The following is a 45,253-nucleotide window of genomic DNA, read 5'->3' as shown; positions in this document are numbered from 1 at the left end:
TGTCCAAGGAAAAGTTCGAACGCAAGAAGCCGCACGTGAATGTGGGGACGATTGGTCATGTGGACCACGGGAAGACGACGCTGACGGCGGCGTTGACGGTGGTTCAGGCGAAGAAGTACGGCAGCGATGCGCGTGCCTTTGACCAGATTGACAACGCGCCGGAAGAGAAGCAGCGCGGTATCACGATTGCGACGGCGCACGTGGAGTACGAGTCGGACACGCGCCACTACGCGCACGTGGACTGCCCGGGTCACGCGGACTACGTGAAGAACATGATCACCGGTGCGGCGCAGATGGACGGTGCCATTCTGGTGGTTTCGGCGGCGGACGGTCCGATGCCGCAGACGCGGGAACACATCCTGCTGTCGCGCCAGGTGGGCGTGCCGCACATCGTGGTGTTCCTGAACAAGGCGGACATGGTGGACGATCCGGAGCTCCTGGAGCTGGTGGAGATGGAAGTCCGCGATCTGCTGTCGAGCTATGATTTCCCGGGTGACGACACCCCGGTGGTCACCGGTTCGGCGCTGAAGGCGCTGGAAGGTGACGAAAGCGAGATGGGCGCCCAGGCGATCCACAAGCTGGTGGACGAGATGGACCGCTTCATCCCCGAGCCGGAGCGCGCGGTGGACGGTGCGTTCCTGATGCCGGTGGAAGACGTGTTCTCGATTTCCGGTCGTGGCACCGTGGTCACCGGTCGCGTTGAGCGCGGCGTGGTGAAGGTCGGCGAGGAAGTGGAGATCGTGGGTCTGCACGACACGCAGAAGACCACGGTGACCGGCGTGGAGATGTTCCGCAAGCTGCTGGACCAGGGCGAGGCCGGCGACAACGTGGGCGTGCTGCTGCGCGGCACCAAGCGTGACGACGTGCAGCGCGGTCAGGTGCTGTGCAAGCCGGGTTCGATCACGCCGCACACCCAGTTCGAGGCGGAAGTCTACATCCTGAACAAGGAAGAGGGTGGTCGTCACACGCCGTTCTTCAACGGGTATCGGCCGCAGTTCTATTTCCGCACGACGGACGTGACGGGATCGGTCGAGCTGCCGGAAGGCACCGAGATGGTGATGCCGGGCGACAACGTGAAGATGACGGTGTCGCTGATCAGCCCGATCGCCATGGAAGACGGTCTGCGTTTCGCGATTCGCGAAGGCGGCCGCACCGTGGGCGCGGGCGTCGTCTCCAAGATTATCGAGTAAAGATCCATGGCTAATCAGCGTATTCGAATTCGGCTCAAGGCCTTTGACCACCGTCTCATTGACCGGTCAGCGGCCGAAATCGTGGAAACAGCGAAGCGGACCGGGGCGCGGGTCAAGGGCCCCATTCCGCTGCCGACCAAGCGGGAGTCGTACACGGTGCTGACCTCCCCGCATGTCAACAAGGACGCGCGGGATCAGTACGAGCTGCGTACCCACAAGCGCCTGATGGACATTATGGATCCCACGGACAAGACGGTGGACGCGTTGATGAAGCTGGACCTGGCCGCTGGGGTCAATGTTCAGATTCGACTTAACTAAGCGGAAACTTTCTGTCATAATATTGGGCTTTCCGTGGCCCGGCGTTCGGCGCCGGGCCACGACTTTGGGGCGCAGGGCCGCGCCAGCGATTACGAAGGGGTTGGAAAATGGCTCTTGGACTCATTGGTCGCAAGCTTGGAATGACGCGCGTGTTCACCGAAGAGGGCGCGTCGGTGCCGGTCACGGTGCTCGAGGTGGACAATAATCGCGTGGTCCAGGTGAAGCGCGCCGACAGCGATGGCTACGACGCGGTGCAGGTCACGGCCGGCTCGCGCAAGCCGCAGCGGGTGAACCGCGCGGCGAGCGGGCACTTCGCCAGGGCCGAAGTCGAACCCGGGCGGGGGCTCTGGGAGTTCCGCCTCGATGGTGAAGACGCCGAGGGCCTGAGCCCGGGCGACGCGATGACCGTCGATCGGTTCGAAGAGGGCCAGATGGTCGACGTGACCGCGCAGAGCAAGGGCAAGGGTTTCCAGGGGACGGTGAAGCGGCACAACTTCCGTACCCAGGACGCTACCCATGGTAACTCGCTGGCCCATCGGGCGCCGGGATCGATCGGGCAGAACCAGAGCCCGGGTCGCGTGTTCAAGGGCAAGAAGATGGCGGGCCAGATGGGCGCCGAGCGAAAGACCATTCAGAATCTCAGTGTGGTCCGGGTCGATGCGGATCGCGGACTGCTGCTGGTCAAGGGTGCCGTCCCCGGTCCGTCCAGCGCGGACGTGATGATCCGGCCCGCAGTCAAGGCGAAGGGTTGATAACGATGCAGATGACAACAGCCGATACCGGGGCCAGTGTGGAGCTTTCGTCCGCCTGCTTCGAACGCGAGTTCAATGACTCGCTGGTTCACCAGGCCGTGGTGGCGCAATTGGCGGCCGCCCGCCGCGGTACCCGTGCGCAGAAAACTCGTTCGCAGGTTTCCGGCGGTGGCATCAAGCCGTTCCGCCAGAAGGGGACCGGCCGTGCCCGTGCGGGTACGATCCGCAGTCCGCTTTGGATTGGTGGCGGCAAGGTGTTTGCGGCCCGCACGCGGGATTTCTCGCAGAAGCTGAATCGGAAGATGTATCGCGCTGCGCTGGCGTCGATCCTTTCCGAGCTGGTGCGGCAGGAGCGGCTGAAGGTCGTTTCCAGCTTCAGCGTGGATAGCGGCAAGACGCGTGATGGCGTCGCCGCGCTGCGTCAGCTCGGGATGGAGTCCGGTCTCGTCGTGCTCGATGCCGAGGATGAGCGGACCGACCGGGCATTGAGGAACGTGCCGCGCGTGGATGTGGCGACCCTGGGCGAGATGGGTCCGGCCAATCTCGTCGGAGCCGAAACCGTGGTGATGACCGAAGCGACCGTGCGCCGGATCGAGGAGTGGTTGGCATGAATGGCCGTCTGATGCAGGTAATCCAGGGCCCGGTGGTGTCGGAAAAAGCGACGATGGCCGGGGAGGTCGGGCAATACGTGTTCAAGGTGCTGCCCGATGCAAGCAAGGCCGAGGTGAAGGCTGCCGTCGAGCAGCTCTTCGAGGTGCGCGTGGAAGGCGTGCGCACGCTGCGGCAGCAGGGCAAGACCAAGCGGTTCGGTCGTCAGTTCGGACGGCGGAATCACTGGAAAAAGGCCTATGTGTCGCTGGCCCCGGGCGAAAGCATTGACATGGGTGAAGGGGAGCAGCTCTGATCATGGCTATTATCAAGACCAACCCCACGTCGGCCGGTCGGCGGCACACGGTGCAGATTCGCGGAGACGGTCTGCATCGAGGCGAACCATATCCGGGCCTGGTCGAGAAGAAGCAGCGGACCGGCGGGCGCAACAACACCGGCCGCATCACCTCGCGGCATATCGGCGGCGGGCACAAGCAGCGCTACCGTACGGTCGACTTCAAGCGGACGAAGGACAATATTCCGGCTCGCGTTGAGCGGCTGGAATACGATCCGAACCGCAGTGCTCACCTGGCGCTTCTGCTGTATCGCGATGGCGAACGTCGGTATATCATTGCTCCGCGCGGGCTGAAGGTCGGGGATACCGTTTCGAGCGGCTCGCAGGCGCCGATCCGGCCTGGCAACGCCATGGCGCTGAGATCCATTCCGGTGGGCACCACAGTGCACGGCATTGAGCTGAAGCCTGGCAAGGGCGCGCAGCTGGTCCGCTCGGCGGGTGGCAGCGCGCAGGTGGTGGCCCGAGAAGGGCAGCTTGCAACGGTCCGGCTCGCGTCCGGAGAGATGCGCCGCATTCAGTCCGAGTGCCGGGCCGTGGTCGGCGAAGTGGGACACTCCGAGCATTCCCTGCGCAAATTCGGCAAGGCCGGCGCACGTCGCTGGCAGGGCAAGCGCCCGACGGTCCGCGGTACGGCGATGAACCCGGTCGACCATCCGCATGGGGGCGGTGAAGGCCGCAACTTCGGTCGCCATCCGGTAACCCCGTGGGGGCGCCCGACCAAGGGCTTCAAGACCCGTAACAACAAACGTACCGACCGCATGATTGTGCGTCGGCGCAAGAAGTAACGGAGCACGAGCATGCCGCGTTCACTGAAGAAAGGCCCGTTCGTTGACCATCACCTGCGCCAGAAGGTGGAAGTGGCGGCGGAAAAGAACGACCGTCGTCCGATCAAGACCTGGTCCCGGCGTTCGATGATCATTCCGCAGATGGTGGGTCTCACCATCGCGGTGCATAACGGGCGGCAGCATGTCCCGGTGCTCATCAACGAGAACATGGTTGGCCACAAGTTGGGCGAATTCGCCGCGACCCGGACCTTCAAGGGTCACATCGCCAACAAGAAATCGCGCTGAGGACGGTTTGATGGAAACGATCGCAAAACTCCGGTTCGCGCGGATGTCGCCGCAAAAGGCGCGGCTGATTGCTGACCAGGTTCGCGGCATGCCGGTAGAAAAGGCGCTGAACGAACTCACGTTCAGCCGCAAGAAACCGGCGGCCATCGTCAAGAAGGTGCTGGAATCGGCCATCGCGAACGCCGAAAACAACGACGGCGCCGACATTGACGAACTGCGCGTGTCGCGGATCCAGGTCGACGAGGGGCCGGTGCTGAAACGCATGCAGGCCCGCGCGAAGGGCCGCGGCAACCGTATTCTTAAGCGCACGAGCCACGTGATCGTGGGTGTCAGCGAGAAGGGGGCGAAGTAAGCATGGGTAACAAGGTACATCCGACCGGCATTCGCCTCGGCATCTCGCGCCCGTGGTCCGCCACCTGGTATGCGGACGGCGAGGATTTCGGTGATACGCTGAATAACGACATCCAGCTGCGGGAGTTCCTCCTGAAGCGGCTGAGCCATGCGTCCGTGAGCCGTGTCATCATCGAGCGCCCCGCGAAAGCGGCGCACATCACGATTCAGACGGCACGTCCGGGTATCGTGATTGGCAAGAAGGGCGAGGACATCGAGAAGCTGCGCCGCGAAGTGGCGCGCGAGACGGGTCTGGACCAGGGTTCGGTCAAGATCAACATCGAGGAGGTCCGCAAGCCCGAAATCGAGGCCCAGCTGGTGGCCGAAGGTATCGCCCAGCAGCTGGAGCGCCGCATCATGTTCCGTCGGGCGATGAAGCGGGCGGTGGGCAACGCGGTGCGCCTGGGGGCGGAAGGCATCAAGGTGCATGTTTCCGGTCGCCTGAATGGCGCCGAAATCGCCCGGTCCGAGTGGTATCGGGAGGGTCGTGTTCCGCTGCATACGCTCCGGGCGGATATCGACTACGGATTCGCCGAGGCGCGAACGACTTACGGAATCATCGGCGTGAAGGTCTGGATCTTCAAGGGTGAGGTCTTCAGCCTGGAGCCCACCGAAGGCCGCCGCGCCGCGGCCAACGCGAGCTAGGACATAAGCCATGTTGCAGCCAAAAAGAACCAAGTTCAGGAAGCAGTTCAAGGGGCGCAACCGCGGTATGGCGTCCGTGGGCGCCAAGGTGAGCTTCGGCGAGTACGGGCTCCAGGCGGTCGAGCGCGGTCGGGTGAACGCCCGGCAGATCGAAGCCGCGCGGCGGGCGATGGTCCGTCACATCAAGCGCGGCGGCAAGATCTGGATTCGGGTGTTCCCCGACGTTCCGGTAACCAGCAAGCCCCTGGAAGTCCGCATGGGCAAAGGCAAGGGCGGCGTCGAGTACTGGGTATGCAAGGTCCAGCCGGGCCGCATGCTTTACGAGATGGAAGGGGTCAACGAGGATGTCGCGCGCGAGGCGTTTCGACTCGCCGCTGCGAAGCTCCCCGTCAAGACCGTGTTTACGCGTCGGCAGGTGATGTGATGAAAACGTCCGAACTCAGGAACAAGTCCGATCAGGAACTCGGCAGCGAGCTCGAGGCCCTGTACAAGGAACAGTTCGGTCTGCGCATGCAGCAGGCCGTCGGGCAGCTTTCGCGTCCCGACCGCATGAAAACCGTGCGGCGCGATATCGCCCGGATCAAGACGCTGATGAACGAACGCAGAACGGCGGGTTAACGAAGATGAACCAGGAAACGACGAAAACCCAGCGCTCCGTTGTGGGTCGCGTGGTCAGCGACAAGATGGACAAGACCCGCACGGTCGTGGTTGAACGGCGCGTTCGGCACCCGCTGTATGGCAAGTTCATTCGCCGGTCGACGAAGCTCCGCGTCCATGACGAAGAGAACGTGTCGAAGGAAGGCGATCGCGTACGGGTTCGGGAGTGCCGGCCCATGTCGAAACAGAAGCGCTTTGCCCTGATCGAAGTGGTCGGGCGCGACGCGCTGTGAACCGGATCCCGGGAGAACATCCATGATTCAGATGCAGACCGTCCTTGAAGCCGCCGACAATTCCGGCGCGCGCCGCATGCAGTGCATCAAGGTCCTGGGCGGATCCCATCGGCGTTATGCGCGGATCGGGGACGTCATCAAGGTGTCCGTCAAGGACGCCATTCCCCGGGGCAAGGTCAAGAAGGGCGACGTGTACAATGCCGTGGTCGTGCGTACCGCATCCGGTGTTCGTCGTTCCGATGGTTCGGTGATCCGGTTCGACCGTAATGCGGCGGTGCTGCTGAACAGCCAGTACCAGCCGGTCGGGACCCGTATCTTTGGCCCGGTGACCCGTGAACTGCGTGGAGAGAATTACATGAAGATCATTTCTCTCGCGCCGGAAGTGCTTTGAGGACGTCATGAAAAAGATTCGCAAGGGTGACGATGTCGTCGTGATCGCCGGTAAGGACAAGGGCCGGCGCGGCACGGTGATCAAGGTGCAGGACGACAAGGTCCTGGTGCAGAACATCAACATGGCGAAGAAACATCAGAAACCGAATCCCCAGCAGGGCGTCAGCGGCGGCATCATTGAGAAGGAGATGCCCATGCATATTTCGAACGTCATGCTGTACAACCCGGCGACCGCCAAGGGCGACCGGGTCGGGATTCGCACGCTGGAAGATGGCCGAAAGGTTCGGGTTTATCGCTCGAACGACGAGGTCGTGGACGCTTAACTGCAGGAATATCGGTTTATGGAACGCTTGAAAGAAGATTACGAGTCCAGGATCAAGCCGGCCCTGCAGGAGCAGTTCGGTTACGGCAACGTCATGGAGATCCCGCAGGTCACCAAGGTCACCCTGAACATGGGTCTTGGAGACGCGGTTGCTGACAAGAAGATCATCGAGCACGCGATGGGTGACATGACCGCCATCGCGGGGCAGAAGCCGGTCGTGACCCGGGCGCGCAAATCCATTGCCGGATTCAAGATCCGCGACGGGTATCCGATCGGCTGCAAGGTGACGTTGCGGCGCCGCCAGATGTACGAGTTTCTGGATCGTCTGATCAACATCGCGCTGCCTCGTGTGCGCGATTTCCGCGGCTTCAGCCCGAAGGCGTTTGACGGCCGCGGTAATTACACCCTCGGGGTGAAGGAACAGATCATCTTTCCGGAGATCGATTACGACCGCGTCGATCGCCTCCGGGGGATGGACATTACGATTACGACCAGCGCCAAGACGGACGCGGAAGCCCGGGCTCTCCTGGAGGCCTTCAACTTCCCCTTCCGGCAGTAAAGAGGTAAGAGGAATGGCCAAGGTATCGATGGTCCAGCGTGAGCGTAAGCGTGAACGCCTGGCGAAGAAGCACGCCGAGAAACGGCAGGAACTCAAGGCGATTCTCGTCGACGAGAACCGGTCTGGCGAGGAACGTCTGGAGGCGATGAACAAGCTGCAGAAGCTGCCGCGTGACTCCAGTCCCGTGCGGCAGAAGAATCGCTGTGCCGTGACCGGTCGGCCGAAGGGTTACTATCGCCGGTTTGGCCTGGGCCGAAACAAGCTTCGCGAGTACGCCATGAAGGGCGAGATTCCGGGGCTGCGCAAGGCGAGCTGGTAAGGAGAAACCGCCATGATGACCGATCCGATCGCCGACATGCTCACCCGGCTGCGCAATGCACAGCGCGCCGACAAGGAGCAGGTGTCGATCCCGTATAGCAAGAACAAGGAAGCGATTCTGCGTGTGTTCGCGGACGAGGGCTTCATCGCCGATTACCGCTCGGAAGGCGAAGGTGCTCGCAAGGTGTTGATCGCCACCCTGAAATATTTCCAGGGCCAGCCGGTGATCGAAACCGTACAGCGCATCTCGCGGCCGGGGCTGCGGATTTACCGCGGCAAAAACGAGCTGCCCCGCATCAATGCCGGTCTGGGTGTGGCCGTGATCTCCACGCCGCGCGGCGTGATGAGCGATCGCGCCGCACGCGAGATCGGTCAGGGCGGCGAAGTGCTCTGCAAGATCTACTGAGGACGATTCGATGTCTCGCATTGCAAATCTGCCGCTGGAGCTGCCCAACGGGGTGTCCCTCGATCAGCAGGGCGACCGCATCACGGTCAAGGGGCCCAAGGGGGAGATTTCCCTCTCCGTCCCCGAGACCGTGCTGGTCTCCGTCGAGGACAATACCGTGACCGTTCAGCCCAGCGAGAAGGCGAAGACCTACGCGATGGCCGGAACCATTCGGTCGCTGCTCGGCAATCATGTCCATGGCGTCAGCCAGGGCTTCGAAATCGTGCTGGAGCTGGTCGGGGTTGGATACCGGGCACAGGTTCAGGGCAAGAACCTGAATCTGACCCTCGGATTTTCACACCCGATCGACTTCTCGATTCCGGAGGGCGTGACCGTCGAGGCGCGTTCGCCCACCGAAATCGCGGTGCAGGGGCATGATCGTCAGAGCGTCGGCCAGGTGGCCGCCGATATCCGCGCGCTGCGTCCCCCGGAGCCCTACAAGGGCAAGGGCGTGAAGTACAAGGACGAGCGTATCCAGCGCAAAGAAGCCAAGAAGAAGTAGGTAGGCACCAGTGGACAAGAAACAGGCCAGAATCAAGCGGGCACGTCGGGCGCGGTACAAGATTCGCGAGCAGGGCGTTCACCGTCTCTGTATCCATCGCACGCCGCGGCACATGTATGCACAGCTCATCGCCCCCAATGGCGACAATGTGGTGGCCGCGGCCTCCACGGTCGAGAAGGACCTGCGTGATGCGGGTACCTACACCGGGAATGCGGATGCTGCCGCGCGCGTGGGTCAGAAGATTGCCGAGCGTGCGCGCCAGGCGGGTATCCAGGAAGTCGCATTCGACCGTTCCGGCTTCCGCTTCCATGGTCGGGTGAAAGCCCTGGCCGATGCTGCCCGCGAGGGCGGGCTCCAGTTCTAGCAGACGGACCCAGCGGAGATAACAATGGCACGTAATGATGTAAGTGAAGCCACCGATGGGCTCCAGGAAAAGCTGATCGGCGTCAACCGAGTCGCCAAGGTCGTCAAGGGCGGCCGGCAGTTCCGGTTCGCCGCGCTGACCGTGGTGGGCGATGGCGAAGGCCGTGTCGGCTTCGGTTATGGCAAGGCGCGCGAGGTCCCGCAGGCGATTCAGAAGGCGATGCAACAGGCGCGCCTCGAGATGCGGGATGTGGCGTTGCAGGAGGGCACCCTGCACTACGCCGTGAACGGACGCCACGGGGCGGCGAAGGTCTACATGCAGCCGGCATCCGAGGGTACCGGTATCATCGCCGGTGGCGCGATGCGCGCGGTCCTGGAGGTCGCGGGCGTCAAAAACGTGCTGGCGAAATGTGTCGGATCCCGCAACCCCATCAACGTGGTGCAGGCGACAATCAACGGACTGGCCATGGTGAACTCGCCCGAACTGATCGCGGCGAAACGCGGCAAGTCGGTCGAAGACGTGAAGAGCTGATCATGAGCAAACTCAAAGTCAAACTCGTGCGCAGTCCGGCGAATCGGATCCGCAGCCACAAGGCGACGGTTCGGGGGCTCGGCCTGCGCAGGATGCACAGTACCTCGGTGATCGAGGCGACGCCCGAGAATCTGGGGATGGTGCGCAAGGTGCGCTATCTCCTGGACGTAGAGGAAGTCTGAAATGCGACTGAATGAGATTGCGAGTCCGCAGGGTGCCCGTAAGGCCGGGAAACGGGTCGGTCGCGGTATCGGCTCCGGCCTGGGAAAGACCGGCGGACGTGGCCATAAAGGGCAGAAGTCTCGCTCCGGCGGGTTCACCAAGACCGGCTTTGAGGGTGGCCAGATGCCCCTGCAGCGTCGGCTGCCCAAGGTCGGCTTCCGCTCGCGTCGCCAGGCCGAAACGGCCGAAGTGCGCCTGAACGAACTGAACCGCGTTGGCGGCGAGGTCAGTCTGGAGACGCTGAAGCAGGCGGGTGTGATCCCGGCTGAGGCGCGTGCGGCGAAGATCTTTGCCTCGGGCGAGGTGTCCGGCGCGGTCACTGTCCGTGGTGTCCGGGTCTCCAGGGGTGCGCGCGCGGCGATCGAGGCCGCGGGCGGCAGCGTCGAGGTCTGATAATGGCGCGCGGACCGGCAGCCCGAGCGGGTGGTGGAGGCGGACTGACCGGCTTCACCGAGTTGCGCAAACGCCTGCTGTTCGTGCTGGGCGCGCTGGTGGTTTATCGGATCGGGACGTTCATTCCGGTGCCGGGCATCAATCCGGTCGCGGTTCAGCAGTTCTTTGAACAGCAAAGCGGCACCATCCTGGACATGTTCAACATGTTCTCCGGTGGTGCGCTGGAGCGACTGTCGGTCTTCGCGCTTGGCGTGATGCCGTATATCTCGGCGGCCATCATCATGCAGCTTCTGGCTGCGGTGGTTCCGTCTTTGCAGCAGCTTAAAAAGGAAGGGGAAGCCGGGCGCCGAAAGATCACCCAGTACACGCGATACGGGACGGTGGTGCTGGCTCTGTTTCAGAGTATAGGTATCGGAATCGCGCTGAACGGGCAGACCATCCAGGGGATGCCCATGGCGCTGAATCCGGGGCCGATCTTTATCTTTACGGTGGTCGTGTCGCTCGTGACCGGGACGCTGTTCCTGATGTGGCTGGGTGAGCAGATCACGGAACGGGGTATCGGCAACGGCATTTCGATCATCATTTTCGCCGGGATCGTGGCGGGTCTTCCGGGCGCGATTGGCGGAACTCTGGAACTGGCACGGACGGGCGAACTGGCTGCGGCCTTCGTGGTGATCCTGCTGATCCTTGCCCTGGCGGTGACCGCGTTCGTGGTGTTCGTGGAGCGCGGCCAGCGGCGGATCACGATCAACTATGCCAAACGGCAGGTAGGTCGGAAGATGGTGGGCGGGCAGTCGTCCCACCTTCCGCTGAAGCTGAACATGGCCGGAGTGATCCCGCCGATCTTCGCGTCGAGTATCATCCTCTTCCCGTCGACGCTGGGTCAGTGGTTCGGCCAGGCCGAAGGAATGGACTGGCTGCGGGAGATTTCGACCACGCTGGCGCCCGGGCAGCCGTTGTACGTGGGCTTTTATGCGGCCGCGATCATATTTTTCTGTTTCTTCTATACCGCGCTGGTATTCAATTCGCGGGATACGGCGGAGAACCTGAAAAAACAGGGTGCGTTCATCCCCGGGATCCGTCCCGGTGTGCAGACGGAGCGCTACATTGACGGGGTGATGACCCGGCTGACAGCGGTGGGCGCGGTGTACATCACCGCGGTGTGTCTGCTGCCCGAGTTCCTCATCCTGTACTGGAACGTGCCGTTCTACTTCGGCGGTACGTCGCTGCTGATCATCGTGATCGTGGTCATGGACTTCATGGCGCAGCTGCAGTCGCACCTGGTATCGCATCAGTATGAAGGCCTGATGAAGAAGGCGAATCTCAAGGGTTTCGGCGGGACCGGGATCCGCTAGCACAGGAGAAGGAAAATGAAGGTACGCGCATCCGTTAAGCCGATTTGCCGCAACTGCAAGGTGGTGCGTCGCAACGGGACCGTCCGTGTGATCTGTACGGAAGCCCGTCACAAGCAGCGCCAGGGCTGAGCTTGGCCGCTGACCGAAACGCTGATACTATAGTCGGCTTTGCCGAATCTTGATGGAGAAGTTGGATGGCTCGCGTCGCTGGAATCAATATTCCTGATCAGAAGCATACGGTGATCGCACTGACGTCGATCTATGGCATTGGTCCCACGCGTGCCCGGCATATCTGCGATTCCGCCGGGGTGCGTCCTGACATGAAGGTGAGGGATCTCACCGATGCTGAGGTGGATGCGCTGCGGGCCGAGGTCGACAAGTTCCCGGTGGAAGGGGACCTGCGGCGCGAGATCAGCATGAACATCAAGCGGCTGATGGATCTCGGTTGCTACCGGGGCGTGCGCCATCGCCGCGGCCTTCCGCTGCGCGGGCAGCAGACGCAGACCAACGCGCGCACCCGCAAGGGCCCGCGGCGTCCGATTCGCAAGTAACACGACTGGGAATACAGGTTAATGGCACAAGCGCAGACCCGGACCAAGAAAAAGGTCCGCAAGAACATCGCCGAGGGCGTCGCGCATGTCTATGCGACGTTCAACAACACGATCATCACCATCACCGATCGCCAGGGCAATGCGATCAGCTGGGCTACGTCCGGCGGGTCCGGCTTTCGCGGTTCGCGCAAGTCGACGCCCTTCGCCGCGCAGGTGGCGGCAGAGCGCGCCGGCAATGCGGCGGCGGAGCACGGGGTGAAGAACCTGGACGTCGAGGTCCGCGGCCCTGGGCCGGGGCGCGAGTCGGCGGTGCGTGCGCTGAATAACGCGGGTTTCAAGATCACGAACATCAGTGACGTGACACCGATCCCGCACAATGGTTGCCGGCCGCCCAAGAAGCGGCGCGTCTGAGGCTGGAGTCGAATTATGGGTCGTTATATTGGACCGAAGTGCAAACTGAGTCGTCGCGAGGGTGCCGATCTCGGTCTGAAAAGCCGGGCGCGCGCACTCGAGACGAAGTGCAAGCTGGATCAACCGCCGGGGCAGCATGGCGAACGCCGCACGCGGCTTTCGGATTATGCGGTCCAGCTGCGGGAGAAGCAGAAGCTGCGCCGGACGTACGGTGTGCAGGAAAAGCAGTTTCGTAACTACTACCACAAGGCTGCGCAGCGGAAGGGTTCGACCGGTGAGAATCTGCTGAAGCTCCTCGAAGGCCGTCTGGATAACGTGGTCTATCGCATGGGCTTCGGCTCCACGCGCTCCGAGGCGCGCCAGCTGGTGGCGCATCGCGCGATTCTGGTCAATGGCCGGGTTGTGAACGTGGCGGCCTATCAGGTCCAGCCGGCGGATGTCGTCAGTGTTCGCGAGAAGGCCCGCAAGCAGGTGCGCATCCAGGATTCGATGACCCTGGCCGAGCAGAGCGGTCTGCCCGAGTGGGTGGAGGTCGACAGCAGCAAGTTCGAGGGCACCTTCAAGGCGGTGCCGGATCGTGCGGATCTGCCGGCCGACATCAACGAGTCGCTCGTCGTCGAGCTTTATTCGAAGTAACCGCCAGCGGGCATTTCGCCGGGAGCATCAATGCAAGCCAACGAACTGGTCAACAAGCAGCAGATCGAGGTCGAGTCGGAAGCGCGGAATCAGTCGCGCGTGGCGCTCGAGCCGCTGGAGCGGGGATTCGGGCACACGCTCGGCAATGCGCTGCGGCGGGTGCTGCTGTCTTCGATCCCGGGTGCGGCGATCGTCGAAGCCCGCATCGAGGGCGTGCTGCACGAGTACACGACCATTGAGGGCGTGCAGGAAGACGTCGTGGACATCCTGCTGAACCTGAAGGGCGTGGCGCTGCGCATGCATGCGCGGGATGAGTCCACGCTCACGCTCAAGAAGAAAGGTCCGTGCGCCGTGACGGCTGCGGACATCCAGGTGGACCATGACGTCGAAGTGGTCAATCCGGAGCACGTGATCGCGACGATCAACAAGGACGTTGAGCTGGACATGACGATGACGGCGCGGACGGGGGAAGGCTACGAGCCGGTCACCGCCCGCCAGACGGGCGGAGAAACGGACGAAACTGGGATTGGTCGTCTGCAGCTGGACGCGACGTTCAGTCCGATTCGGCGTGTGGCGTATCGGGTGGAAAGCGCCCGCCTGGCCCAGCGTACGGACATGGATCGGCTGGTGCTGGAGCTGGAAACGAACGGGGCCATCGCTCCGGACGATGCCGTTCGGCAGGCAGCGACGATCCTTCAGGGGCAACTTGCGCCGTTCGTCGATCTGCAGGAAGAGGCCGCCGAAACCGCGACCGGTGGTGCCAGCGCGGTGGATCCGGTGCTGCTGCGCCCGGTGGACGAGCTGGAGCTGACAGTGCGCTCGGCGAACTGCCTGAAGGCCGAGAACCTGTACTACATCGGTGATCTGGTCCAGCGTACGGAAGTGGAACTGCTGCGTGCCCCGAATCTCGGCAAGAAGTCGCTGACCGAGATCAAGGATACGCTGGCGACCCACGGGCTGTCCCTGGGCATGCGGCTGGAAAACTGGCCGCCGCCGGGTCTGCGGGACGAGAACGAGTAATCAGTGGGCGTAACACGCCAATAGCATTCAGAGGATAGTCCAATGCGTCATCGTCATTCCGGCCGGCAGCTCGGCCGCAACAGTTCGCACCGCAAGGCCACCATGCAGGCGCTGACGAATGCGCTGTTTCGGCACGAACTGATCAAGACCACGCTGCCCAAGGCGAAGGAGCTTCGCCGGGTAGCCGAGCCGTTGATCACCCTGTCGAAGAATGACAGCGTGCATGCGCGGCGCGAGGCCTTCTCCCGCCTGCGGGACAAGGAAACCGTGGGCAAGCTGTTTACCCAGCTGGGCCCGCGTTACCAGGAACGTCCCGGGGGGTATCTGCGTATCCTCAAGTGCGGCTTCCGCGCAGGAGACAATGCGCCGATGGCCTACGTGGAGCTGGTGGACCGTCCGATGCCGGACGAGGAAGAGGCAGCCTGACGCCACGTCGGCCGTCGCTGTGAGAAGAGGCCGCCCTTCGGGGCGGCCTTTTTTCGTTTCGGGGGGGGTAGTCTGGTCCGCGGCCCGAGTTTGCGCCGGCCGCGTCAGGCAGGGGCATCCTCGGTGGTGGGCCAGGGTGTGAGCATCGGGCCGAGGAAGTGGCCGGTATGGCTTGCGGGGGTGGCCGCGACGGTTTCGGGTGTTCCGGCGACGATCAGCTGCCCGCCCCCGCTGCCGCCCTCGGGTCCGATGTCGACCAGCCAGTCGGCCGTCTTGATGACGTCCAGGTTGTGTTCGATGACCACGATGGTGTTGCCGTGGTCGCGCAGGCGATGGAGGACGCGAAGCAGCTGGGCGATATCCTCGAAGTGGAGACCCGTGGTGGGTTCGTCGAGGATGTAGAGGGTCTTGCCGGTGTCGCGTTTGGACAGTTCGCGGGCGAGCTTGATGCGCTGGGCTTCGCCGCCGGAGAGGGTGGTGGCGTTCTGCCCGAGCTGGATGTAGGAAAGCCCGACCTCCATCAGCATTTCGAGCTTGCGATGGATAACGGGGACCGGCTGGAAGAAGTCCAGCGCTTCTTCGACGGTCATCTCCAAGACTTCGTGGATGTTCTTCCCCTTGTAACGAACCTCGAGGGTCTCGCGGTTGTAGCGCTGGCCGCGGCATACGTCGCAGGGCACGTAGACGTCGGGGAGGAAATGCATCTCGACCTTGATGACGCCATCACCCTGGCAGGCCTCGCAGCGGCCCCCGCGCACGTTGAAGGAAAACCGGCCGGGCTTGTAACCGCGTGAACGGGCCTCGGCGGTGGCGGCGAACAGCTCCCGGATGGGGGTGAACAGGCCGGTGTAGGTCGCGGGGTTGGATCGTGGCGTGCGGCCGATCGGGCTCTGGTCGATGTCGACCACCTTGTCGATCCGTTCGAGCCCTTCGATGCGGTCGTGTTCGGCGACCGGATGCCGCGCGTTGTGCAGGGTGTTGGCGGCGGAGGGATACAGGGTGGCATTGACAAGGGTGGACTTTCCGGAGCCGGAGACCCCGGTCACGCAGGTGAACAGCCCCAGCGGGAATTCAAAGTCGCCGCCGCGCAGATTGTTGCCGCGCGCGCCGCGAACCCGAAGCGTATGGTCCGGATCGGCGGCGTGGCGCTGTTCGGGGATCGCGATACTGCGCCGCCCGGAGAGGTAGGCGCCGGTCAGGGAATCTTCGCTGGCGGCGATCTCGGCCGGCGTGCCCGCGGCCACGACTTCGCCGCCATGGCGGCCGGCCCCGGGCCCGATGTCGAGGACATGATCGGCTTCGCGGATGGCGTCCTCGTCATGCTCCACCACGATGACCGTGTTGCCGAGGTCGCGCAGGCTGGCCAGGGTGTTGAGCAGGCGCGCGTTGTCCCGCTGGTGCAGGCCGATGGAGGGTTCGTCGAGGATGTACATCACGCCGACCAGTGCCGAGCCGATCTGTGACGCCAGGCGGATGCGCTGGGCCTCGCCACCGGAGAGGGTTTCGGCGGAACGATCCAGCGTCAGGTAGTCCAGACCGACATCCACCAGGAAACCGAGCCGGGCGGCGATCTCGCGGACGATTTTTTCCGCGATGCGTGCGAAACGCCCCGGCAGCTCGAGGTCGTCGAAGAAGGCCTGGGCGCCGGCGACGCTCATGTGCGTGATCTCCGGCAGGGTGTGGCCCTTGACGAACACGTTGCGAGCGGCGGCATTGAGACGCGTGCCATGGCACGAGGGGCAGGGCTGCTCGTTGAGATAGCGCCCCAGTTCCTCGCGCACGGCCGCCGAATCGGTCTCCCGATAACGCCGTTCGAGGTTGGGGATGATGCCCTCGAAGACCCGGTGGTCGGTGCGCAGGCGCCCGTTCGCGGCCGGGGTGCTCAGGGGGATCTCCTCGGCACCGGAGCCGTGCAGGATCACGGCCCGGACCTCCGCCGGCAGGTCCTTCCACGGCGTCTCCACATCGAAGCCGTAGTGGCGGGCCAGACTGTCCAGGAGGCTGAAGTACCAGGCGTTGCGGCGATCCCAGCCGCGAACCGCGCCACCGGCCAGGCTGACCTCGGGCTGGGCGACCACACGTTCGGGGTCGAAGTACTGGTGCACGCCCAGGCCGTCACAGGTGGGGCAGGCACCGGCGGGATTGTTGAAGGAGAACAGGCGCGGCTCCAGTTCGCGCAGCGCATAGCCGCACACCGGGCAGGCGAAGCGGGCCGAGAAGGTCATCGGTTCGCGTTCCGGCTCGTCCATCCAGGCGACCAGTGCCAGGCCGTCGGCCAGCTCGGTCGCGGTCTCGAAGGATTCGGCCAGGCGCTGCCGCAGGTCCTCGCGGACCTTGAAGCGGTCGATGACGATCTCGATGTTGTGCTTGCGTTTGGGGTCCAGCTCGGGCAGGGCGTCCAGTTCGTGGATCTCGCCGTTGATGCGCGCACGCAGATACCCGTGGGCACGCATGGATTCCAGCAGCTTGTGGTGTTCGCCCTTGCGGTCGCGCACCACCGGCGCCAGCAGCATCAGCTTTTCGCCTTCAGGCATCTCCAGTACCTGGTCGACCATCTGCGAGATGGTCTGTGCGGCCAGGGTCTCGCCGTGATCAGGACAGCGCGGCTCGCCGGCGCGGGCGAACAGCAGGCGCAGGTAGTCATAGATCTCGGTGATGGTGCCGACGGTCGAGCGGGGGTTGTGGGAGGTGCTTTTCTGCTCGATGGAGATGGCCGGGGACAGACCGTCGATCTGGTCGACATCCGGTTTTTCCATCATCGACAGGAACTGCCGCGCGTAGGTCGACAGGCTCTCGACGTAGCGTCGCTGGCCTTCGGCGAACAGGGTGTCGAAGGCCAGCGACGACTTGCCCGACCCCGAGACCCCGGTGATCACGATCAGCCGCTCGCGCGGCAGTTCGATATGCAGGTCCTTGAGGTTGTGGGTGCGGGCGCCGCGGATCTGGATGTTCTGCATCATGGGACGACGGATACTCCGGAGTCGTTGGGAAGGGCAGCCGGCGGCTGCCAGCCGGCCATGGTAACACCCGGTCACGGCCCGCCGGAGGCCCGGGGCTCTGGTAGACTCCCGTCCGCGTTCGTTCACCGGCGTGCCATTCAGGAGTCCTGACCACATGAATGCCCGCGAGTTGCGAGCCACCACCGGGCTGGCGGCCATTTATGGAGTGCGCATGGCCGGCCTGTTCCTGATCCTGCCGGTGTTCATGCTGCACGCTGACGATATCCCCGGTGCCACGCCGCTGCTCGCCGGGCTGGCGCTGGGGATTTACGGCCTGACCCAGGCGGCCCTGCAGATTCCGTTCGGTCTGCTCTCCGATCGCCTCGGCCGCAAGCCGCTCATCGCGGCCGGCCTGGGCCTGTTCGTGCTCGGCAGCCTGGTGGCGGGACTGGCGGAGGATATCCACGGGATCATCCTTGGCCGGGCCCTGCAGGGAGCGGGTGCGGTGGCCGCAGTGGTGCTGGCGCTGACCGCCGACCTGATCGCCGAGGAACGCCGGACCCGGGCGCTGGCGGTGATCGGCCTGACCATCGGGCTCACGTTCACCGTCTCGATGGCACTGGGGCCGCTGCTCGATCGCGGCGTCGGTCTTTCCGGCATTTTCCTGGTTGCGGCGGGGCTGGGGGTGCTGGCACTGCTGATCCTCCTGTTGTGGGTCCCGTCGCCGGGTCGAATGCGCCAGCATCCGGACATGGTCCCGCAATGGGGCATGCTGCCGCGGGTGCTGGCGGACCCGGAGCTCGCGCGGCTCAATGCCGGGATCTTCATCCTGCATCTGGTGCTGGCGGCCAATTTTCTGGTGCTGCCGACGTACCTGGTGGCGGGGGCCGGCCTGCCGGCGGCCGAACACTGGGCCTTCTACCTGCCGGTGTTGCTGGCCGGCTTTGCGTTGATGCTGCCGGGGGTCATCCTCGGCGAGCGGCGCAGGCGCATGCACGGCGTGCTGCTGCTGGCGATCGCCCTGCTGGTGCTCGTGCAGACCGGCCTGGCTCTGGCTTTCCATCTTGACGGCGGCGTTTGGTGGCTGGCGCTGTTGATGGTCGGCTTTTTCGCGGCCTTCAACCTGCTGGAGGCGGGGTTGCCCGCGATGGTGTCGCGCGCAGCCCCGCTGGCCCACAAGGGCACCGCGATGGGCGGATTCGCGACCGCCCAGTTCCTCGGGATCTTTGCCGGTGGCGCGCTGGGCGGGGTGCTGCTGGGTCTGGTCGGGCCCGTGGCGGTCCTGCTGGCCAGTGTGCCGGCGCTGGTGATCTGGTTCCTGCTGGCCCGCGGGCGCAGCCCGGAGCATTACGTGACCCGGACGCTCGCGGTGCCGACGGTCTGGGAGGGGCAGCCGGGGAGGCTGCTGAGCGAACTGCGCGGCTGTCCCGGCGTGGCCGAGGTCGCGCTGTCGCCGGATGCAGGCTCGGTTTATGTGCGCCTGCATCCCGATGTGCAGGCGGACGGATCGCTGCGGGAACGCCTGGAGCGCGGCCCGGCCGGGTGAAGCCCGCGCCCGCACCGCCCGGTGACCCGCGTCACGCGGACGGGTTCTGTTGCGCCCGTCAGCGCCTGCTACACTATCGACTCGATTAACCCGTGCCCGACACAAGGAGTTCCCATGGCCCGCGGAGTCAACAAGGCGATCATTCTCGGCAACCTCGGTGCCGACCCCGAAAAGCGCGAAACGCCCGGCGGGGCGACCGTCACCAACTTCCGCGTGGCCACCACGGAGCAGTGGACCGACAAGCAGAGCGGGGAGCGGCGCGAAAACACCGAATGGCACCGGGTCGTGATGTTCGGTCGTCTGGCCGACATCGCCGCGCAGTATCTGTCCAAGGGCTCCCAGGTGTACATCGAGGGCCGGATCCAGACCCGCAAGTGGCAGGGGCAGGACGGTCAGGATCGCTATACCACCGAGATCGTCGCCAGTGACATGCAGCTGGTCGGTGGACGCGGCGGCGGTGGCGCCGGCGGTGCCGCTGCCGGTGGTGGCTACGGCGGCGGTGACGACCCGGGCCCCGGTGGCGGTGGCGACGGCTTCGGGGGCGGTTCGTCCTCCCCGTCGTCCGGTCCGGGCGGCTCCTTCGATGACGATGACGTCCCGTTCTAAAAGGCACATCAGCTGAGGTGGCCGACACGCAATGACCCGCAAGATCTACATCCAGACCCACGGCTGTCAGATGAACGAGTACGACTCCGACCGCATGCTGGACGCCCTGAAGGCGGACGGCGGCGCGGAGCGTACCGAGGATCCCGAACAGGCCGATGTCCTGCTGCTGAACACCTGTTCGATCCGCGAGAAGGCCCAGGAGAAGGTCTTCTCGCTGCTGGGCCGCTGGCGCGCGATCAAGGAGCGCCGGCCGGGGATGGTGATCGGGGTCGGCGGCTGTGTGGCGAGTCAGGAGGGCGAGGCCCTGCGTCAGCGCGCGCCGTACGTGGATCTGGTGTTCGGGCCGCAGACCCTGCACCGCCTGCCGGAGATGATCCGCGAGGCGCAGCGGGCGCGGGCCCCGGTGGTGGACATCTCGTTCCCCGAGATCGAGAAGTTCGACCGCCTGCCCGAACCGCAGGCCGAGGGCCCCACGGCCTTCGTCTCGGTGATGGAGGGCTGTTCCAAGTACTGTTCGTTCTGCGTGGTGCCCTATACCCGCGGTGACGAGATCTCGCGCCCCTTCGACGACGTGATCGCCGAGGTGGTGGCGCTGGCCGAGCAGGGGGTGAAGGAGATCAACCTGCTGGGGCAGAACGTCAATGCCTATCGCGGTCCGATGGAGGACGGAGACACCGCCGACCTCGCGCTGCTGATCCACTACGTGGCGGCGGTGGACGGGATCGAGCGCATCCGCTTTACCACCTCGCATCCGGTGGAGTTCTCCGACTCCCTGATCCAGGCCTTCGCCGACGAACCCAAGCTGGTCAGCCACCTGCATCTGCCGGTGCAGAGCGGTTCCGACCGGATCCTGGCGCAGATGAAGCGCGGGCACACCATCCTCGAGTACAAGGCGAAGATCCGTCGCCTGCGCGAGGCGCGCCCGGAGCTGGACCTGTCGTCGGACTTCATCGTCGGTTTCCCCGGCGAGACCGACGCCGATCACCGGGCGACCATGGACCTGATCGAGGAACTGCACTTCGATTTTTCCTTCAGCTTTATCTACAGCGCGCGTCCGGGTACGCCGGCGGCCTCGCTGCCCGACGACGTCCCCATGGCGGTGAAGAAGGCACGGCTGGCGGAGCTGCAGGCCGTCATCGAGCGGCATGGCCGCGAGCGCAACCAGTCCATGGTGGGGGGTATCGAGCCGGTACTGGTGGAGGGGCCGGCGAAGCGCAATCCGGACGAGCTGGCCGGGCGCACCGCCAACAACCGCATCGTGAATTTCCCCGCCGACCCGTCCCTGATCGGGCAGATGGTGCCGGTGGAGATCACCGAGGCCCTTGCCCACTCCCTGCGCGGGCGCCGGGTGGTCGAACCCGTTGCCGCCGCCGCGACCGCCTGAACCCGGCATGGCAAACCGACTGGATTTCACCCTGGAACCGGGCGACCAGGAGACCCTGGCACGCCTGTCCGGTCCGCTGGATGCCCACCTGCGTCTGATCGAGAACCGCCTGGGCGTCGCCGTCCACAACCGGGGGCCGCGCTTCAACCTCACCGGGCCCAGCGCCGCGGTGGATGCGGCCGGTGCGCTGATCCACGATCTGCATCGCATGGCGCAGGAGGAGCCGGTCTCCCTGGAGCAGGTCCACACCGCCCTGCAGGAAGCCAATGTCGAGGCCCTGGCCGACAGCTCATCCGACACGCCCGATCCGGTGCTGCGGCTGAAACGTGCCGCGATCCGCGGGCGCGGTCCGCGCCAGTCGCGGTATATCGCCGGGATCGGTCGCAACGACCTGACCTTCGGCATCGGCCCGGCAGGCACCGGCAAGACGTTCCTCGCGGTGGCCGCGGCGGTGGCCGCGCTGGAGCAGGACCGCGTCCAGCGCCTGGTACTGGTGCGCCCGGCGGTGGAGGCCGGCGAGCGCCTGGGATTCCTGCCCGGGGACCTGGCGCAGAAGATCGACCCCTACCTGCGGCCGATGTATGACGCCCTGTACGAGCTGATGGGATTCGACCAGACCGCGCGCCTGATGGAGCGCCAGGTGATCGAGGTCGCGCCGCTGGCGTACATGCGCGGGCGCACCCTGAACGAGGCCTTCATCATCCTCGACGAGGCGCAGAACACCACCGTCGAGCAGATGAAGATGTTCCTGACCCGCATTGGCTTCGGCTCGACCGCCGTGGTCAACGGCGACGTGACCCAGGTGGACCTGCCGCGCGGGCAGAAATCCGGGTTGTGGCATGCGATCCGCATCCTCGAGGGCGTGGAGGGCGTGGGCATCCATCACTTCCGCGGCGAGGACGTGGTGCGGCATCCGCTGGTGCAGCGCATCGTGCAGGCCTACGATGCGCACGAACAGGAGGGTGGGGATGACGCTTGAGGTCGCGGTGCAGTATGCCGTCCCGCGGGCCGGGGTGCCCGCGGCGCGGCGTCTGCATGCCGCCGCGCGCGCGGCCTGGCGCGGCCAGGCCACGACCGGCGTGACCCTGCGGATCGTGGATGCCGACGAGGGGCGCGAGCTGAACCGGGCCTTTCGTGGTCGCGACAGGGCCACCAACGTGCTGTCGTTCCCGGTGCCGGAGGACATGCCGCTCCCGCCGGAGGCCGGCCCGGGCGGTCTCGGCGATATCGTGCTGTGCGATCCGGTGCTGCAGCGCGAAGCGCGCGAGCAGGGCAAGCCGGTGGCCGACCATTACACCCACATGGTGGTGCACGGGATGCTGCATCTGCAGGGGTTCGATCATCAGGACGCTGACGAGGCGGCCGAGATGGAGGCCCTGGAAACCGCGATCCTGGCCGGCCTCGGACTTGCGGACCCGTACCGCGTGCCGGAGACCCGGTGCGCGGCCGGCGCACGGAGTGTTCATGGCACCTGAGCCCGGGGCCGGCACGGGCGGGTTGTCGCTGTGGCGGCGCCTGCTGGAGCCGCTGCTGCGCCGTCTGCGGCGCGAGCCGCGCAGCCGGCGGGAGCTGGTCGAGACCCTGCGCGGGGCGCAGGAGCGCGAGCTGCTGGATCCCGAGGCGCTGACCATGCTGGAGGGCGTGCTCAATGTCGCCGACATGCAGGTGCGCGACATCATGATCCCGCGCCCGCAGATGGAGGTGGTGCGGCGCGATGCCCCGCTGTCGGAATTCCTGCCCGACGTGGTGGCGTCGGCCCATTCGCGCCTGCCGGTGGTTGGCGACCATCGCGACGAGGTGGTCGGGATCCTGCTGGCCAAGGACCTGCTGCGGTTCTTCGGGGATCCGGACGACGCGGCCTTCGACATGCAGGAAATCCTGCGCCCGGCGGTGTTCGTGCCCGAGAGCAAGCGCCTGAACGTACTGCTGAAGGAATTCCGCCTGAGCCGCAATCACATGGCCATCGTGGTCGACGAATACGGCGGGGTCGCCGGGCTGGTGACCATCGAGGACGTGCTGGAACAGATCGTCGGCGAGATCGAGGACGAGCATGACGTCGAGGACTATCTGACCCAGATCATGCAGCACCCCGGCGGGCGCTACACCATCAAGGCGCTGACCCCGCTGGACGAATTCAACGCCTATTTCCAGACCGCCTACGACGAGGATGCCTTCGATACCGTGGGCGGGCTGCTGCTGTCGCATTTTGCGCATGTGCCGCACCGCGGCGAGACCCTGACCCTGGATGGCATGGAATTTCGCGTGCTGCGGGCGGACAATCGCCGGCTGCATCTGGTGGAGATGCGTCTGGTGGGGCCGACACCCGCGGAACCCGCCCCCGGGGGCGACACCGCTTCGGAGGAGGCGCCGCGATGAGCGGGCTGCCGCTGCCCGACCTGAGCGGCCGCTGGGTCGGTGGTCTGCTGGCCCTGCTCGCGGGGGCGTTCGCGGTGCTGGCGTTCGCGCCGGTGGGGCTGTTCACCGCCGCGCCGCTGGCGCTGGCGGTGTGGTTCGGGCTGCTGGTGCGGGTGCAGGGACGGCCACGCCGTGCCGCGTGGTTCGGCTGGCTGTTCGGGCTCGGATTCTTCGGCGCCGGCACGTCCTGGATCTTCAACAGTCTGCTGGTGTTCGGCCAGGCCCCGCTGGTGGTCGCCAGCGTGATCACGGTGGCCTTCGTGCTGGTGATGGCGCTGTACCCGGCCTTGTTGAGCGCGCTGGCCGCGCGCTTCCTCCCGCTGCACCGGATGGAGGGCATCCTGGCGCTGGCGGGCGGGCTGGTGCTGCTGGAACTGGCGCGCTCCTGGCTTTTTTCCGGGTTCCCCTGGCTGCTGTTCGGCCATGCCACGCTGGAGACGCCGCTGGCGTCCTGGCTGCCGCTGGGCGGCGAGCTGGCAGCCAGCCTGATGGTGGCACTGATCGCCGCCGGGCTGGTGCTGGCGGCCGGGCGGCGTTCGCGCGGCATCGGCGTGGGGCTGGTGGCGGGCGTGGTGGTGGTCTCCGCGGCCCTGCTGCCGTTGCAGTGGACCGAGCCCGACGGCGAGCCGGTCAGCGCGACGCTGGTGCAGGGCAACATCGAGCAGGAGCGCAAATGGGCCCCGGACGGCATCCGGCACTCGCTGGAGGTGTACCGCGAGCTGACCGCGCAGGCCGAGCCGGCGGATCTGGTGGTGTGGCCGGAAACCGCGATCCCCGCGCTGACTGGCGAGGTGGCCGGGGCGCTGGAACAGGTGGCCGCGGAGCTGCCGGGTGAGGACGCGCAGCTGGTGACCGGGCTGTTCGACGGTCACCGCGACGGGGATATCCATAACGCGATCCTGACCTATCCCGGCGGCGAGGCCTATCACAAGCGTCAGCTGGTGCCGTTCGGCGAGTACATCCCGCTGCGCGAGCAGCTGGCCTGGCTCGACCGGCTGCTGATGATCCCGATGTCCGATCTGGCCCGGGGGGAGGATGACGGTCGGATCACGCTGGCGGGGCGCACCGCCGGGGCGAGCATCTGCTACGAGTCGGCCTATGCCCGGCACATCCGCGCTGCCCTGCCCGAGGCGGGCTTCCTGGTCAACGTGTCCAACGATGCGTGGTTCGGCGACAGCCTGGCCCCGGCCCAGCATCTGCAGATCGCGCGGGTGCGGGCGGTGGAGACCGGACGTCCGATGCTGCGCGCGACCAATACCGGGGTGTCCGCGCTGATCGACTTCGACGGCCGGCTGATCGACGCTTCGCCCCTGTTCGAACCGGCTACCGTGCACGGCGAGATCCGGCCACGCAGCGGCATCACCCCGGCGGCGGCGATGGGCGAGGGACCCGCGGTGCTGGCCGCACTGGTGCTGGTGGTGCTGGGCGCGGCGGTCGGTCGGCGGTGGGCCGGCGCCGAAGACCGGGACTGACCGCCGCCCCGGGTCTGCTCGACTCGGGTTCACTCGACCCGGGCTGCCCCGGCACCGCGGATCTCAGCCGGCGTCGGCCTCCGGCGGCGGTCCGCGGTGAAACGCCGTGTGGTGACACTGCGCGCAGGGCGGAATGCGGCCGACCCTTTCCATGTGCAGCGGGTGGCCGCAGTGCTTGCAGACCAGTTCGCCCGGGCCGGTGATCTCGCCGGTGTGCCACTCGCCCATCACCTGCGCGCGGGCCGTCAGCTCGGTGATCTCCACCCGGGTGCGATCGGCGATGCGCTCGAGGGCGTTCTTGATGCTGGCCTCGATCAGGCCGATGTCGATGCGCAGCCAGCTGCGCCAGTCCTCGCTGCGCGCATCGATGTAGGCACCCAGGTCCTGCAGGTCGCGCTGCAGGTACTCCATCACCTCGTGGGCCTCTTCGCGCGTCAGGTCGGTGGCATTATGTACCCGGTCGCGTGCGCCCTCGAGCGCCTGGCTGATGGCCTTGCCGGTGCGTTCCTCCAGTTTCTCGAGGTCTTCGGTGACCTCGTGCAGCATGCGGTGGTAGGCATCGCTCAGGCGCGATTCGCGTTCATGCTGGTCCTCTTCCTGCCCGCCCTCGGGATTCCTGTTCTTGTCGCTCATCGGCATCACTCCGGATTGATCGGTGCTCGGAGGTACGTTAGCACGAGCATGCCCCGAAACGGGCGCGCGGCCGGGTCTTCCTGTCGCCCGTATGCAGAACGGGGCGCAGCCCCCGCCCGGGCGTGCGCCCCGTGGAGTGATACCCCGTTACCCGCCGACGCCTCCGCGAGCGCCGGTAACGGGGCCTGCGTCAGGTCGTCGGAGCCGCCTCCTCCGGGGGTTCGACCAGGTCGCGGTAGGCGTGCCACATGGCGTAGCCCAGCCAGGGGAACACGACGATCAGGGCCAGCAGAGCGGTGGCCACCGAGACTGCGAACAGAACGGTGATCAGCGCGGCCCAGATCAGGGTGGCGGCCGGGCTGGTGCGCAGGGCCTTCAGGCTGGTGCCCATCGCCGTCATGAGTCCGGTCCGGCGGTCCAGCAGGGTCGGGATCGTGACCACCGAGAGCGCCAGAACCACGACCGCGAGAGCGGCACCGGCGACGACCAGGCCGGCCAGCGAGATCAGTCCGCTGGTGCTGCCCAGCAGGACCGGAAGGGCCTCGTGCAGCGGGCCCAGGAGTCCGGCGTGGCCGACGTTGAGGACCCCCATCCACAGCCACACGAAGGCGGTCCAGGCCAGGAAGATCGAGGCCAGCAGGGCGGCGAAGGCCCAGATGGCACCGCCGGTTGCCTCCAGCGCGCCGAAGCCCGAGCGCAGGCCGACGGTCTCGCCCCGTTCGATGCTCCGGGCCAGGCCGTTGAGGCCGGTGGCGAGGACGGGTCCGACCAGAAGGAAGCCCGTGAGGGCGGCGACCCCGGCCCACGGCCAGGACCAGAGCACACCCATGATGACGGCTCCGATCGCGGTCACCATCAGGCCGTGCAGCAGTCCGGCCGGGGCATGCCGCAGGTCGTTCCAGCCGGCACTCAGCCAGCGCAGCGGGCGGCCGGCCTCGATCCGGCGTACGCCGGGCGTCGCCTCCTCGTACCCGTGGCGGGGGCGGATTTCGGAAAGGTCGTCCGGATAACGGCGCTGGATCAGGGAGATCATGCTGCACCTCCTTCGCATCGGTCGATGCGTCAAGGGTATGTATCCTGAAGTCTAGATGGCCGTGCGCGGCGTTGCGGTTGCGCGCGACGGAACCATTCGGCAGATCCGGGACTGTCTGGAAGGGGGGCGGGGTGACTGGTATTCTGCGCGGTTCTTCGTTCGCGGCGGCAAACAGCACAGGTGAGGCCCATGCAGGAGCATTATTCCCCGGAACAGGTGGAGACCGAGGTCCAGCGTCGCTGGGACGAGACCGGCTGTTTCCGGGCGCGGGAAGATGCCGCGGGAGAACCCTTCTACTGCCTGTCGATGTTCCCGTACCCGTCGGGCAAGCTGCACATGGGGCATGTGCGCAACTACACCATCGGCGACGTGATCGCGCGGTTCCAGCGCATGCAGGGCAGGAGCGTGCTGCAGCCGATGGGCTGGGACGCCTTCGGCCTGCCGGCGGAGAACGCGGCGATGCAGAACAATGTGCCGCCGGCGACATGGACGCGCCAGAACATCGAGCAGATGCGCACCCAGCTCCAGCGCCTGGGCTTTGCCTATGACTGGTCGCGCGAGTTCGCGACCTGCGATGCCGATTATTACCGTTGGGAGCAGTGGCTGTTCGTGCGCCTGCTGAAGAAGGGCCTGGTTTATCGCAAGAAGGCGACCGTGAACTGGGACCCGGTGGATCAGACCGTGCTTGCCAACGAGCAGGTGATCGAGGGGCGCGGCTGGCGCTCCGGCGCGCCGGTCGAGCGCCGCGAGCTGCCGCAGTGGTTCCTGCGCATCACCGACTACGCAGACGAGCTGCTGGAGGCCCTGGACGACCTGGACGGCTGGCCGGATCAGGTGCGCACCATGCAGCGCAACTGGATCGGGCGTTCCGAGGGTGTGGAGCTGGAGTTCGCGGTGGAAGGCGGCGAGCCGCTGAACGTGTTCACCACGCGCCCGGACACCCTGTTCGGCGTCAGCTACATGGCGCTCGCGCCGGAGCACCCCACGGTGCAGGCGCTGGCGCAGAACGATCCGGAACTGGCTGCGTTCGTGGACGAGTGCGGCCAGGGCGGGGTGGCCGAGGCGGACCTGGCCACAATGGAGAAGAAGGGCCGCGCGCTGGGCTTCACCGCCCGCCACCCGCTGACCGGCGAAGACATCCCGGTGTGGGTCGCCAACTTCGTGCTGATGGAATACGGCACCGGCGCGGTGATGGCGGTGCCGGCACACGACGAGCGCGACCACGAGTTCGCGACGCAATATGGCCTGCCGATCCGCCAGGTGATCGCCCCGGCCGACGGGGGCGAGTGCGACGTGCAGGTCGCCGCGTTCACCGAACCCGGCGTGCTGGTGAACTCGGGAGATTTCACCGGGCAGGATTCGGAGGCCGCGAAGGCCGCGATCGCCGATCATCTGGAGCAGGCCGGACTGGGCCGGCGCCGGCGCAACTACCGTCTGCGCGACTGGGGTATCTCGCGCCAGCGCTACTGGGGCTGCCCGATCCCGGTGATCCACTGCGACGACTGCGGGGCGGTGCCGGTGCCGGAAGAGGATCTGCCCGTGCGCCTGCCGGAGGACGTGATCCCGGACGGGGCCGGCTCGCCGCTGGCGCGCATGCCGGAATTCTACGAGGCGACCTGCCCGCAATGCGGCAAGCCGGCACGGCGCGAGACCGATACCTTCGACACCTTCTTCGAGTCCAGCTGGTACTTCGCCCGCTACGCCTGCGCCGACAGCGACACGGCGATGCTCGACGAGCGCGCCGATCACTGGCTGCCGGTGGATCAGTATGTCGGCGGCATCGAGCACGCGGTACTGCACCTGCTGTATGCGCGCTTCTTCCATAAATTGCTGCGCGACGAGGGGCTGGTGGGCTCCGACGAGCCGTTCACCCGGCTGCTGACCCAGGGCATGGTGGTGGCGCCCACCTTCTACCGCGACCGCGGCGATGGCGGGAAGGACTGGATCAACCCCGCCGACGTGGAACTGGAACGCGCGGAGGATGGTTCGGTGAAGGCCGCACGCCATCGCGAAGACGGGCAGCCGGTGGCGATCGGCGGCATGGAGAAGATGTCCAAGTCGAAGAACAACGGCGTGGACCCGCAGGCGCTGATCGAGCGCTTCGGGGCCGACACCGCGCGGCTGTTCACCATGTTCGCCGCCCCGCCGGACCTGTCGCTGGAATGGTCCGACTCCGGCGTGGAGGGCGCGCAGCGCTTCATCCGCCGCCTGTGGCGCACGGTGCGCGAACATGTCGGAGGCCCGGCGGCGTCGCCGCTGGATCCCGAAAACCTGTCCGAACCGGCGGCCGAGCTGCGGCGCAAGTTGCACGACACCATCGCCAAGGTCACCGACGACATCGGTCGGCGCCAGACCTTCAATACCGCAGTCGCGGCGAACATGGAGCTGCTGAACGAGCTCGGGCGGCTGCCGGAGGATGCCGAGGGCGCCATCGCGGTCCGCCAGGAGGTGCTCGAAGGTATCGTACGCATGCTGGCTCCGATCATTCCGCACGTGACCCAGGTGCTGTGGGAGGCGCTGGGCCATGACGGGCTGGTGGCCGATACCCGCTGGCCGCAGGTCGACGAGGCTGCCCGTCAGGCCGCCCGCGAGACCCTGGCGGTGCAGGTCAACGGCAAGCGCCGCGCGGAGATTGCGGTACCGGCCGGCGCGGACCGCGAGAGCGTGGAGCGTATCGCGCGGGAGGACGAAAACGTCCAGCGCCATCTCGAGGGGCAGGGCATCGTGAAGGTGATCGTGGTCCCCGGACGCCTGGTGAATTTCGTGGTCAAGCCGCAATGACCCGGTTCCTGCCGCGTCTGCTGGCGGTGCTCGTGCTGACGGCCTCGCTGGCCGCCTGCGGGTTCCAGCTGCGCGGCACCGGGGGCTGGCCGGCGGAACTGGACCCGGTGGAGATCCGCGGCCTGCAGCCGCGAGACTCCCTGTACCAGGAACTGGCCCGGGGCCTGCGTGCCTCCGGGATCGAGATCGTGGACGAGCGCCCGGAAGAGCGGGGCGCGACCTTGGAGATCCGCTCGGTGGATGATTCGCGGCGCGCGCTGTCGGTGTCCGATCAGGCGCGGGTCAGCGAGTACGAACTGACCCGCAGCCTGCGCGTGCGCCTGCGCCCGGCCGATGGTGAAGCGATGGATCTCGAACCGCTGCGTGCGTCCCGCACTTACGTCTATGACGAGACCGCCGTGCTCAGCCGCTCGGAGCGCGAGGAGGACCTGCGGGCCACCATGAACCGCGATCTGGTGGCCCTGCTGCAGCGTCGGGTGCGAGCCCTGACCGGGGGGGGCGAGGACTGACATGGCCGTCGATCCGGGACGCATCGATCAGTCCCTGCGCAAGGGCGTGGCCCCGCTGTACATGCTGCTGGGCGAGGAACCGCTGCAGACCATCGAGGCCGCCGATGCGATCCGCGCCGCCGCGCGCGAGCAGGGCTTCGACGAGCGCACGGTGCTGGATCTCTCCGCCCAGTCGGACTGGTCCGCGCTGGATGCGGCGCTGCGTGACCGCTCGCTGTTCGCCAGCCGCACGCTGGTGGACCTGCGTCTGGCGACCGGCAAGCCCGGGCGCGAGGGCGGCGAACGGCTGAAGGCATACGCCGCCGCACCGGAGCCCGACATCGTGCTGCTGTTGCAATTGCCGCGCCCGGATCGCGACATGCGCCGGGCCGCCTGGTTCAAGGCCATGGAGTCGGCTGCGGTGGTGGTGCATGCGCGGCCGGTACCGCCGGATCGCCTGGGCGGCTGGATCCGCGAACGTCTGGCCCGCCACGGGTTGCGGATTACCGACGAGGCCCTGCAGCTGCTGGCCGCCCGGGTGGAGGGGAATCTGCTGGCCGCGCGCCAGGAGATCGAAAAGCTGTCGCTGGCGGGCGTGCGGGAGATCGATCTGGAGACCCTGTCCGAGTCCACCGCGGATGCCGCGCGCTTCGACCTGTTCGGCCTGTCGGCGGCCGCCCTGCGCGGCGAGACCGGCCGCGCCCTGCGCATGCTGGAGGGGCTGCTGGACGAAGGTCAGCCCGAGCCGCTGATCCTGTGGGCGCTGGCGCGCGATGCCCGGCTGCTGGTGCAAGCCCTGGAACGCCGGGCCGCCGGGGCGAACGACCGCGACGCCTTCCAGGGCAGCTTCGGCGATCAGCAAAAGGCCCTGCGCCTGGCGGCGGGACGCCTGGACGTGGCGCGGGCGCGTGACATCCTGTGCCTGGCCGCCCGCGTGGACCGGGTGATCAAGGGGCAGGAATCCGGCAGCCCGCGGCGGCTGTTGCTAGACTTGGTGGCCCGGATCGCCGGGCAACCGCTCACCCTTTCCGTGCCCGAACTCGAGACCGTCTGAACCATGAATGCCGTGACCGACGAAGACAACGCCATCGACGCCGACCTGTTCGAGCGCATGCAGGCCCTGGGCCGCGCCGCCCGCGCCGCCTCGCGCCACATGGCCGAGGCTGAACCGGGTGCCAAGAACGCGGCGCTGCAGGCCATCGCCGAGGGGATCGCCGAACGTCGCGCGGAGCTGGCCGAGGCCAACGAGCGCGACCTGGAGGCGGGGCGTGCCCGCGGGCTGGACGCGGCGATGCTGGACCGTCTGGCGCTGACCGATGCGCGCATCGACACCATGATCGAGGGCTGCCGCCAGGTCGCGGGTCTGCCGGACCCGGTGGGTACGATCACCGACATGGCCTATCAGCCGAGCGGGATCCAGGTGGGTCAGATGCGGGTGCCGCTGGGGGTGATCGGCATCATCTATGAATCACGTCCCAATGTGACCATCGACGCGGCGGCGCTGTGCCTGAAGTCGGGCAATGCGGCCATCCTGCGCGGGGGCTCCGAGGCGGCGCATTCCAATCGCGCGCTGGCCGGCATTATCCAGTCCGGACTGGCGACCGCGGGGCTGCCGCGCGAGGCGGTGCAGATCGTCGACACCACCGACCGTGCCGCGGTGGGCGCGCTGCTGCGCATGCCCGAGTACGTGGATGTGATCGTGCCACGCGGCGGCAAGGGCCTGATCGAACGTATCAGCCAGGAGTCGCGCATCCCGGTGATCAAGCACCTCGACGGGGTGTGCCACGTGTACGTGGACGCCGCGGCGGACCCGGACAAGGCGCAGGCGGTGGCGGTGAACGCCAAGACCCAGCGCTACGGGACCTGCAACACCATGGAGACCCTGCTGGTGCACGCCGACCGTGCCGAGGGTTTCCTGCCGGCGGTGGCGGCCGAACTGGACGGGCTGGGGGTCAGCCTGCGCGGCTGCGCCCGCACCCGCGCGGTGCTGGCCGACGGCGGGCCGGAGGTCGCCGAGGCTGGCGAGGAGGACTGGGCGGCCGAATACCTGGGGCCGATCCTGGCGATCCGCGTGGTCGATGATCTGGACGCGGCGATCCAGCACATCAACACCTGGGGATCGCACCACACCGACAGCATCGTGACCGAAAACTGGGGGCATGCGCGGCGCTTCCTGCGCGCGGTGGATTCCAGTTCGGTGATGGTCAATGCCTCCACCCGCTTCGCCGACGGCTTCGAGTACGGGCTGGGCGCGGAGATCGGGATCTCCACCGACAAGCTGCACGCGCGCGGGCCGGTGGGGCTGCACGGCCTGACCACCCTGAAATACATCGTGTTTGGCGACGGCCATGTGCGTGACTGAGCGCGGCGGGAAGGTGGCGGCTTGATCGGGATCCTCGGCGGGACCTTCGACCCGATCCATTTCGGTCATCTGCGCCCGGCGCTGGAGGTGCAACAGCACCTGGGGCTGGAACGGGTGCACTTCGTGCCCTGCCACGTGCCGCCTCATCGCGCCAGCCCCGGGACTTCGGGCGAGGACCGCCTGGCCATGGTGGAGCGCGCGGTGGCCGGTGTGGAGGGGTTCGTCGCCGACCGGCGCGAGCTGGACCGCACCGGGCCGTCCTACACCGTGGACACCCTGCTGACCTTCCGCCGGGAGCTGGGTGACGATGTGCCGCTGGTGCTGATCATGGGCATGGATGCCTTCGCCGGCCTGTCGTCCTGGCACCGCTGGGAGACCCTGTTCGAGCTGGCGCACGTGGCGGTGTCGCATCGCCCCGGAAGCCCCGCCTCGCAGGACCTGGGCGACGGCCCGGGAGGCGCGGTCACTGACGATCCCGCCGTGTTGCGGGCGAGTCCGGCCGGCCGGGTGTACTTCCAACCGGTGACCCAGCTGGATATCTCCGCTACCGCCATCCGGGCCCAGCTGCGCGAGGGGACCAGCCCCCGCTTCCTGCTGCCCGGGGCGGTCGAACGCTACATACAGGAGCGCGGGCTTTACCGGTCCGCCGCAGGAAACGCATCGATATGACATCCGAGACCATGAACAGCGAACAGTTGCTGGAGCTGACCATCGAGGCGCTCGAGGACATGAAGGCCCGCAACATCCGCAGCATCGACGTGCGCGGCAAGACCACCCTGGCCGATTTCATCGTGATCGCCTCGGGGACCTCCGGGCGCCACGTGCAGTCCACCGCCGAGAACGTGGCGACCGAGGCCAAGCACCGTGGCATCCAGCCGCTGGGCGTGGAGGGCCAGGAGGGCCAGGAATGGGTCCTGGTCGATCTCAACGACGTGATCGTCCACGTGATGCTCCCCGAGACCCGCGATTTCTACAACCTGGAAAAGCTGTGGCTGGCCGAGGAAGAGGCCGCGGAGGGGGACGGGGCCGATGGCGGCATGGAGGATGATCCCGGCCTGCAGCGGGTCCGCCGGCTGCGCGGCTGAAGCGGAGCGCCGGCGATGCGTCTGCATCTGATCGCCATCGGCCGCCGCATGCCCGACTGGGTCGCCTCCGGCTTTGCCGAATACCGGGACCGGCTGCCCCGCGAATGGGGTTTCCAGCTGCACGCGCTGGCGACCCCGGCGGGTTCGAAATCCATGGACGCCACGACCCGCCTGCGGCGCGAGGGCGAGGCCCTGCTCAAGGCGGTGCCCGAGGGTGCCCGGATCATCACCCTGGATGAACGCGGCCGTGAGGTGGACACCCGCGGACTGGCGCAGCGTCTGGCAGGCTGGCAGGACGACGGGCGCGACGTCGCGCTGCTGATCGGCGGCGCCGACGGCCTGGATACCACCGTGCGCGAGCGGGCCGAGTGGGCCTGGTCGCTGTCGCCGCTGACCTTCCCGCACATGCTGGTGCGGGTGCTGGTGGCGGAGCAGCTCTACCGCGCCTGGTCGTTGCTCAACAATCATCCCTATCACCGCGCCTGAGTCGCGCGGCATCCGCCATGTCCTTTGCCGCTCCCGGAAACCGCCCCGACGCCCTGCCCCTGCTGCTGGCCTCGGCGTCTCCCCGCCGGCGTGAACTGCTGACGCAGATCGGCGTGGTGCACGAGGTGGCGGCCATGGACGTGGACGAGACCGCCGCGCCCGACGAGGAGCCCGGGGCACTGGTCGAGCGCCTCGCGGCGGTCAAGGCGGAAGCCGCGCGTGGCCACGCCCGCCGGGGGCAGTGGGTGCTGGCGGCCGATACGGTCGTGACGATCGACGGGGAGGCGCTGGGCAAGCCCGCGGACGAGGCTTCGGCCGCCGCCATGCTGCAGCGGCTGTCCGGCCGCGAACACCGGGTGATCACCGGCATGGCACTGCTGCGCGATGACGGCCCGGTGCGCACCGGGCGCGGCGAGACGCGGGTATGGATGCGCCCGCTGGACACCCGCGACATCGCGGCCTACTGGGCCAGTGGCGAGCCGCGCGACAAGGCGGGGGGGTATGCCCTGCAGGGGCGGGGCGCGGCCTTTGTCGAACGCATCGACGGTTCCTGCAGCAACGTGATCGGCCTGCCCCTGTTCGAGCTGGAGCAGTGGCTGAATGACCTGGAGGACCCGCCCGCCCGAGCCTGACTATTCGATTCCGAGTTTCTTCAGCCGGTAGCGCAGCTGGCGGAAACTGAGCCCCAGCAGCCGCGCGGCCGCGGTGCGGTTGCCGCCGGTCTGGTGCAGGGCGGTCTCGATCGCTTGGCGCTCCTGGTCGGCGAGGTGATCGTCCAGGCCCACATCCTCGTAGCGGATCGACGGCGGGGTGCGGCGCTCCTGCACCCAGGGAGGCGGGGTGCCCGGGTTGTGTGCGCCGGGGCCGGCGCGGCGGTCCTCGCCGTTGTCCCCCGGGGTCGGGGCGGTGGCCGGGAGATCGATGTTGTCGGCGTGGATCGCCGCGCCCTCCGCGAGGGTGGCGGCGCGCTCCAGGATGTTCTCCAGCTCCCGCACGTTACCCGGGAAGGGGTGGCGCTCCAGCAGCTCCTGCGCGTCCGGGGCGAGTTCGCGGGCCTCCAGGCCCCATTGTTCGGCGATTCGCTGCAGCATCACGGTGGCCAGGCCGGGGATGTCGCCGTCGCGTTCGCGCAGCGGCGGGACCCGCAGTTCGATCACGTTGAGACGGTAATAGAGGTCCTGGCGGAAACGGCCTTCGCGCACGGCGCGCTCGAGGTCGTGATGGGTCGCCGACAGGATGCGCACGTCCACCGGGATCTCCCGCGAGCCGCCGACCGGCTTGATCGCGCGCTCCTGGATCGCGCGCAGCAACTTGACCTGCATCGCCAGCGGCAGGTCGGCGACCTCGTCCAGGAACAGGGTGCCGCCCTCGGCCGCCTGGAACAGCCCGGGGTGGTCCTGGGTGGCCCCGGTGAAGGCGCCCTTGCGGTGGCCGAAGAACTCGCTCTCCATCAGTTCCGCCGGGATCGCGCCGCAGTTCACCGGCACGAAGGGGCGCTCGGCGCGCGGCCCCAGTCGATGGATTTCGCGCGCCACCAGTTCCTTGCCGGAACCGGATTCTCCGGCGATGAACACCGGCGCCTGGGAGCGCGCCAGCTTGCGGATGGTGGCGCGCAGTTTCTGCATGGGTTCGGAGTCGCCCAGCAGCGGGCTGTCGGGGTCTTCGGTCGTGCTGCAGCGGGTCGGCGTCGAGCCGCACGCCGCCTCCGTGGCCGGCGCGGATTCCATGCGCAGGGCGCTGTCGATCAGTTCGCGCAGCTGCTTGAGGTCGACCGGCTTGCTGACGAAGTCGAAGGCGCCCAGTTTGAGGGCCTGCACCGCCGTATCGACACTGCCGTGCGCGGTGATGACCGCCACCGGCAGCTCCGGGCGGGTGGTCTGGATGTGACGCACCAGGTCCAGCCCGTCCCCGTCCGGCAGGCGCATGTCGGTCAGGCAGAGGTCGAAGTCCCGCTGCGCCAGCAGCTGCCGTGCCGGGTCCAGCGCGCCGGCCGTTTCGGCCTCCAGGCCCATGCGCGCGAGGGTGATCTCCAGCAGTTCGCAGATGTCGGGTTCATCGTCGACAACCAGCACGTGCTTGATGCTCATGACGCCGATCCCTGGTGTTGTTCGTCGGGGGCAAACAGGATGCGGAAGCAGCCCCCGGAGGGTGCATGCGCGTATTCCAGCGAGGCCCCGTTGTTTTCGCACAGCATGCGCGAGATGTACAGGCCCAGGCCGGAGCCGCCGGAATGGCCGGAGACGAAGGGCTCGAACAGCTCCTTCTCGGTTTCCGGATCGATGCCGGGGCCGGCGTCCAGCACGTCGAGGCTGACCACGCGGGCCACCTGGCCGGAACCGCCACGCAGGATGATGGGCGGGCTGTCGGGCCGGTCGTGGTCGCCGTGCACCCGGGCATTGCCGCACAGGTTCCACAGCACCTGGTTGAGCTGCGACGGGTCGAACAGCACCACGGAGTCCGCCGGTTCCACGTTCACGTGCAGTGATTCCCGCGGTATCTGCAGCGCACTGCAGAATTCCTCGGCGAAGCGTTCGAGCTCGTCGCGCAGGTTGAGCCGCTGGCGTTCGCCCGATTCGCGACGCGAGAGGCTGAGGACGTTGGCGATCAGACTGTTCACGCGGTCGCTCTGCTTGTCGATGATCGCCAGCAGGCGCTGGTCGGGTGCCGAAAGGTCGGGCGATTCGCGCAGCAGCTGGGCGCTGTGGGAGATCGCGCCCAGCGGGTTGCGGATCTCGTGCGCGATACTGGCGGTCAGGCGGCCGAGGGCCTGCAGCTTGCTTGCCTGGGCCTGGCGGCGCAGTTCGGCGGCGTCTTCCAGGATCAGCAGAGTACCCTGATCGCCCTGGTTGCCCAGCGGGGCCAGGCGGACTTGCAGGGCCGGCTGTTCCTGGTCGCCGGGCAGGTGGCGGGTGCGGCTGGCCGGCCCGGTTTCTTCCTGCCATTCGCGCACGGCCCGGGCCAGGCGCGGCGAGATCGACGACAGGTGTCGACCCGGGCGGGGCGGGAGGAGCTGGCGCGCCGCCTCGTTGATGGAGCGGATGTAGCCCCGGGGATCGATTGCCACCACGCCGGCGCTCATGCGCGCGATGATCTGGGCGTTGAGTTCCGCCAGGCTGGCGAGATCGACCTCCTGCTGTTCGAGCTGGGCGCGGCTTTCGTCGGCCCGCCGGCTGAAATGATGGGCCAGCAGGGTGCCGGCCAGCAGCGCGGCCCCCAGCAACCCGGCCTGGGTCAGGCTGTCGAGATCGCCCAGCGTGATCAGGATGGCGAGGCCTTCTGCCCCCAGCAGGCCGGCGGTCACGGCAGCGGCCAGCGGGAGCCCCAGGCGACCCGCCGACAGCAGGGCGGTGGCCATCACCGCGGGGATCAGCAGCAGGCCGATGCCGGTGTGGACGCCCCCGGCAACCACCATCAGGGCGAGCAGGCCCGCGGCATCCCCGGTGCCGCCCAGCAGGATCATGCGGCGGAACTGTACGACGCGCTCGGGTTCGCGGTTGCAGTGTTCGGCAAACGTCGCCATGAATACCGAGAACACCAGGTAGCCGCCGGCCAGTGCCGGATAGACTTCGGGGACCGCGGGGGCCACGCCCACCGGCAGGCCCGGGAACAGGCCCATCAGGAGCAGGACCAGTGCGACGAACACCCGGTACAGGGCGTACAGACGACTGGAGCGCTGGGTGTCGCTGTCGATGACCATCGATCAGGGGTTCCCCGTGACGGTGGTCAGCCGCGGCCGGAAGGTCCGGCGTCGGCATGTTGCCGCGAGCAGTAGCAGAGGTCGCCGTCGCAAACCGCCTGGTCCTCTGGCACGTGTACCCCGCAGTGGGCACAGCGGACCATGGCGCCACTTTCGCGCAGGCTTTCCGGAGGTTCGTCGCGGCGCACGCGGCGGCGCTCGCCGCTGGAGCGCACGAGGGTGCGTACGGCGAGAAAGATGGCAACGATGGCAATGATCAGCAGGAGCAGCCTCATGCCGCGAGTCTAAAACAATGTGCACCCGCATGCCTTCCGCGGGTCTTTGCCGCATTGCAGGGGGTGTGGAACAATGCGGGTAAACGAGAAGCGTCTGGTTGCGGCAAGTGATTGATTGCGATGGATTTCGTCCCAATGTAGGCATCATCCTGTGCAACCGGGAGCGGCAGTTGTTCTGGGGCAAGCGCGCGGGTCAGGACGCCTGGCAGTTTCCGCAGGGCGGCATCCGCACCGACGAGACGCCGGAAGAGGCCCTGTTCCGTGAACTGCGCGAGGAGACCGGGCTGCTGCCGGAGCATGTGGAACTGCTGGGCAGCACCCGACGGTGGCTGCGCTACAGGCTGCCGGAACGCATGATCCGGCGGCATCGCAACCCGGTGTGCGTGGGGCAGAAACAGCGCTGGTTCCTGCTGCGCATGACGGGCGAGGAGAGCAATGTAATGCTGGATGCGATGGATACGCCGGAGTTCGATTCATGGTGCTGGATTGACTACTGGCGGCCGGCGCGCGAAGTGGTGCACTTCAAGCGCAATGTCTACCGCCGGGCGCTGTGCGAACTGGTGCCACTGATGTTCCCCGAGCTGCAGCGCGACGGCGATGCGGCACCGCCATCCTGCAATCCGCCCGCGGTGCCGCGTTGAACGCCCCCGTGAACCCGCCCTCCATGCTGCAGGTCCTGCGCCGCGTGGTGCAGGAGGTCAATGGTGCGGCCGATTTCTTCGAGGCCCTGCACATCATCGTGACCCGGGTGAAGGCGGCGCTGGATATCGATGTCTGCTCGATCTACCTGAAGTCGCCGAGCTCCGGGCGCCTGGTGCTGATGGCCTCGGAAGGCCTGCATGCCGAATCGGTGGGGCAGGTGGAGATGGACCCGTCGGAGGGTCTGGTCGGGCTGGTCGCGTCACGCGCGGAGCCGGTCAACCTCGACAGCGCCCAGGACCATCCGCGGTTTCGCTATTTCCCGGAGACCGGCGAAGAGCGCTTTCTCGCCTTCCTGGGCGTGCCGATCATCCACCAGCGCAGCATGCTGGGGGTGCTGGTGGTGCAGCAGCGCGAGGCCCGCCGGTTCGACGACGAGCACGTGTCCTTCCTCATCACCCTGGCCGCGCAGCTGGCCGGGGCGATCGCCTATGCCGAATTCAACGACGAGATCTCCAGCGAGACCCCGCTGATCGGTCACCAGAACGTGGAGGCCACGGGGATCCCGGGGTCGCCGGGCGTGGCCATCGGGCATGCCGTGGTGGCCTATCGGCTGGCGGATCTGGATTCCATCCCCGATCGCGAGGGGGCCGGCCCGGAGGCCGAGCTGGAACGCTTCCGCCAGGCGGTCAGCGATACCCGCGAGGAGATCCAGGACCTCAAGCAGCGCATGGGCGAGGCCCTGGGGCCGGACGAGCAGGTGCTGTTCGACGCCTACCTGATGCTGCTGGGCTCGGATTCCCTGGTGCACAAGACGGAGGGCCGGATCTCCGCCGGGCAGTGGGCCCCGGCGGCGCTGCGCGACACCGTGCGCGAGAGCGTGCGGGTGTTCGAGGACATGGAGGACCCCTACCTGCGCGAACGCGCGGCGGATGTGCGTGACCTCGGACGCCGCGTGCTGTCGCATCTGCTGCCGGCGGATCGCAGCCAGGACGAGTTCCCCGACGGCGGGATCCTGGTGGGGGATGACCTGACCGCATCGCATCTGGCCGAGGTGCCGATCGAGCGTCTGGGCGCGATCGTGTCCGCCCAGGGCACCGGCTCCTCGCACATCGCCATCCTGGCGCGGGCGCTGAACGTGCCCGCGGTGATGGGGGTGTCGGATCTGCCGGTGGGGCGGCTGGAGGATCGCGAGATCCTGGTGGACGGCTATCGCGGCCGGCTGTTCGTGAACCCGAATGCCGAGCTGCGCGCGGAGTTCGAACGTCTGGTGCGCGAGGAACGCGAGCTGGCCGAGGACCTGCGCGCGCTGGCCAGGGATCCCGCGGCGACCCGCGACGGCCACCCGGTGCCGGTGCTGGCCAACTCCGGCTTGCTGGCGGACATCAAGCCTTCACTGGAATCGGGTGCCGAGGGCGTCGGGCTGTACCGCACCGAGGTCCCGTTCATGATCCGCGACCGTTTCCCCGGCGAGGAGGAGCAGGTCCGGCTGTACGAGCAGATCGTCGCCTCCTTCGACCCGATGCCGGTGACCCTGCGGACCCTGGACATCGGCGGGGACAAGGCGCTGCCGTACTTCCCGGTGCAGGAAGACAACCCCTTCCTCGGCTGGCGCGGCATCCGTATCTCGCTGGACCACCCGGAGATCTTCCTGACCCAGCTGCGGGCGATGCTGCGGGCGATGCTGCGGGCGAGCCGCGAGCACGACAACCTGCAGATCCTGTTCCCGATGATCTCGGCGCTGGACGAGCTCAAGGGGGCGATGGCCCTGCTCAACCGGGCACGCGAGGAACTGCTGGACGAGGGCTACCGCATCCCGATGCCGAAGGTCGGGGTGATGGTGGAGGTCCCCGCCGCGGTGTACCTGGCGGAGACCCTCGCGCGGCGGGTGGACTTCCTGTCGGTGGGCACCAATGACCTGGTGCAGTACCTGCTGGCGGTGGACCGCAACAACGCCCGCGTCGCCAACCTCTACGACACCCTGCATCCGGCCTGCATCCGTGCGCTGGAAGCGGTCGCCGAGGGGGCGCACCGGGCCGGCAAGCCGGTCTCGGTGTGCGGCGAGATGGCGGCGGATCCGGCGGCGGTGATCCTGCTGGTGGGGATGGGGATCGACAGCCTGAGCGTGAGCGTCTCGGCGATCCCGCGGGTGAAGTGGGTGATCCGTTCGTTCTCCACCGATCGTGCCGAGGCCCTGCTGGCGCAGTGCCGGCTGCTGGAAAACCCGGAACAGATCCGCTCCCTGCTCAACAATGCGCTGGTGCAGGCCGGGCTGGGCGGGCTGGTGCGCGCCGGCAAGACCTGACCCGCCGACGCGGCTGCGTCAGTTCCGCGCGCGGCGCCAGGCGGCCACCGCGGCCGAGATCACGAACAGCAGCAGGATGGCGCCGATGCCGATCAGGGCATCGGTGATCGAGCGGTTGACGGCCAGGATCACGATGCCCACCAGTGCCGTGACCGGCAGTTCATTGAACCAGCGATACCAGGTGTGGCCGCGGGTGTTGCGGTCCGCGGCGAAATCCGCCACCAGCTTGCCGCACCACAGGTGATAGGCGATCAGCAGGGCGATCAGGGTGAGCTTGAAGTGCATCCAGGGCTGTTCCAGGTGCACCGGCACCAGAGCCAGCATGATGCCGCCGAAGATCACCGTGATGATCCCCCCCGGTGTCATGATCCCGTAGAACAGCTTGCGTTCCATGACCTTGAAGCGCTCGTTGCCGGGCGCGTCCTCGGTCATTGCGTGGTACACGAAAAGCCGCGGCAGATAGAACAGCCCCGCGAACCAGGTGACCATGAAGATCAGATGAAGGCTGAGGAACCAGGAGTAGGCGTCGTGCATGGTGGCGTCCTTGTTGCGCCCGCAGCGGCGTTACGGGCCGGGTGTCCGACGCGGGCGCCGGCTCAGGAGAGCCAGCGCTCCAGGTGGTCGCGGATCTGGTCGAAATCGGGTTCGCCGAGCTTCTGGTAAACGATCCGTCCGCGGGGCGACACCAGGAACGTGGTCGGTGTCAGGCGAACCCCGCCCCAGGTGCTCGCCAGGTCGCCGGCCTCGTCGTGGATGACGGTGTAGGCGATCTCGCGATCCTCGCTCATCGAGCGTACCCGGCTTTCGCGGTCGTGCGCCATGGCGATGGCCACGATATCGAATCCGCGGTCACGGAAATCGGCGTGCAGTTCATTGAGGGTGGGGATTTCGCGGATGCATTCCGGGCAGTCGGTGGCCCAGAAGGAGATCAGGACCGGGCGGCCGTCATAGTCGTCGAGTGACACCGCCTCGCCTTCCAAGTTGGTGGCGGCGAAGCCGGGGGCTTCGCGCACGCCATCGCCGGTGGTGATCCATGCCGCGCCGACCGCGATCAGCACAAGGATGATGAAGACGCCGCCGATCGCGGCCTTGCGGTCCAGTTTGAGCTTGCTCATGTTTCCGGTTCCCGTGACTCGTCAAGGAGGCGTTGTTACTGACCTCGAAATGCGTACCGCGTTCCGCCGCGGGGCGCGAGCCGGTATCATGCCGCAGCATGACTTCCGTAACCAACAACAAGCCCACCCGTGTCGGGGTGGTCGGGGCCACCGGCTACGCCGGCGTCGAACTGTTGCGCATCCTCGCCGGACATCCGGCGGTGGAGCTTCACGCGGTGACCTCGCGCAGCGAGGACGGCACCCCGGTCGCCGATCTGTTCCCCAGTCTGCGCGGGGTGCTGGATGCGGTCTTCCGGGCCCCGGAGCCGGAGCTGCTGGCGGAGTGCGATGTGGTGTTCTTCGCCACGCCGCACGGCGTGGCCCATGCGATGGCCGGCGATCTGCTCGCGCGCGGCGTGCGCGTGATCGACCTGTCGGCGGACTTCCGCATCCGCGATCCCGAGCTGTGGAGCCGGTGGTACGGCCAGCCGCACGGGGCGCCGGAATACCTGGGCGAGGCGGTGTACGGCCTGCCCGAACTGCACCGCGGACGCATCTCCGAGGCGCGTCTGATCGCCGTGCCGGGCTGCTACCCCACCGCGGTGACGCTGGCCCTTCTGCCCTTGCTCGAGAACAACCGGGTGGATGTGTCCGACATCATCGCGGATGCCAAGAGCGGGGTCAGCGGAGCGGGCCGGCAGGCGCGTATCGGCGGGCTGTTCGCCGAGGTGCAGGAGAACTTCCGCGCCTACGCCAGCGGTGGACACCGGCACTGGCCGGAGATCCATCAGACGCTGGCGGAAGTGGCCGGCACGGATGTGGGACTGATCTTCCAGCCGCATCTGGTGCCGATGACGCGCGGGATCCTGGCCACTCTCTATCTGCGTCCGCTGGATGACGGCGACTGGGAGGCGCTGTTCCGGGAACGCTACGCCGGCGAGCCTTTCGTGGATGTCATGCCGTCGGGGTCGCATCCGGAGACTGCGTCGGTGCGGGGGACCAACCAGTGTCGTCTGGCCCTGGCCACGCCGCCGCACAGTGGCCGCCGCATGGTGATTTCGGCCATCGACAACCTGGTCAAGGGTGCGGCAGGGCAGGCCGTGCAGAACATGAATCTGATGCTGGGACGCCCGGAAACGGAGGGGCTGGAACTGGTTCCGGCCTTCCCCTGATCCATGCGATGGCGACGGCGTCCGCGGGTTCCCGCCCCGCGACGGTTGCGGGGGCACCCCCTGCGCCGCGCGGTGGCGCCCGTTCTCGTGCTGATGATGGTGGGTGCGGCGGGCGTATGGTGGTGGTTGAACGCCGGAGTTCCGCAGTCGACGGAGGTGACCCGTGAGCGGGACGCGCGTCTGCTCGAACTGCAAACGGCCTTGCAGGAACTTGCGCAGGAGCGTGACGCGGCCGTGCGCGAGCGGCTGCGCAGCGAGCGGCACCGTGAGGTGGCCGAGGCGGAACTCGCGGCCTGCCGGCGCGATGCCGAAGCCCGCGAAGCCGAACTGCTGGTGCTGCGCGAAGAGCTGGCGTTCTACCAGCGGCTGGCGGACGATGCCGGAGGCGACCGCATCGGGCTGCGCAATATCGCGGTGCACGAGACCGGCATCGAGGGTGAATACGAACTGATTTTCCAGGTGCACCGCGCCGGTCTGCGCGGAGAGGTCCCGGTGAGCTGGGACCTGGAGCTGGAAGGCGAACGCGACGGGGAGCGCGTGAGTCAGGGGACCGACGACCTGGGGCCGGACCTGCAGTCCGGGCGCAGCTTTGATCTGCGATTCCTGCGCACGGTCCGGGTGCGCCTGGTGCTGCCGGAGGGTTTCGGCCCGCAACGGCTGTCCATTAGAGTGGACCCCGAAGAGGACGGGCCGGACCGGATCGAAGAGACAAGAGGATGGGCCGCGGCCCGGAGGGCGAGTGAATGATGGGACGCAAGCGCAGGCAACGGGCCCGCCGGGTCGACACCCTGATCGGCGAGAACACCGCGATCCACGGCGACCTGGAATTCAGCGGCGGGCTGCATCTTGAAGGCCGGATCGTCGGAGACGTGCGGGCTTCGACCGACGGCTCCGCGGTGCTGGTGGTCGACGAGAAGGGGCAGATCGAAGGGCAGGTCGCGGTGCCGCATCTGGTATTGAACGGCAGCGTGCGCGGCGATGTCCATGCCGGAGAGCACGTGGAGCTGGGCGAGAAGGCGCGGCTGGAGGGAAATCTCTATTACAGCGTGCTGCAGATGGCGGAAGGCGCCTCGGTGGACGGACAGCTGCGGCGTCGGGATGCGGACGCCGCGCTGGAAGGCGAGGCATCATTGACCGCCCTGACCGATGACACGCTTACGACGCGTAACGATTCTTGACTCCGGCGGTCAGACTTCATAGCTTGGCAACGAAATGATCACAGGAGACACCGCATGTCCGAAACGATGACGTCCAACGCGCAGGCCGAGACGGATGACATGGACATCCCCAGCCCGCTGGTGTTTACCGATGCCGCCGCAAGCAAGGTGAAGGGGCTGATCGAGGAGGAGAACAACGACAACCTCAAGCTCCGCGTCTTCGTCAGCGGTGGCGGCTGCTCCGGTTTCCAGTACGGCTTCACCTTTGACGAGACCGTCGGCGATGGCGACACCGTGGTCGAGAACGGCGGGGTGACCCTGCTGATCGATCCGATGAGCTTCCAGTACCTGGCCGGCGCCGAGATTGACTACACCGAAGGCCTCGAAGGCGCCCAGTTCGTGATCCGCAACCCGAACGCGACCACCACCTGCGGCTGCGGTTCCAGCTTCTCGGTCTGACCCGGCGGCCAGATCCGCGCACTACAGGCCCGGTCCGGCAACGGACCGGGCCTTTTTCATGCCATTTATCCCCCGGGGATCACGCACCCGAGGATGCGGGGGCCGCGGGCCCCGGTGACCGCCGGCAGGTTTCCGCTCTGATGATGCAGGGTCCGGAACGCCAGCCATGCAAAAGCGGCGCCTTCGACCTGTTCCGCCGGAATGCCGCAGGCATCGGTGAGTTCGATCCGGGTCTGCGGCAGGGCGGCCGCGAGCCGTTCCAGCAGAAAGCCGTTACGCGCGCCCCCTCCGCAGATCAGTACGTCTTCCGGTGCGTTGCCCGGTCGCACGAGTTCCCGGGCGATCGCGTGTGCCGTCAGCTCGGCCAGGGTTGCCTGCACGTCCGCCGGCTTCGCGGTGGACAGCGTTTGCCCGCCTCGAGCCACGAGCCACGCGGGCGAAAAATGTTCGGGCCCGGTGCTCTTGGGCGGCGGACGCTGGAAGTAGGGGTCCGCCAGCAGGGCCTGCAGCAGTTCCGGGTGCACCTGCCCGGTGCGCGCCCATGCCCCGTCCGCGTCATATTGGCAGCCCCGGTGGTGCCGC

59 protein-coding genes (1 of these 59 cut by a window edge) are annotated in these 45,253 nt (G+C 67.1%); 50 read left to right on the top strand and 9 right to left on the bottom strand.

From position 1 onward, the window contains the following. From tuf to rplQ, 29 genes are all read left to right on the top strand, one after another. On the top strand, nt 1-1,190 hold a 1,190-nt coding region (gene tuf / locus F620_RS0102090), incomplete at its 5' end, for an elongation factor Tu (RefSeq protein WP_019569273.1). A gap of 6 nt (nt 1,191-1,196) precedes the next feature. Next, entirely contained in the window at nt 1,197-1,508 is a 312-nt protein-coding gene (gene rpsJ / locus F620_RS0102085) for a 30S ribosomal protein S10 (protein ID WP_018870684.1), read from the top strand. Nucleotides 1,509-1,615: 107 nt separating this feature from the next. Further along, entirely contained in the window at nt 1,616-2,260 is a 645-nt protein-coding gene (gene rplC, locus F620_RS0102080) for a 50S ribosomal protein L3 (RefSeq protein WP_026279564.1), read from the top strand. Nucleotides 2,261-2,265: 5 nt separating this feature from the next. Beyond that, nucleotides 2,266-2,871: a 50S ribosomal protein L4 gene (rplD, locus tag F620_RS0102075; RefSeq protein WP_019569272.1), complete on the top strand. Its 606-nt coding sequence runs from the start codon at nt 2,266-2,268 to the stop codon at nt 2,869-2,871. Next, nucleotides 2,868-3,164: a 50S ribosomal protein L23 gene (gene rplW / locus F620_RS0102070; RefSeq protein WP_018870681.1), complete on the top strand. Its 297-nt coding sequence runs from the start codon at nt 2,868-2,870 to the stop codon at nt 3,162-3,164. Before rplD ends, rplW begins: the two co-directional genes overlap by 4 nt. Before the next feature lie 2 nt (nt 3,165-3,166). After that, nucleotides 3,167-3,988 carry a 50S ribosomal protein L2 gene (rplB, locus tag F620_RS0102065; RefSeq protein WP_018946635.1) on the top strand — a complete coding sequence of 274 codons (822 nt, stop codon included), beginning with the start codon at nt 3,167-3,169 and terminating at the stop codon, nt 3,986-3,988. A gap of 12 nt (nt 3,989-4,000) precedes the next feature. Next, nucleotides 4,001-4,273, top strand: a complete 273-nt coding sequence (gene rpsS, locus F620_RS0102060; protein WP_018870679.1) for a 30S ribosomal protein S19 — start codon at nt 4,001-4,003, stop codon at nt 4,271-4,273. Between the two features lie 10 nt (nt 4,274-4,283). After that, nucleotides 4,284-4,625: a 50S ribosomal protein L22 gene (gene rplV, locus F620_RS0102055; RefSeq protein WP_018870678.1), complete on the top strand. Its 342-nt coding sequence runs from the start codon at nt 4,284-4,286 to the stop codon at nt 4,623-4,625. 2 nt (nt 4,626-4,627) lie between these two features. Further along, the gene (rpsC, locus tag F620_RS0102050) at nt 4,628-5,308 is read left to right on the top strand and encodes a 30S ribosomal protein S3 (protein ID WP_018870677.1); all 681 of its coding nucleotides are present in this window, start codon (nt 4,628-4,630) and stop codon (nt 5,306-5,308) included. Nucleotides 5,309-5,318: 10 nt separating this feature from the next. Further along, complete coding sequence (rplP, locus tag F620_RS0102045) at nt 5,319-5,732, top strand: 50S ribosomal protein L16 (protein WP_018870676.1); 414 nt, start codon at nt 5,319-5,321, stop codon at nt 5,730-5,732. Then, nucleotides 5,732-5,926 (top strand): 50S ribosomal protein L29, encoded by a 195-nt coding sequence (gene rpmC / locus F620_RS0102040; protein ID WP_018870675.1) that lies wholly within the window; start codon nt 5,732-5,734, stop codon nt 5,924-5,926. Before rplP ends, rpmC begins: the two co-directional genes overlap by 1 nt. A 5-nt stretch (nt 5,927-5,931) precedes the next feature. Beyond that, nucleotides 5,932-6,198, top strand: coding sequence for a 30S ribosomal protein S17 (gene rpsQ, locus F620_RS0102035; protein ID WP_018870674.1), 267 nt, complete (start codon nt 5,932-5,934; stop codon nt 6,196-6,198). Between the two features lie 22 nt (nt 6,199-6,220). Continuing rightward, entirely contained in the window at nt 6,221-6,589 is a 369-nt protein-coding gene (gene rplN, locus F620_RS0102030; protein ID WP_018870673.1) for a 50S ribosomal protein L14, read from the top strand. Between the two features lie 7 nt (nt 6,590-6,596). After that, complete coding sequence (rplX, locus tag F620_RS0102025) at nt 6,597-6,911, top strand: 50S ribosomal protein L24 (protein WP_018870672.1); 315 nt, start codon at nt 6,597-6,599, stop codon at nt 6,909-6,911. An 18-nt stretch (nt 6,912-6,929) separates the two neighbouring features. After that, nucleotides 6,930-7,469 carry a 50S ribosomal protein L5 gene (rplE, locus tag F620_RS0102020; protein ID WP_018946630.1) on the top strand — a complete coding sequence of 180 codons (540 nt, stop codon included), beginning with the start codon at nt 6,930-6,932 and terminating at the stop codon, nt 7,467-7,469. Nucleotides 7,470-7,482: 13 nt separating this feature from the next. Beyond that, nucleotides 7,483-7,788 carry a 30S ribosomal protein S14 gene (gene rpsN, locus F620_RS0102015; RefSeq protein WP_018870670.1) on the top strand — a complete coding sequence of 102 codons (306 nt, stop codon included), beginning with the start codon at nt 7,483-7,485 and terminating at the stop codon, nt 7,786-7,788. Between the two features lie 12 nt (nt 7,789-7,800). Continuing rightward, on the top strand, nt 7,801-8,193 hold the full coding sequence (gene rpsH, locus F620_RS0102010) for a 30S ribosomal protein S8 (RefSeq protein WP_018870669.1): 393 nt from the start codon (nt 7,801-7,803) through the stop codon (nt 8,191-8,193). 10 nt (nt 8,194-8,203) lie between these two features. Further along, nucleotides 8,204-8,734, top strand: a complete 531-nt coding sequence (rplF, locus tag F620_RS0102005) for a 50S ribosomal protein L6 (RefSeq protein WP_018870668.1) — start codon at nt 8,204-8,206, stop codon at nt 8,732-8,734. A gap of 10 nt (nt 8,735-8,744) precedes the next feature. Continuing rightward, nucleotides 8,745-9,098: a 50S ribosomal protein L18 gene (gene rplR / locus F620_RS0102000; RefSeq protein ID WP_018870667.1), complete on the top strand. Its 354-nt coding sequence runs from the start codon at nt 8,745-8,747 to the stop codon at nt 9,096-9,098. A gap of 24 nt (nt 9,099-9,122) precedes the next feature. Next, on the top strand, nt 9,123-9,629 hold the full coding sequence (rpsE, locus tag F620_RS0101995; protein WP_018870666.1) for a 30S ribosomal protein S5: 507 nt from the start codon (nt 9,123-9,125) through the stop codon (nt 9,627-9,629). Between the two features lie 2 nt (nt 9,630-9,631). Continuing rightward, a complete protein-coding gene (gene rpmD / locus F620_RS0101990; protein ID WP_018870665.1) occupies nt 9,632-9,811 on the top strand; it encodes a 50S ribosomal protein L30 in 180 nt (59 codons plus the stop codon). A 1-nt stretch (nt 9,812) separates the two neighbouring features. Further along, entirely contained in the window at nt 9,813-10,244 is a 432-nt protein-coding gene (gene rplO / locus F620_RS0101985; protein ID WP_018870664.1) for a 50S ribosomal protein L15, read from the top strand. 2 nt (nt 10,245-10,246) lie between these two features. Next, nucleotides 10,247-11,599, top strand: a complete 1,353-nt coding sequence (gene secY, locus F620_RS0101980; protein WP_019590827.1) for a preprotein translocase subunit SecY — start codon at nt 10,247-10,249, stop codon at nt 11,597-11,599. A gap of 15 nt (nt 11,600-11,614) precedes the next feature. Then, entirely contained in the window at nt 11,615-11,728 is a 114-nt protein-coding gene (gene rpmJ, locus F620_RS14740) for a 50S ribosomal protein L36 (RefSeq protein WP_018935185.1), read from the top strand. 65 nt (nt 11,729-11,793) lie between these two features. Further along, entirely contained in the window at nt 11,794-12,150 is a 357-nt protein-coding gene (gene rpsM / locus F620_RS0101975; RefSeq protein WP_019569271.1) for a 30S ribosomal protein S13, read from the top strand. 21 nt (nt 12,151-12,171) lie between these two features. Then, nucleotides 12,172-12,561 carry a 30S ribosomal protein S11 gene (gene rpsK / locus F620_RS0101970; protein ID WP_018870661.1) on the top strand — a complete coding sequence of 130 codons (390 nt, stop codon included), beginning with the start codon at nt 12,172-12,174 and terminating at the stop codon, nt 12,559-12,561. A 15-nt stretch (nt 12,562-12,576) separates the two neighbouring features. After that, nucleotides 12,577-13,197, top strand: a complete 621-nt coding sequence (rpsD, locus tag F620_RS0101965) for a 30S ribosomal protein S4 (protein WP_018870660.1) — start codon at nt 12,577-12,579, stop codon at nt 13,195-13,197. Nucleotides 13,198-13,227: 30 nt separating this feature from the next. Beyond that, nucleotides 13,228-14,217 carry a DNA-directed RNA polymerase subunit alpha gene (gene rpoA / locus F620_RS0101960; protein WP_019569270.1) on the top strand — a complete coding sequence of 330 codons (990 nt, stop codon included), beginning with the start codon at nt 13,228-13,230 and terminating at the stop codon, nt 14,215-14,217. A gap of 42 nt (nt 14,218-14,259) precedes the next feature. Beyond that, nucleotides 14,260-14,643, top strand: coding sequence for a 50S ribosomal protein L17 (gene rplQ / locus F620_RS0101955; protein WP_018870658.1), 384 nt, complete (start codon nt 14,260-14,262; stop codon nt 14,641-14,643). A 104-nt stretch (nt 14,644-14,747) separates the two neighbouring features. Here the strand turns inward: rplQ and uvrA are convergent, their stop codons facing one another. Continuing rightward, the gene (uvrA, locus tag F620_RS0101950; protein ID WP_026331282.1) at nt 14,748-17,600 is read right to left on the bottom strand and encodes an excinuclease ABC subunit UvrA; all 2,853 of its coding nucleotides are present in this window, start codon (nt 17,598-17,600) and stop codon (nt 14,748-14,750) included. A 157-nt stretch (nt 17,601-17,757) separates the two neighbouring features. Here uvrA and F620_RS0101945 point away from each other — a divergent pair, with 157 nt between their 5' ends. The 7 genes from F620_RS0101945 to lnt all read left to right on the top strand — a co-directional run bounded on the left by F620_RS0101945 (nt 17,758) and on the right by lnt (nt 25,005). Continuing rightward, complete coding sequence (locus tag F620_RS0101945; protein WP_019569268.1) at nt 17,758-19,128, top strand: MFS transporter; 1,371 nt, start codon at nt 17,758-17,760, stop codon at nt 19,126-19,128. A gap of 114 nt (nt 19,129-19,242) precedes the next feature. Continuing rightward, entirely contained in the window at nt 19,243-19,734 is a 492-nt protein-coding gene (ssb, locus tag F620_RS0101940) for a single-stranded DNA-binding protein (protein WP_019569267.1), read from the top strand. A gap of 31 nt (nt 19,735-19,765) precedes the next feature. Beyond that, nucleotides 19,766-21,118: a tRNA (N6-isopentenyl adenosine(37)-C2)-methylthiotransferase MiaB gene (miaB, locus tag F620_RS0101935; protein WP_019021407.1), complete on the top strand. Its 1,353-nt coding sequence runs from the start codon at nt 19,766-19,768 to the stop codon at nt 21,116-21,118. A gap of 7 nt (nt 21,119-21,125) precedes the next feature. After that, nucleotides 21,126-22,097: a PhoH family protein gene (locus tag F620_RS0101930; protein ID WP_019569266.1), complete on the top strand. Its 972-nt coding sequence runs from the start codon at nt 21,126-21,128 to the stop codon at nt 22,095-22,097. Beyond that, complete coding sequence (gene ybeY, locus F620_RS0101925; RefSeq protein ID WP_019569265.1) at nt 22,087-22,593, top strand: rRNA maturation RNase YbeY; 507 nt, start codon at nt 22,087-22,089, stop codon at nt 22,591-22,593. Before F620_RS0101930 ends, ybeY begins: the two co-directional genes overlap by 11 nt. Continuing rightward, on the top strand, nt 22,583-23,494 hold the full coding sequence (locus F620_RS0101920; RefSeq protein WP_019569264.1) for an HlyC/CorC family transporter: 912 nt from the start codon (nt 22,583-22,585) through the stop codon (nt 23,492-23,494). The genes ybeY and F620_RS0101920 overlap by 11 nt, the downstream gene beginning before the upstream one ends. Further along, on the top strand, nt 23,491-25,005 hold the full coding sequence (lnt, locus tag F620_RS0101915) for an apolipoprotein N-acyltransferase (RefSeq protein ID WP_019569263.1): 1,515 nt from the start codon (nt 23,491-23,493) through the stop codon (nt 25,003-25,005). The genes F620_RS0101920 and lnt overlap by 4 nt, the downstream gene beginning before the upstream one ends. 63 nt (nt 25,006-25,068) lie before the next feature. Here lnt and F620_RS0101910 read toward each other — a convergent pair whose 3' ends face one another. Next, nucleotides 25,069-25,638, bottom strand: a complete 570-nt coding sequence (locus F620_RS0101910; RefSeq protein ID WP_019569262.1) for a zinc ribbon-containing protein — start codon at nt 25,636-25,638, stop codon at nt 25,069-25,071. Between the two features lie 190 nt (nt 25,639-25,828). Continuing rightward, entirely contained in the window at nt 25,829-26,671 is an 843-nt protein-coding gene (locus F620_RS0101905; RefSeq protein ID WP_018870648.1) for a DUF2189 domain-containing protein, read from the bottom strand. Nucleotides 26,672-26,860: 189 nt separating this feature from the next. Between F620_RS0101905 and leuS the strand changes: the two genes are divergently transcribed. From leuS to F620_RS0101865, 8 genes are read left to right on the top strand one after another with little or no spacing between them, the layout of a single operon-like run. After that, nucleotides 26,861-29,452 (top strand): leucine--tRNA ligase, encoded by a 2,592-nt coding sequence (leuS, locus tag F620_RS0101900; protein ID WP_019569261.1) that lies wholly within the window; start codon nt 26,861-26,863, stop codon nt 29,450-29,452. Continuing rightward, a complete protein-coding gene (lptE, locus tag F620_RS0101895; protein WP_019021401.1) occupies nt 29,449-29,961 on the top strand; it encodes an LPS assembly lipoprotein LptE in 513 nt (170 codons plus the stop codon). Before leuS ends, lptE begins: the two co-directional genes overlap by 4 nt. Nucleotide 29,962: 1 nt before the next feature. Continuing rightward, a complete protein-coding gene (gene holA, locus F620_RS0101890; RefSeq protein ID WP_019569260.1) occupies nt 29,963-30,994 on the top strand; it encodes a DNA polymerase III subunit delta in 1,032 nt (343 codons plus the stop codon). A gap of 3 nt (nt 30,995-30,997) precedes the next feature. Beyond that, nucleotides 30,998-32,302: a glutamate-5-semialdehyde dehydrogenase gene (locus F620_RS0101885; RefSeq protein ID WP_019021399.1), complete on the top strand. Its 1,305-nt coding sequence runs from the start codon at nt 30,998-31,000 to the stop codon at nt 32,300-32,302. 21 nt (nt 32,303-32,323) lie between these two features. Continuing rightward, entirely contained in the window at nt 32,324-32,971 is a 648-nt protein-coding gene (nadD, locus tag F620_RS0101880; RefSeq protein WP_018870643.1) for a nicotinate-nucleotide adenylyltransferase, read from the top strand. Nucleotides 32,972-32,982: 11 nt separating this feature from the next. Next, the gene (gene rsfS / locus F620_RS0101875) at nt 32,983-33,387 is read left to right on the top strand and encodes a ribosome silencing factor (RefSeq protein ID WP_026279561.1); all 405 of its coding nucleotides are present in this window, start codon (nt 32,983-32,985) and stop codon (nt 33,385-33,387) included. 15 nt (nt 33,388-33,402) lie between these two features. Continuing rightward, complete coding sequence (rlmH, locus tag F620_RS0101870) at nt 33,403-33,873, top strand: 23S rRNA (pseudouridine(1915)-N(3))-methyltransferase RlmH (protein WP_018870641.1); 471 nt, start codon at nt 33,403-33,405, stop codon at nt 33,871-33,873. A 17-nt stretch (nt 33,874-33,890) separates the two neighbouring features. After that, nucleotides 33,891-34,505, top strand: coding sequence for a nucleoside triphosphate pyrophosphatase (locus tag F620_RS0101865; RefSeq protein WP_018870640.1), 615 nt, complete (start codon nt 33,891-33,893; stop codon nt 34,503-34,505). On the opposite strand, the gene F620_RS0101860 is transcribed toward F620_RS0101865, so the two are convergent. From F620_RS0101860 to F620_RS0101850, 3 genes are read right to left on the bottom strand one after another with little or no spacing between them, the layout of a single operon-like run. Beyond that, on the bottom strand, nt 34,506-35,960 hold the full coding sequence (locus F620_RS0101860; RefSeq protein ID WP_019569259.1) for a sigma-54 dependent transcriptional regulator: 1,455 nt from the start codon (nt 35,958-35,960) through the stop codon (nt 34,506-34,508). It lies immediately after the preceding gene. Then, entirely contained in the window at nt 35,957-37,570 is a 1,614-nt protein-coding gene (locus F620_RS0101855) for a PAS domain-containing sensor histidine kinase (protein ID WP_019569258.1), read from the bottom strand. Before F620_RS0101855 ends, F620_RS0101860 begins: the two co-directional genes overlap by 4 nt. 26 nt (nt 37,571-37,596) lie before the next feature. Beyond that, on the bottom strand, nt 37,597-37,845 hold the full coding sequence (locus F620_RS0101850; RefSeq protein ID WP_019569257.1) for a PP0621 family protein: 249 nt from the start codon (nt 37,843-37,845) through the stop codon (nt 37,597-37,599). Between the two features lie 107 nt (nt 37,846-37,952). Here F620_RS0101850 and F620_RS0101845 point away from each other — a divergent pair, with 107 nt between their 5' ends. Then, the gene (locus F620_RS0101845; protein WP_196799382.1) at nt 37,953-38,486 is read left to right on the top strand and encodes an RNA pyrophosphohydrolase; all 534 of its coding nucleotides are present in this window, start codon (nt 37,953-37,955) and stop codon (nt 38,484-38,486) included. A gap of 23 nt (nt 38,487-38,509) precedes the next feature. Continuing rightward, nucleotides 38,510-40,789: a phosphoenolpyruvate--protein phosphotransferase gene (gene ptsP / locus F620_RS0101840; RefSeq protein WP_019569256.1), complete on the top strand. Its 2,280-nt coding sequence runs from the start codon at nt 38,510-38,512 to the stop codon at nt 40,787-40,789. Nucleotides 40,790-40,807: 18 nt separating this feature from the next. Here the strand turns inward: ptsP and F620_RS0101835 are convergent, their stop codons facing one another. Next, entirely contained in the window at nt 40,808-41,323 is a 516-nt protein-coding gene (locus F620_RS0101835) for a CopD family protein (protein ID WP_019569255.1), read from the bottom strand. A gap of 62 nt (nt 41,324-41,385) precedes the next feature. After that, nucleotides 41,386-41,904, bottom strand: a complete 519-nt coding sequence (locus F620_RS0101830) for a peroxiredoxin (protein WP_018870633.1) — start codon at nt 41,902-41,904, stop codon at nt 41,386-41,388. A 98-nt stretch (nt 41,905-42,002) separates the two neighbouring features. On the opposite strand from F620_RS0101830, the gene argC reads away from it, so the two are divergent. The 4 genes from argC (at nt 42,003) to erpA (ending at nt 44,671) form a co-directional block, all read left to right on the top strand. Continuing rightward, complete coding sequence (gene argC / locus F620_RS0101825) at nt 42,003-43,055, top strand: N-acetyl-gamma-glutamyl-phosphate reductase (protein ID WP_019569254.1); 1,053 nt, start codon at nt 42,003-42,005, stop codon at nt 43,053-43,055. 72 nt (nt 43,056-43,127) lie between these two features. Further along, entirely contained in the window at nt 43,128-43,802 is a 675-nt protein-coding gene (locus F620_RS0101820) for a DUF6776 family protein (RefSeq protein ID WP_231372011.1), read from the top strand. Then, nucleotides 43,799-44,233 (top strand): polymer-forming cytoskeletal protein, encoded by a 435-nt coding sequence (locus F620_RS0101815; RefSeq protein ID WP_019569252.1) that lies wholly within the window; start codon nt 43,799-43,801, stop codon nt 44,231-44,233. Before F620_RS0101820 ends, F620_RS0101815 begins: the two co-directional genes overlap by 4 nt. Before the next feature lie 54 nt (nt 44,234-44,287). Continuing rightward, a complete protein-coding gene (erpA, locus tag F620_RS0101810; RefSeq protein WP_018870629.1) occupies nt 44,288-44,671 on the top strand; it encodes an iron-sulfur cluster insertion protein ErpA in 384 nt (127 codons plus the stop codon). 65 nt (nt 44,672-44,736) lie between these two features. On the opposite strand, the gene F620_RS0101805 is transcribed toward erpA, so the two are convergent. Further along, nucleotides 44,737-45,253, bottom strand: the end of a protein-coding gene (locus F620_RS0101805; protein WP_081621738.1) for an anhydro-N-acetylmuramic acid kinase. 596 nt of this gene lie beyond the right edge of the window; 517 of the gene's 1,113 nt are visible here — the last part of the coding sequence; the start codon falls outside the window, past its right edge; the stop codon is at nt 44,737-44,739.

The organism is Thioalkalivibrio sp. ALE11 (assembly GCF_000381205.1).
In the GTDB taxonomy this organism is placed as follows: Bacteria; Pseudomonadota; Gammaproteobacteria; order Ectothiorhodospirales; family Ectothiorhodospiraceae; genus Thioalkalivibrio.
This window is presented reverse-complemented; position numbering and strand designations above follow the sequence as displayed.

Excerpts from the sequence above, each read along its gene's own strand:
- rpsJ (WP_018870684.1), top strand. The coding sequence starts at position 1,197 with ATGGCTAATCAGCGTATTCGAATTCGGCTCAAGGCCTTTGACCACCGT.
- rplC (WP_026279564.1), top strand. The coding sequence starts at position 1,616 with ATGGCTCTTGGACTCATTGGTCGCAAGCTTGGAATGACGCGCGTGTTC.
- rplD (WP_019569272.1), top strand. The coding sequence starts at position 2,266 with ATGCAGATGACAACAGCCGATACCGGGGCCAGTGTGGAGCTTTCGTCC.
- rplW (WP_018870681.1), top strand. The coding sequence starts at position 2,868 with ATGAATGGCCGTCTGATGCAGGTAATCCAGGGCCCGGTGGTGTCGGAA.
- rplB (WP_018946635.1), top strand. The coding sequence starts at position 3,167 with ATGGCTATTATCAAGACCAACCCCACGTCGGCCGGTCGGCGGCACACG.
- rpsS (WP_018870679.1), top strand. The coding sequence starts at position 4,001 with ATGCCGCGTTCACTGAAGAAAGGCCCGTTCGTTGACCATCACCTGCGC.
- rplV (WP_018870678.1), top strand. The coding sequence starts at position 4,284 with ATGGAAACGATCGCAAAACTCCGGTTCGCGCGGATGTCGCCGCAAAAG.
- rpsC (WP_018870677.1), top strand. The coding sequence starts at position 4,628 with ATGGGTAACAAGGTACATCCGACCGGCATTCGCCTCGGCATCTCGCGC.
- rplP (WP_018870676.1), top strand. The coding sequence starts at position 5,319 with ATGTTGCAGCCAAAAAGAACCAAGTTCAGGAAGCAGTTCAAGGGGCGC.
- rpmC (WP_018870675.1), top strand. The coding sequence starts at position 5,732 with ATGAAAACGTCCGAACTCAGGAACAAGTCCGATCAGGAACTCGGCAGC.
- rpsQ (WP_018870674.1), top strand. The coding sequence starts at position 5,932 with ATGAACCAGGAAACGACGAAAACCCAGCGCTCCGTTGTGGGTCGCGTG.
- rplN (WP_018870673.1), top strand. The coding sequence starts at position 6,221 with ATGATTCAGATGCAGACCGTCCTTGAAGCCGCCGACAATTCCGGCGCG.
- rplX (WP_018870672.1), top strand. The coding sequence starts at position 6,597 with ATGAAAAAGATTCGCAAGGGTGACGATGTCGTCGTGATCGCCGGTAAG.
- rplE (WP_018946630.1), top strand. The coding sequence starts at position 6,930 with ATGGAACGCTTGAAAGAAGATTACGAGTCCAGGATCAAGCCGGCCCTG.
- rpsN (WP_018870670.1), top strand. The coding sequence starts at position 7,483 with ATGGCCAAGGTATCGATGGTCCAGCGTGAGCGTAAGCGTGAACGCCTG.
- rpsH (WP_018870669.1), top strand. The coding sequence starts at position 7,801 with ATGATGACCGATCCGATCGCCGACATGCTCACCCGGCTGCGCAATGCA.
- rplF (WP_018870668.1), top strand. The coding sequence starts at position 8,204 with ATGTCTCGCATTGCAAATCTGCCGCTGGAGCTGCCCAACGGGGTGTCC.
- rpsE (WP_018870666.1), top strand. The coding sequence starts at position 9,123 with ATGGCACGTAATGATGTAAGTGAAGCCACCGATGGGCTCCAGGAAAAG.
- rpmD (WP_018870665.1), top strand. The coding sequence starts at position 9,632 with ATGAGCAAACTCAAAGTCAAACTCGTGCGCAGTCCGGCGAATCGGATC.
- rplO (WP_018870664.1), top strand. The coding sequence starts at position 9,813 with ATGCGACTGAATGAGATTGCGAGTCCGCAGGGTGCCCGTAAGGCCGGG.
- secY (WP_019590827.1), top strand. The coding sequence starts at position 10,247 with ATGGCGCGCGGACCGGCAGCCCGAGCGGGTGGTGGAGGCGGACTGACC.
- rpmJ (WP_018935185.1), top strand. The coding sequence starts at position 11,615 with ATGAAGGTACGCGCATCCGTTAAGCCGATTTGCCGCAACTGCAAGGTG.
- rpsM (WP_019569271.1), top strand. The coding sequence starts at position 11,794 with ATGGCTCGCGTCGCTGGAATCAATATTCCTGATCAGAAGCATACGGTG.
- rpsK (WP_018870661.1), top strand. The coding sequence starts at position 12,172 with ATGGCACAAGCGCAGACCCGGACCAAGAAAAAGGTCCGCAAGAACATC.
- rpsD (WP_018870660.1), top strand. The coding sequence starts at position 12,577 with ATGGGTCGTTATATTGGACCGAAGTGCAAACTGAGTCGTCGCGAGGGT.
- rpoA (WP_019569270.1), top strand. The coding sequence starts at position 13,228 with ATGCAAGCCAACGAACTGGTCAACAAGCAGCAGATCGAGGTCGAGTCG.
- rplQ (WP_018870658.1), top strand. The coding sequence starts at position 14,260 with ATGCGTCATCGTCATTCCGGCCGGCAGCTCGGCCGCAACAGTTCGCAC.
- uvrA (WP_026331282.1), bottom strand. The coding sequence starts at position 17,600 with ATGCAGAACATCCAGATCCGCGGCGCCCGCACCCACAACCTCAAGGAC.
- F620_RS0101945 (WP_019569268.1), top strand. The coding sequence starts at position 17,758 with ATGAATGCCCGCGAGTTGCGAGCCACCACCGGGCTGGCGGCCATTTAT.
- ssb (WP_019569267.1), top strand. The coding sequence starts at position 19,243 with ATGGCCCGCGGAGTCAACAAGGCGATCATTCTCGGCAACCTCGGTGCC.
- miaB (WP_019021407.1), top strand. The coding sequence starts at position 19,766 with ATGACCCGCAAGATCTACATCCAGACCCACGGCTGTCAGATGAACGAG.
- F620_RS0101930 (WP_019569266.1), top strand. The coding sequence starts at position 21,126 with ATGGCAAACCGACTGGATTTCACCCTGGAACCGGGCGACCAGGAGACC.
- ybeY (WP_019569265.1), top strand. The coding sequence starts at position 22,087 with ATGACGCTTGAGGTCGCGGTGCAGTATGCCGTCCCGCGGGCCGGGGTG.
- F620_RS0101920 (WP_019569264.1), top strand. The coding sequence starts at position 22,583 with ATGGCACCTGAGCCCGGGGCCGGCACGGGCGGGTTGTCGCTGTGGCGG.
- lnt (WP_019569263.1), top strand. The coding sequence starts at position 23,491 with ATGAGCGGGCTGCCGCTGCCCGACCTGAGCGGCCGCTGGGTCGGTGGT.
- F620_RS0101910 (WP_019569262.1), bottom strand. The coding sequence starts at position 25,638 with ATGAGCGACAAGAACAGGAATCCCGAGGGCGGGCAGGAAGAGGACCAG.
- F620_RS0101905 (WP_018870648.1), bottom strand. The coding sequence starts at position 26,671 with ATGATCTCCCTGATCCAGCGCCGTTATCCGGACGACCTTTCCGAAATC.
- leuS (WP_019569261.1), top strand. The coding sequence starts at position 26,861 with ATGCAGGAGCATTATTCCCCGGAACAGGTGGAGACCGAGGTCCAGCGT.
- lptE (WP_019021401.1), top strand. The coding sequence starts at position 29,449 with ATGACCCGGTTCCTGCCGCGTCTGCTGGCGGTGCTCGTGCTGACGGCC.
- holA (WP_019569260.1), top strand. The coding sequence starts at position 29,963 with ATGGCCGTCGATCCGGGACGCATCGATCAGTCCCTGCGCAAGGGCGTG.
- F620_RS0101885 (WP_019021399.1), top strand. The coding sequence starts at position 30,998 with ATGAATGCCGTGACCGACGAAGACAACGCCATCGACGCCGACCTGTTC.
- rsfS (WP_026279561.1), top strand. The coding sequence starts at position 32,983 with ATGAACAGCGAACAGTTGCTGGAGCTGACCATCGAGGCGCTCGAGGAC.
- rlmH (WP_018870641.1), top strand. The coding sequence starts at position 33,403 with ATGCGTCTGCATCTGATCGCCATCGGCCGCCGCATGCCCGACTGGGTC.
- F620_RS0101865 (WP_018870640.1), top strand. The coding sequence starts at position 33,891 with ATGTCCTTTGCCGCTCCCGGAAACCGCCCCGACGCCCTGCCCCTGCTG.
- F620_RS0101860 (WP_019569259.1), bottom strand. The coding sequence starts at position 35,960 with ATGAGCATCAAGCACGTGCTGGTTGTCGACGATGAACCCGACATCTGC.
- F620_RS0101855 (WP_019569258.1), bottom strand. The coding sequence starts at position 37,570 with ATGGTCATCGACAGCGACACCCAGCGCTCCAGTCGTCTGTACGCCCTG.
- F620_RS0101850 (WP_019569257.1), bottom strand. The coding sequence starts at position 37,845 with ATGAGGCTGCTCCTGCTGATCATTGCCATCGTTGCCATCTTTCTCGCC.
- ptsP (WP_019569256.1), top strand. The coding sequence starts at position 38,510 with ATGCTGCAGGTCCTGCGCCGCGTGGTGCAGGAGGTCAATGGTGCGGCC.
- F620_RS0101835 (WP_019569255.1), bottom strand. The coding sequence starts at position 41,323 with ATGCACGACGCCTACTCCTGGTTCCTCAGCCTTCATCTGATCTTCATG.
- F620_RS0101830 (WP_018870633.1), bottom strand. The coding sequence starts at position 41,904 with ATGAGCAAGCTCAAACTGGACCGCAAGGCCGCGATCGGCGGCGTCTTC.
- argC (WP_019569254.1), top strand. The coding sequence starts at position 42,003 with ATGACTTCCGTAACCAACAACAAGCCCACCCGTGTCGGGGTGGTCGGG.
- F620_RS0101815 (WP_019569252.1), top strand. The coding sequence starts at position 43,799 with ATGATGGGACGCAAGCGCAGGCAACGGGCCCGCCGGGTCGACACCCTG.
- erpA (WP_018870629.1), top strand. The coding sequence starts at position 44,288 with ATGTCCGAAACGATGACGTCCAACGCGCAGGCCGAGACGGATGACATG.